Here is a 55,685-nt window from a genome sequence, read left to right on the forward strand (position 1 = left end):
CTCGTTCGTTTCATTGTCCGTCCTCATGTTGGGGCGGACTCTAGTTCCAAATGGTGGAAAAATCCCGTGGCAGGTCAGGGCATGCACATAGAGACAAGGAAGTTGACCTAAAGCAACTTTAGCTTTTTAAGACGCTATCTGGCGTTCGCTCCAAACTCCTGGGAGGCTGACGTGTTTGGGGGCAATCAATAATTCATCCCCAACACGTTTTGTTTGAACAGAATACCTAACGTCGAAACTGTGAAGGCGAGACTTGGAGTAAAGAGACCTGATCTCGGAAGTGTTATCATAGGTAACTATCCAAGGCATCGTAAGATCTTGAATTACATCGGCCAGCGCCGCGTGGTCCTCAGGACGGTAAAAACTTGTGTATAACTGGGAGCCCTTGTTGAAATACGGAGGATCCACACACAGAAGGGTCTTATTAGGGAGCAGCTCGGGTGACCGCTTCAAGAAGTCAAGGGCATCCATACGATATAGAAAAATCTCGTCTCTATAGGTGGCCACCCTACGGATTCTTTCGACCAGATCTCGCCGGTTGAATCGGCAGTCCATTAGGTAGCTGCCAGTCTGCTTAAGTCCTCCGATAACCCCGCCTTGCGCAATGATTCCTGATCGGTTGGTACGATTCAGGTAGAAGGCGGCAAACCCAAGTTTCAAAGGGTCGCTGTCGTTTTGGGCTCGGTATATATCTCTCTGATTTCGCCATTCATCTATGGTAAGCTCAGTGGTCATCACTAGCTCAGTAAATTCTTCGGTGTTATTAAGTACCGAATGCCAAAACGACCAAATGGATGCATCCAGGTCGTTGATGTGGATCTCTCGAACGGTTCCGCTAAAGAGCAGGGCTAGGGCAAGCCCTGCACCTCCAGCATAGGGCTCCGCATAGGTCCGGTGTATCAGATTGTTGTCAGCAATGATCTCTTTCATTGCTTTGAAAAGGCTTGCTTTTCCTCCGGGGTAGCGAAGTGGGGAAGCGGTTCTGGTCATTTCCTCAGGTGCTTTCGCAAGTCGTGATCAAGCACCGGCAAGATCATCTCCCAGTCACTTTTAAGCTGTTGAGCATCAAACCCTGCTGACGTCGGGTGGTGCTTTGTATCATTCCCATGAATTCTGATGCGGTCAAATGCACCTTCAACAGATTTCGCAGTATCTTTGGAAAAACACAGATCTTTGTTCAATAGATTTTTTCGTTGCCAATGTTGAGAAATATTCCCGGTTTCTGGGCGTCCCAAGGCAATTGACAGACTATCAAGCAATGACCAAGCTGCCACGAATAGAGTGGGGACATGATCTTTCATGGTGATTGTAGAAATAGAGTAGTAGAGCGACTGTAGCTTGTAGTTGCCGAGCTCTTTTAGGAGAGCTTCTACGGCCTCGGAGTACGGCATGTTTTTCGAAGGCTCTGGGCGTTTTGGCTTTGGGGGTATGGAACCGCTTTCCCTGTCGCTCTTCGTTTCGTTTCCGTCATATTTCGATTCACCGCTGTCGTCCTGATTGACTTTAGCACTGTCCTGCTTATCACCAGCGGAGGTTTGTTGAGTACTCGTTGCCGACGTGCCGGCACCTTCAGTGCAATGTTCGCCGGTTCCGACTTTTTCAGATTTCTTTTCGACGAGGTCATTTGCCAAAAGTTCTGGCTGGCTCAAGCGCACAGAGCTGCAGCCCAACTCACCCTCTAGCTGGTGAGCTTTGTCGTTGATTACTTTTTTATCGGCTTGGGAGCCTAAGCGCTTTACAAGAGCTTCTTCCATCAACCATTTTGCGAGCTTGTCAAAATCCTCCAACGGGCGGTCACGGTATGGTTCTGTCGGGTCTTTTTCGAAGTGCAAACCGAGCGCAGCTCGCATAACAGGATTACCGACCAGCCTTACAACATGAGACAACCGCCCCTCTGTTTCATCCTTTGAGACAAAGCCACGTGCTACGGCATAGTCCATAACGGCTTGCCCCCTCAGATTGCGAGGGTGCTTGAAGTGACGAGTTTTCTGAACTGTGTTCCACGCCTTCCTTCCCTTCCCCGACAATGTGCCTGCATGAGCTCGTTCGATCCACTTGCGGCGCTCGTCTTCGTCTTCTTCAACGATTACCTCAATTGATCTTGGGACTTTGAATTTCGCCTTTGCCCGTTTTAAGGCATCCCTCATGGTCGAAGGAGCTCGTTTGGGGTCCTTCAATAGTTTAAGAGCGCAAAGGCGACGGTTGCCTTCGGCTACAACATAGTTTGCGTCCGTTGGATCATCATCTGGATCCTCGCGAAACACCATGAAACGTTCAAGCGGAGAGAGGCCGTTTTCAGAAATGTCACGAGCAAGTTCCAGGACTTTTTCATTGGCACACAGAGCTGCGATAGCAGCTTCTTCGTCCAAAACCCCTTCAAAACGGGGATTATCTTCGTGTAAAATTAAACGGTTCAGTCCAATTTTCTTTACTTCAGGCATCTCGGCACAAGTCCTGTTCTTTGGCAATCCACTTTATCGGTCTTAAAGCTGTCATCAACCAACTACATCGTTATTCCTGCGGCGCCAACCGACTGATAGAAATGCCGCAGGCGATTTCAGCTTAATGTTGCCCTGAGTGCTCAGGTGCAGCATCACTGAGCCTTTGTCGCGTTCGACAAAATGACCGCTTACGCTTAGCTAACGCATGTATCTGATGATTTCAGCGAATGTCAGCTCCCCGCCCGACTGTGTCAGATGCTGCAAGCGCGACGTTCGCTGGAACCATGTCCGCTCTGGGCTGGGAGCGGACTTTACTAACAACCTCGAATGACCATGAGAAACGAGATGGCTACAAGAGTAGAGGGCAAAAATATGCGCCACTGTCTTTCTCGTACTTCAGCTCTTCTTGTGGGGTGCTAGGCAATCTACGGCTTCTTGAAGCTGTACAAGTGTGAAGCCCTCACGATTATACACTTCTTGAGTTACGCCTGACCTTGCGTGGCCGACTAGGCACTGAATAATCGGTTCTGGTACACTGGCTTGGCTAAGGCGTGTAACGACGGTGTGTCTCAGGCTATGGAAAACCAGCCCCGGCTCTTTCATACCCAATTTGGGTAAGAAGCTCTCATTGCACCAACGCCCTAAGTTGCGGCCATATCCGCCGTTGGCACTATAGCTGTAGTCGGAAAACAGCCTCATGCCGGACTTGCGGCTTTCCACGAAGTCAAGAAATCCAATACTGATCAACTCTGAGTGCAGAGGTACCTTGCGCCTCCCTGCCGTTGTCTTGAGCCGCTTGTTGTCGTCACCTTCGTCAGTGATGTTGAGGAACCAAATGTCTCCGTTGACTTGCACATCAGAGACGTCGAGTTGACAAATCTCATTGAGACGTGCCCCGGTGAACATGCCAAGGAGCATTCCCCATTTGTGACTGTCTATGCGTACCAGTCCGGACGGGTTTTCAGTCAACTCGTTGTAGAGCAGACAGGCTTGGTCCGGTGAGAAGGGTTTGCGTTCTGTTTTGCTGTTCTTCGCCTTGGCGACTTTCATGCTGTCAAAAAGGGTATGCGGCGTATGGCCGTGTCGCTCTGCCCAGTCGAAGAAACTCTTGAACATTTGGATGTGGCTGTTGATCGTCTTGGGCGCGATCTTGTTGTGGCCGGGTTCCTGGATGACTTGCATCAGCGGCATGGCCTTCAACTTCGGCTTGGTGTTCCTGCTTGCCGGTAGCGCCTGCAAAACCTTCTTGACTTCGTTCGCATCCTGCTTGGTGATCGTGCCAAGGAGCCGGTCTGGCCCGAAGTGCTCCACGAGGATGTTCAGGTAAGCGCGGTTCTGGCCGATGGTCTTGTCAGCCCATTGGCGGGAATGCTCCGCAATGAATTCCTCTATCGCTGCACCCAAAGGCGAGGACGCTGGCGCAGCGGGCGCAGGAGGGGCGGAAGCGATGGCCGGGGTATCTTCATAGGAATAATGCTCAAGGCGTTCAGCAGCCTCCAGAACGCGCCTGAGCATGTCCCGACGACCTTTCCTAAGCTCAATCGCAATCCTTGGCAGGCTGGCGTCCCAATCTGCGTCTGACACGTCCATCTTTGACTTGAAGCGGGCGATTGGCAGGTATTGCGGGTTCACGCTTTCGAGATCGACCAAACAATCATGGTCCAGCATTTCTTCGCGCGCATCCGCCAAGGCATTCTTGGACATGCCACGCCGATCTAGCCAATCAAGGTACTGGTTCAAATGTGCCTTGAAATAGGCTTGCACCTTTACGCGTATCTCGTTTTGCCGAAGTCCTGCCAATGAATCGTTCTCGCGTAGTAATTGTCCGCAAGATGCAAGATGGCGCGCCAAAGTACCAGCCCGATCCGGGCAACGTGTTCTCAATGAAATCCTGACGGTAGTTCGTTTCCCATCCGGGGACAGAGGGATAGGCCAGCGGAAGTAGAAAATTCCATGTCTGGAAGGGCATAGATAAGATGACAGCATCATAGGTGTGTGTCCCACTTTGTGTCACACCCGACAGTCAAACGACTAACCATATGATTTAGATGAAAATGGAGGCGAGTACCGGAATCGAACCGGTGTACACGGATTTGCAATCCGCTGCGTCACCACTCCGCCAACTCGCCGCCAAAGTGGGTGACGCTCGATTAAAGGATAAACTTCTCGTCTGCAAGCCCCCATGCAGCGTCGATTTGCCGTTTCAGCACCGTTGCCGCTGGTGACGAGATGTGACAAAACATAATAAGGAATCTGAACGAAAGAGTTTAGTAGATGACAGACTTTGCCGCACGCCGCATCATGATGGTGGACACCCAGATCCGTCCTTCCGACGTGACCAAGTTTCCCATTATCGAAGCGATGCTGAATGTTCCGCGCGAAGAATTCGTGCCCGCGGACAAGACCGAAGCCGCTTACGTGGGCGAAAACATCGATCTGGGTGGCGGGCGCGTCGTGCTGGAGCCGCGGACGCTGGCCAAGTTGCTGGATGCGCTGGATGTCCAGGGCGACGAGCTGGTGCTCGACCTGGGGTGCGGGCTGGGCTATTCGGCGGCGGTGATCGCGCGCATGGCCGAGGCCGTGGTGGCGGTCGAAGAGGACGAGACGCTGGCCGAGGACGCGCAGGCGGCGCTGGCGCGGGTCGGGGCGGACAACGTGGTGATGCATGCCGGGGCGCTTGCCGAAGGCGCGGCCGAGCACGGGCCCTATGACGTGATCATCCTGGAAGGGGCCGCCGAACACGTGCCCGAGGCCATTCTTGATCAGCTGAAGGAAGGCGGCCGGATCGGGTGCCTGAAGGCCGAAGGCGCGTTGGGCATCGCCCAAGTCGGCTACAAGATCGACGGCGAAATGAACTGGCGCTACGCGTTCAATGCCGGGGCGCCGGTGCTGAACGGTTTCGAACGCCATCGCGCTTTCACGCTTTGATCATTCCGGCGCGCCCTGCGGGGCGCGTTGTCATTCGAGCAGGCAAAATAACGGAGCGAGCAATGGGCACGACAAGGATCAGACGGAAACTGACGACGGGCATCGCCGCGGTCGCGATGGCATTCGCGGCCCCGGTCGCGGCATGGGCCGACAGCCTGGCCGATGTGATGGCCGATGCCTACAAGAACAGCGGCCTGCTGGAACAGAACCGCGCGTTGCTGCGCGCCGCGGACGAAGATGTGGCGATCTCTCTTTCGGCGCTGCGTCCGATCGTGGCCTGGGCCGGGGACGTGACCCGGAGCTTTTCGCGCTCGTCGTCGTCTTCGACCTTCTTCACTCCGGTCGATCGCGGCTTGACCACGGCGTCGCTCGGTATTTCGGCCGAACTGCTGCTTTATGACGGCGGCAGCAGCAAGCGCCAGATCGAGGCGGCGAAGGAAAGCGTGCTGTCCACCCGGGAAACGCTTGTCGGGGTCGAACAGAACGTGCTGCTGCAGGCGGTCGATGCCTATACCAACATGCGCGCCCAGTCCGAAACCGTGGCCCTGCGGCAGAACAACGTGCGCGTGATCAGCGAAGAACTGCGCGCCGCCAAGGACCGGTTCGAGGTCGGCGAAGTGACCCGTACCGACGTCGCCCAGGCCGAGGCGCGGCTGGCACAGGCGCGGGCATCTCTGGCGCAGGCACAGGGCGATTACCAGGCCGCCCGCGAATATTTCGTCGCCGCGGTTGGCCGCAAACCCGGCCAGCTGAAGGCGCCGCCGGCGGCACCGACACCAGCGAAATCCATGGAACACGCCAAGACCGTGGCGCTCAAGAAGCATCCCAGCATCCTGAAGGCGCAGCACGATGTGGCCGCAGCGGATCTGGGAGTGCAGATCGCCCGCGCATCAATGGGGGCGACGGTGAAGCTTACCGGGCGCTACGGGATCGAAGAGACCTTCGACAGCAGCGCGTTTTCCAAGGGCGGATCGGTCGGGGTTGAAGTGTCGGGGCCGATCTACTTGGGCGGTCAGTTGTCGGCGCGCTACCGTCAGGCGGTGGCGCGGCGGGATGCCGCCCGTGCGACGCTGCGCCTGACCAGCATTTCGGTGGCGCAGGATGCCGCCACCGCTTTCGCCAATCTGCAGGTGGCCCGGGCCGCCCGCGATGCCAGCGAACGGCAGGTCCGCTTTGCAACCGTCGCTTTCCGCGGCGTGCGGGAAGAAGCGACGCTTGGCGCGCGCACCACGCTTGACGTGCTGAATGCCGAACAGGAATTGCTGAACGCGCAGGCCAACCTGATTACGTCGCGGGGCAACGAATACCTGGCTTCCTACGCTCTGTTGGCGAATATCGGCTACCTGACATCGGATCACCTCAATCTGAAGGTCACCCGCTATGACCCGGCCGCCTACTACAACCAGGTGAAGAACGCGCCGGCGATGGTAAGCGAACAGGGTCGCAAGCTGGACCGGGTGTTGCGGGGCTTGGGAAAAGAGTAAATTTTTCCCGTGAGTTGTGAGAATCTCTGCCCGGGGTTACACTGCGCCTCGAGGCAAGAGTGGGAAAAACAATGTCAGACCCGGTGACGAACGTAGAAATCGAGGATGTACTCGCGTCCATCCGCAGGCTGGTTTCCGAGGATTCGCGTCCCGAAACCGCGCCGCAGGACGTGCCGGGCAAGCTGGTGCTGACCCCGGCGCTGCGCATTTCCGACGCGCCTGAAGCCACGGAATCGGAACCGTGTGCGGGTTCCGCCGCCGGCGACGATACGGTTTCGGCGGTTGAGCCGGGCGGCCACTACATCCCCGATGACGATTACGCCGAGGATACAGAGGAGCCGCAACCACTGGAAAGCGCGGACCTCGAGGCGCGTTTCGCCGATATGGTCGAAGAGGAAGAACTAGACGATCTTGCCGAGAGCGGTCCCGCCGAGCCGGAGTTCGGGGCGGCAGCAGCTCAGGAGGCCGATCTTCAGGCCGTGGCGGAGGATGCCGCTTCCGCCGACTGGGAAGAGGCCGAGACCGTGGAAGAATCCGCGAGCGCCTATACGGCTTCCGATGCCGCATATGGCGGTTTCGAAGTGAACGAGGTCGAAGAAGCTCCCGTCGAGGACCCGATCGAAGCGGTCGAATTTCGTCATGCGGCCCATGCCGATACCGACCTCGAGGACCTGGCGGAATTCGACGCCGAAGAGGAAGGTATCCTTGACGAAGAAACCCTGCGCGAAATGGTGACCGATATCGTTCGGCAGGAATTGCAGGGCGCGCTCGGCGAACGGATCACCCGAAATGTTCGCAAACTGGTGCGCCGCGAAATCCATCGCGCCCTGACCAGCCACGATCTTCAGTAAGACGGTTCCTGCGCCAGCCGCAGCAGCATGTCGAGGTCCAGATGGGTTTCGACATGGGCCGCCAGCGCGTCCAGAACGCCATCGAGCTCTTCGGCATAGGCGGTTTCGACCGTGGCCCCGAGGGCGGACAGAAAGGCTGCGCGGAAGGCATCCGAACTGAACAGCCCGTGCAGGTAGCAGCCGCGCACGCGCCCGCTTGTGCTGCTCGCGCCCTCGGCGCGGCGATCCACCTGCAGCCAGGCGCGGGCGCAATCCGGGCCGGTGGTTTCGCCCAGATGGATTTCATAGCCCTCGACCGGATCGCCGGTCGGCAGGTAGGTCGCGCGGGTCAGCGCCAGATGCTTTTGCGGTTTCATCACCGTGGTCACGTCCAGCAGGCCCAGCCCCGGCACCGATCCCGGCGCGCCTTCGATCCCGTCGGGATCGGCGATTTCGCGACCCAGCATCTGGTACCCGCCGCAAATGCCCAGAACGTGCCCGCCGCGCCGGACATGTGCCTGCAGGTCGATGTCCCAGCCCTGTGCGCGGAAATGGGCCAGATCGGCGATGGTGGATTTCGACCCCGGGATCAGCACCATGTCGACATCCCCCGGCAACGGGCGGCCGGGTTCGATGATCTCGACGCTGACGCCCGGTTCGGCAGAAAGCGGATCGAGGTCGTCGAAATTGGCGATACGCTCCAGCCGGGGCACCGCGATCCTGAACCCGTCGCCCTTGGCCGAGGCGATGTCCATCACGTCCTCGGCCGGCAGGCGCCAGGCATCGGCGAACCAGGGCAGGACCCCCAGCGAGGGCCAGCCGGTACGTTCGACGATGGCGTGCAGCCCGTCATCGAACAGCCGCACATCGCCGCGAAACTTGTTGATCGCGAATCCCCTGATCCGCCCGGCATCCTCCTGCGACAGGACCGCCTGGGTGCCGACCAGCTGGGCAATGACGCCGCCGCGGTCGATATCGCCCATCAGGATCACCGGCACGCCGGCGGCCTCGGCAAATCCCATATTGGCGATGTCACCCTTGCGCAGGTTGATCTCGGCCGGGCTGCCGGCACCTTCGACGACGACGATATCGGCCCCCGCGCAAAGGCGGCGGAAACTTTCCAGCGTAGGGGTCAGGAGATCCGGTTTGGCCCGCCCGTAATCGCGCGCCCGCAGGGTGGCGAAGCGTTTGCCCTGCACGATCACCTGCGCGCCGGTATCGGTTTCGGGCTTCAGCAGCACCGGGTTCATGTCGGTATGCGGGGCGACCTTGGCGGCCAGCGCCTGCAACGCCTGCGCGCGGCCGATTTCACCGCCATCTTCGGTGACGGCGGCGTTGTTCGACATGTTCTGCGGCTTGAACGGGCGGACCGCCAGACCCCGGTTTGCCAGCGCGCGGGCAATCCCGGCCACGACCATGGATTTGCCCACGTTCGATCCCGCGCCCTGGATCATGATTGCCTTGGTCATGCGCCGCCCCCGCCTTGTTCAGCTTGCTTTTAGAAGCAAACGGGCGCGGGCAAAAGCGCCAAGGCGACAGGTTTCAGTCGTCTTCCGGCCCGCGGCGGCGGACATCCTCGTAAGGGGTGCCGTCCAGATGGTGGTAGAAATTGTCCGACGCGGTGTCTGCCATAAGGTCCAGACCGGGATAGAAGGCGCGTTCGCCCGGCATCCGCGACCCGATTTCCAGCAAGATCACATCGCTGTCGCTGCGGTTCTGGATGCAATGGCCGATTTCCTCGCCCGCCTTGAAGCCGACGCAATCGCCCGGGGACAGCTGTTCTTCGGCCGTGCCGTGAACCAGCGTGGGCGTTCCGGCGATGACGTAGACGAATTCGTCTTCCTTTTCGTGCCAATGCGGCAGGGCCGACCATGTGCCCGGCGGCAGCAGCGTGTGGTTGACGCCGAACTGGGTCAGCCCGGCGGCATCGCCCAGGGCGCGTTTCACCCGCGCCTTGGTGTTCTGGTGATGCGGTGGCGGGTAAAGCGTGCCGGTCTTGGCGGGTTGCGAGGCGATGTCTATCTTCTTGGTCATCGAAATCTCCGGTTGTAGCGTGCGCAGACTAACAGCCAAGGCGGGGCCAAGGGAAATTCCGTTTTGTGAAATTCTGCAGCAGGATTTGTGCGGAAACGAAAAACGCGCCCCCGAGGGAGCGCGTTTTTTCTGTGATCGCAGCAGCTTGGGATCAGGCGGCTTCGGCCTGTTGCGCCGCGTTGCGACGTTCGCTTTCTTCGCGCGACAGCGCGACCGAGGTCCGAACGCCCTTGCCGACGAATTCCATCAGGCCGTTCACAACGCGTTCGTTCGGGTCGATGCCGGCGCAGGACAGCACTTCGCGACCATCGCGCGACCGTGCCCAGCGGGCGATCTGTTCCGGACCGTTGCCATATTTCTTGTCATCGGCGATAGCATCGTCGAGAGCAGCCAACACGACGGCTGCGAACAGTTTGCGGGCCCGGTTGCCTTGCTCGTTATTGAAGGCGGTGCCGTCAACGAAATCTTTCATGTTTCGTCCTTTGTTATTGCTCTTGTCTTTCTGGCGTAGCGAGGCTTATGACTGATTGTTCGTGATTCGGGTAGGCTTCTGGTGCATGTCTTCCATGCAAAATATGCATGACTCATGCTCTTGAAACTGCGCCCCGGGTTCCTTGCCTTGGCCTTGAACGCCATATATAGGTGCGTTCAAACTTCCATCAACCTTTTGCCAAGGTTTTGTCATATGCCTAAAATCAACGGTAACGAAATTCGTCCCGGCAACGTGCTGGAACATGAGGGCGGTCTCTGGGTCGCCGTGAAAGTGGACCACGTCAAGCCCGGCAAGGGCGGCGCCTTCGCGCAGGTCGAAATGAAAAACCTGCGCAACGGGTCCAAGCTGAACGAACGCTTCCGTTCGGCGGACAAGGTCGAACGGGTGCGCCTGGAACAGAAAGACCAGCAATTCCTGTATGAAAACGACGGGATGCTGGTGTTCATGGATACCGAAACCTTCGATCAGGTCGAACTGCCGGCGGACCTGCTGGGCGAACGCCGCCCGTTCCTGCAGGACGGCATGACCGTGGTGATCGAATATTACGACACCGAGGCGCTGAACGTGACGCTGCCGCAGAAAGTGGTCTGCAAGATCGTCGAGACCGAGCCGGTCGTAAAGGGCCAGACCGCCGCGAATTCGTTCAAGCCCGCGGTTCTGGACAACGGCGTTCGGGTGATGGTGCCGCCCTTCGTCGCGCAGGACGAAGACATCGTGGTGAACACCGAAACCATGGAATACGCCGAACGCGCCTGAGCGCGTTTCCGCTTATGCAACGTCGCAGCCGGGCAATCGCCCGGCTGTTTTCGTTTGGAGTGCTGTTGAGACGCGCCAAAGCCCGGCGACGGTTAAGCGCCCGCCGCGCTCAACAACCGTTCCACCATCCCCGCGTAGCCGCTGCCGAACAGCCGGTAATGCACCAGCGCGGGCCAAAGCTGGTAGATCGGTTGGCGTTCGTCGTAGCCCGGCTCCGTCGCGCCATAGCCGTCCCAGAACGCAGCGGGCGGCGATCCGAACAGGTGCAGCATGGCAAGGTCGACCTCGCCGTGACCGTAATAGCAGGCCGGGTCGATCAGCCAGGCCCGGCCGCCACTGAAATGCACATTACCCGTCCAAAGATCGCCATGCAGCAGCGAAGGCCGCAGATCGGGCAGGCGGTCGGGCAGGGTGGCGATAAGCACCTCGATCCGCTTGGCCAGATCGGGCGGCAGAAAGGGCAGGCTGGGGCACAACCGGCGCTCGGCCCAGAAGCTCGGCCAATCCGGGGCTGGATCGTTGGGGATGGCGACGGGGCCGAAGGCGTAAGCGTCCGGCCAGCCGAAGGCTTCGCCCTCCCGGTCGTGCTGCGCGCGCAAGGCTCGGCCTAGGTCACGCCAATGCGCCGGGGTTGCCGGTTCCTCGGGCAGGTAATCGATCAGCAGCAGATCACCCGCGACAAATCGCGGGGCAGGAGCGGTGTCGCCGATGGCCTCCAGCATCCGTGCCTCGACCGCGACCATCGGCCCGGTCTTGCAGGCGTACTCTCGCCCGTCGGCCAGGGTCAAGTGGGCGACCTCGGACAGGTCGCCGCCATGCAGCGCCCGGATCCGCGCCACCCGTGACCCGGTCAGGGCCTCGATCCGGGCGGTCAGGGTCATTCGGCCAAGCTCATTCAACCAGGCGCAGCCGGGCCGCGCCCGCCGTCATCTCGCCCTTGGCGCGGTCGAAGCGCAGATGGGCGATCGCCTGTCCTCTGGCGCTGGTAAACAGCGTTCCGGCCTCCTTGTCGCCCGCCATGATCGGGGTTCCAGCAGGCGCGTCGCCCGCGATTTCGACCACGCGCAGCCCTTTGCGCAGTTCGGTCTTGTGCTTCATCCGTGCGGTGACTTCCTGCCCAACATAGCAGCCCTTGCGGAAATCCACCCCGTGCAGACGATCGAAGCCAGCCTCGAGGATAAAGGTGTCGGAGGTCAGTTCGATCCCGGTTTCGGGGATGCAATGGGCGACGCGGATGGCGTCCCAATCGCTGCCGTCATCACCGCCCTCGGCGCCGTACAACCGCCAGCCCAGAGCCGGGTCGCGCGGGTCGGCAAAGGCACCGTCGGGCATAGGCCCGGTGCCGCGCTTCACCTGCAGATCGGTTTCCTCGATCGTCACATCGGCGCGCAGTTTGTACATGGCCAGCCGCTGGGACAACATCGGTGCCAGCTCACTGGCGACATCCAGCAGCACCGCGTCGCCGTCGGGGACGAGGAAAAAATCGGCCATGTATTTACCCTGCGGCGTCAGCAGCGCGGCGTAGACCGGCCCCTGATCCAGCTGTTCCACGTCATTGGTCACCAATCCTTGCAGGAAGTGGCGGGCGTCTGATCCGCTGATGCGGAATATGGTGCGGTTCATTTCAACTCTCCCGTTCGGCGCGTGACTGTAATATAGCGCGAGGCACGGACGGCAACAGGGGACAGACATGCGCGCGGCCCTATCGGTGATCATTCCCACGCTGAACGCGGAAAAGCAGCTGCCGGCCTGCCTGTCGGCACTGATGGAAGGGCTGGAGGCCGGGCTGGTGCGCGAATTGGTAATCAGCGACGGCGGGTCCTCCGACGCGACGCTGCGGATCGCCGACGAGGTCGGCGCAGTGGTGATCGCGAGCGAAGCGTCGCGCGGCGGGCAGTTGCGGCGCGGGATGCAGGCGGCGCAGGGCGACTGGTTGCTGGTGCTGCATGCCGACACGGTGCTTGATCCCGGCTGGTCCGAAAGCGTTCTGGATCACATCGCGGCGCACCCGGAGCGGGCGGGGTACTTCCGGCTGCGTTTCGATGCCGCCGGTTTGGCCCCGCGCGTCGTCGCGGGCTGGGCCAATTTCAGGGCGCGGTTTTTCGGGCTGCCCTATGGCGATCAGGGGCTGCTGATTTCGCGCGACCTCTACGACGGTGCCGGCGGCTTCGACGATCAGCCACTGATGGAAGACGTGGCGATGGCACGGCAACTACGCGGGCAGTTGCGCCAAATCCCCGTCACCGCCCGAACAAGCGCCGCGAGATACGTGAAAGAAGGCTGGTTCCGGCGCGGGGGGCGGAACCTTTGGATCCTTTTGCGCTATCTTTCCGGCGCCGATCCGCGCGATCTTGCGCGATCTTATCGGCGGTCGGGCCCTCGGTCTTGAACTGCAGCTTGTGCAGGTCGGCATAGATACCGCCGCGGGCCAGCAATTCGTCATGGGTGCCTTCGTCGACGACGCGGCCCTTGTCCATCACTACGATCTTGTCGGCATTGCGCACGGTGGACAGCCGGTGCGCGATGACCAGCGTGGTGCGGCCCCTGGACAGCTGGTCCAGCGCGTCCTGCACCACCTTTTCCGATTGCGCGTCCAAGGCGCTGGTGGCCTCGTCCAGCAGCAGGATCGGCGTGTCACGCAGCAGCGCGCGGGCGATGGCGACGCGCTGGCGCTGGCCGCCCGACAGGTTCGACCCGCGCGGCCCGACCGGGCTGAGCAGGCCATCGGGCAACTTGGGCAGGAAATCGGTCACATGGGCGGCTTCCAGAACCTTGTTCAGCTGTTCGTCGCTGACGTCGCTGCGGCCCAGCAGGATGTTTTCCTTCAGCGTCTCGTCGAACAGTGCTGCGTCCTGCGACACCACCGAAAACAGCCCGCGCAGATCGGCCAGCGTCATGTCGGACGCCGCCACGCCGCCAATGGTGACCGACCCGGTCTGCGGATCGACCAGCCGGGTCAGCAGGTTGAAGATCGTCGATTTCCCCGCGCCCGAGGCGCCGACCAGGGCGGTGGTCTTGCCCGCCGGGGCGACCAGGGTGGTGCCGTTCAGCACCGGCGTGTCGCCATAGGACAGTTCCACCCCGCTCAGCCGGATTTCCGGCATGCCCAAGGGGGCCGGTTTGGGTTGCGCGGGCGAGACCAGGGCGGGTTTGGTGTCCAGCAGTTCCTTGATCCGTTCGATCGCGGCGGCGGCGTTTTGCCAGACACCGGTGACCGCGCCCAGACGGCGCAGCGGCTCGAATGCGAAACCGATGGCGGTGAAGAAGGACATGAACTGGCCGATGGTCTTTTCACCCGAAATGATCTCGGCCCCGCCGAAGACCAGCACGCCCAGGAACCCCAGCCCCGCCATCACGTCGATCAGCCCGGGGATCGCGGCGGCGCCCAGTTTCGCCTTCACATCGGCCGTGACCAGTTCCCCGGTCAGGTCGCGGTAACGCTGCGACTGGTAGCTTTCCAGCCGGTTCAGCTTCACCGGTACGATGCCGTGGAACACCTCGTCCAGCCGGGTGGCCAGTTTCGCGCCCAGATCGCGTGCCTCGCGGGCGCGGCGGCGGACGAAACCCTGCACCATCTGCGACGGTAGCACCATGATCGGGGTGCCGATACAGGCCACCAGCGTCCATTGCCAGTCGACCGACACCGCCACGCCCATCAGGATGATCAGCGCGATCAGGTCGCGCCCGGCGCCGGTGATGACGGCGTTCCAGACCTGTCCCACCGCTTCGACATCGGCCTGCACCCGCTGGATCAGGAAGCCGGGCGGGTGGGTCTGGTGGAAACTGCCGTCGAGCCGCATTAGGTGATCGAGCATTTCGACCCGCATATCGGCAGCCGAGCGCTGTGAAATCAGCGCCAGCAAAGCCTTCTGGCCGACGCTCGCCAGCGCCCGGGTGATGAAAATCAGCATGATCGCCAGGCCGACCAACCACAGCGCGCCGTGATCGCCGGCGATGAAGACCTGATCGAACATCGGCTTCATCATCCAGCTGAGCGCGCCCAGCGTCGATCCTTCCAGCGCCATGAAGAACAGCGCGGCCAGCAACAGCCACAGATGTTTGTGGAGGTATTTCGACCACAGCCAGGCCAGCAGTTGGCGGCTTTTGACCCCGGCCGCCTGGGTCATTGCGGCAGTTTCCGGCCGTTGTGGAAGCCTGCGGTCAGCCTGTCCGCGTCATATTCGTCGCGCAGCCAGTCCTCGAATCCGATATCGCCCTTGTGCAGACGCGCCTCATAGACATCGAGGAAGTAATCCAGGATGCCGGTCTTGGACCATTTCAGATGGATGAATTTCACCGACAGCATCTTCTTGGCCTCGGAGACGGGCACGCCTTCATAGACCATCAGGTAAACCGCGCTGGCCAGCCCGGCGCGGTCGGCGCCGGATTTGCAATGCATCAGGAACGGGCGTTCGATGGTGCGCATCGCCTCGATCACCTGCAGCAGGTTGTCCTTCGGGGGCGCCTTGCGGGCATGCAGCGATATGTTTACCATGCCAATGCCCAACGCGTCGCAGGATTCCTTTTCCAGCAGGTAGCGCGGCTGCACCCCTTCGCCGCGCAGGTTCAGCACCGCCTTGATGCCCATCGCGGCATAGGTTTCGAACCGCTCGTGAGTCGGCTGGTTCGACCGGTAAACACCGGGCGCGATTTCGAAAAAATTGGTCCAGCGACGGCGCAGGATCGCATGGTCGAACCAGTTGTAATGCGTCATCGCCATGCGTCGGTGGTCGGGGTCGTCCAGATCCAGCTTGGCCGGAAGGTGCTTTCCCTTTTCCAACGCTTTGAATTTTTTAACCGGGTTCATCATCATCCTGGGGCCATTAAGTCGCGCATCTTGTAGTGATCCCTCCCCATATAGGCAAGTTCGATGGCTGTACCATGCCTCGGCGCCGGGCGTTTTGTCCGGTCCGGGACGGGAATGGACCGCATCACCAAATTTGATCATTCTCGAGATTGACCTGCACCCGGCTTCGATTAACCTCGCCGCGTTATTTCGGAGCTTTTCAATGAACCTATCCAACGGTCGTCCCTACCTCGCCATTCCCGGTCCGTCAGTTATGCCAGAAGAGGTGCTGCGCGCCATGCACCGGTCCGCTCCCAACATCTACGAGGGCGCGCTGATTGAAATGACTGCCGGGATCATCCCCGACCTGAGGCGCGTCGCCCGGACGGAACACAACGCGGCGATCTATATCGGCAACGGCCATGGCGCCTGGGAAGCGGCGCTGTCGAACGTGGTGGCGGCGGGCGACCGGATCCTGGTGCCGGCGACGGGCCGGTTCGGTCATGGCTGGGCCGACATGGCGGAGGGGCTTGGCGTCGAAGTCGAGATGATCGATTTCGGCCGCAACCGGCCGTTCGACCTGAACCGGGTCGAGGAGGCGTTGCGCGCCGACACCAAAGGCCGGATCAAGGCCGTGCTGGGCACCCATGTCGACACGTCGAGCAGCGTTCTGAACGACATCGCCGGGCTCAGGGCGGTGCTGGACGCGGTCGGGCATCCGGCGCTGCTGATGGCCGATTGCATCGCCTCGCTTGCCTGCGACCGGTTCGAGATGGACGCATGGGGCGTCGACGTGATGGTCGCGGGCAGCCAGAAAGGCCTGATGACACCGCCCGGGATGGGTTTCGTCTTCGCAAGCCCGCGCGCGTTTGAGGCGCGCGCCCGAATGGAGCGGGTCAGCCGCTACTGGGACTGGACGCCGCGTTTCAATCCGGAAAGCTTCTACCAGTATTTCGGCGGCACCGCGCCCACCCATCACCTTTACGGGCTGCGCGCGGCGCTCGACATGATCCATGCCGAGGGTCTGGAAAACGTGTGGCGGCGGCACGACGTTCTTGCCCGGGCGATCTGGGCCGCGGCCGAACGGTGGGGCCAAGACGGACCGCTGCGCCTGAACGTCGCCGACCCGGACCACCGGGCGCGGTCGGTGACATCGCTGCGGCTGGGCTTGCCCTATGGGCACCAGCTTCGGGAATGGGTCGAAGCCAATGCCGGGGTCACGCTGGGCATCGGGCTGGGCATGTCGGAAGAAGGCGATCCCGACGGGCGCGGTTATTTCCGCATCGGTCACATGGGGCATCTGAATGCCCATATGGTCATCGGGATGCTGGGAACGATCGACACCGCCTTCAAGGCGCTGGACGTGCCGCACGGCAAGGGCGCGCTGGAAGCGGCGGCGTCGGTCATGGCTGAAGGCTGAGGCGGGGGGCTGTCTGCCCCCCGGCGGTTGAATGCAGGGCATTCAACCGCGCCCCCGAGTATATTTTCAAAAAGAAGAAGTCAGGCGCGGGCCTTTTGCAGGGCCTGCGGCAGCGCCTTGGCGAACAGCGCCAGGTCCTCGGGGCGGCCGGCGCTGATCCGGATGCAGCGGTTTTGCGGCGCAACGAAGGGCATGCGCACGAAAATCCCGTCCGCGACGAGCGCATCGAGCACCGCCTTGGCAAACGCCCCGTCCCGGCCGCAATCGACGGCGACGAAATTCGTGGCCGAGGGCAGGGCGGTGAGCCCGTTATCGGCCGCAATGCGGGCGATTTCGTCGCGCGCTGAGGCCACGCTGGCACAGGTCTGCGCCAGCCAGTCCTGATCCTGCAGCGCGGCCAGCGCGCCGATCTGGGCGCTGCGGTTCATGCCGAAATGGTTGCGAATCTTGTTGAAGGCGGTGATCAGCTCCGCGGCGCCAAGCGCATAGCCCACCCGTGCCCCGGCGAGGCCGTGGGCCTTGGAAAAGGTGCGCATGCGGATCAGTCGCGGGTCTTCGATGTCCAGATCGACCGCGGTGCCCTCGGGGGCGAATTCGACATAGGCCTCGTCCAGTACCAGCAGCGTGTCTTCGGGCAGGGCTGCCATCGCCTTGACGATATCGGCGCTGCTCAGCCAGGTTCCCATCGGGTTGTCGGGGTTGGCGAGGTAAACGATCTTGGCGTCCACCTCGGCCGCCTTGGCGAACAGCGCCGCGGGATCTTCATGATCGCCCCTGTAGGGCACCTTGTGCAGGACGCCGCCGAACCCTGCCACGTGGTAGTTGAAGGTCGGATAGGCGCCATCGGAGGTCACCACCGCATCGCCCTCGGTGACCAGCATCCGTGCCAGGTATCCCAGCAAACCGTCGATGCCTTCGCCGACGACGATATTGTCCGGGCGCACGCCGTGAAAGTCCGCCAGCGCGTGGCGCAGATCGTGGCTTTCGGGGTCGCCATACATCCACAGATCGGCCGCCGATGCGCGGATCGCCTCGATCGCGCGGGGCGAGGGGCCGAAGATGTTTTCATTGGCGCCCAGCCGCGCCCTGAACGGCCGTCCCATCGCACGTTCCTGTGCTTCGGGGCCGACGAAGGGCACGGTTGCGGGCAGCGTATCGGTCAGCGGGGTGTAGCGGGGTCCGGTCATGGCGCCAGATAAACCAAACCCTGCCATCCGGGCAAGCGGTATGAACTTCCCCAACGTCTTTCTGGATTCCGGGCGCGGAACCCGGATACTGCGGCAAAACCCAGAGGAGGATCCCCATGAGCCGCGTCAGTGTCGAGATCGAAAACCACGTTGCCCGCGTCACCATGACCCGCGGCGACAAGATGAACGCCCTGGACGTCGAAATGGTGGAAAGCCTGATCGCTGCCGGAGAGGCGCTGATCGGCAACGATGACATCCGTGCCGTCGTGCTGTCGGGCGAGGGCCCGGCCTTCTGCGCCGGGCTCGACGTCGCCAATTTCGGCCGCTTCGCCGCCGAAGACCCCGAGGCGCTGATCATGCCGCGCACCCACGGGCAGTCCAACGCGTTCCAGCGCGTGTCGCTGGTCTGGCGCGACGTACCGGTGCCGGTGATCGCGGCGCTGCACGGGGTGACCTTCGGTGGCGGCCTGCAGATCGCACTGGGCGCCGATATCCGCATCGCCCATCCCGAAACGCGCCTGTCGATCATGGAAATGAAGTGGGGGCTGGTGCCGGATATGGGGGGCATGGTGGTGCTGCCGAAACTGCTGCGCTCGGACGTGCTGCGCAAGCTGACCTATACCGCCGATCAGGTCGCCGCCGAGGAGGCGCAGGCGATCGGGCTGGTGACGGAGCTCTCTGACGATCCCAAGGTGGCCGCACTGGCGCTGGCGGAAAAGATCGCGGGCAAAAGCCCCTCGGCCACGCTTGCCGCAAAGCGGCTGATCGCGGTCGCGGAAAGCGGTGCGTCCGAGGCGGATGTCCTGTTGGAAGAAAGCCGCGAACAGGCCGCACTGATCGGAAAACCACACCAGATGGAAGTCATCGCAGCCAATATGCAGAAGCGCGCAGCGGTCTTCGACTGACCGCTAGCCCATGAATTTCTTGCGCGCGTCGCGGGCGATATCATAGCGCATTTCCAGATCGGCGATGCGCGCCATCAGGCGCTTTTTCTCGGCCTTGTCCGTGGCCGCCCGCCAGTCGGCGCGCGCTTCGTCCAGCGCGGCCTTCAGGCGGAATTCCTCCGGCAGCGCCCCGGCCTCGGCCATGATGCGGTAGCCCGCCGCCATCGCGGGATCGACCACCGATTCCTCGGGCCGTTCGGGCAGGGGCCTGCCCTCGCCCTGCAGCCCTTCCAGCTTGCCCTCGGCCCTGGCCTTCAGGATCTGCCGTTCGATCAGTTGTCTCAAGGAATGCATGATCGCATCCTAACACGATCTCTGCTTTTTCTTGGCGCAAATACCCCGGGGGTGAATTAGCCGCAGGCCAAGAGGGGGCAGAGCCTCCTCAACACCGCCCGCGGCACGCGCGGGCTGATCTATGATCAGCCCAGTTCGGCCAGGCGCGCCAGGGCCGCCTTCAGCTTCTCTTCTTCCTCTTCGCGCGCCGCCAGGTTGTCGCGGGTTTCCTCGACAACCTCTTCCGGTGCGCTTTCGACGAATTTGGGGTTGTTCAGCCGCCCGCGCAGCCCGCCAAGTTCCTTGGCCAGCTTGCCCAGCGTCTTTTCCAGCCGCGCCTTTTCCTCGCCGATATCGATGATGTCCGCCAGCGGCAGGCCGAAGGACCCGCCCTCGACGGCGATGGTGATGCAGCCCTTGGGAAGTTCCTCAGCCTCGGTCAGGCTGTCGACCCGCGCCAGCCGCTTGATCAGCACCTCGTTGCGCGCCCAGGCCGCCTTGCCCGCGTCATCCAGCGCGGTGACCAGCATCGGGATGTGCAGCCCCGCCGGCACATGCATCTGGGCGCGGGCCGAGCGGACTTCCTCGATCAGCGCAATCACCCAGTTCATTTCCCGGTCGGCTTCGGGCACGACAAGGTCGGCGGCCTTGTATTGCGGCCAATCGGCATGGACCAGCATCTTGGCCCTCTCGCCGGTGGCGCCCCACAGTTCCTCGGTGATGAAGGGCATGATCGGGTGCAGCAGGATCAGGCACTGATCCAGCACCCAGCCCATCACGGCGCGGGTTTCGGCCTTGGCGGCCTCGTCCTCGCCCTGCAGCAGCGGCTTGGAGAATTCCACGTACCAGTCGCAGACCTTGCCCCAGACGAAGGCGTAAAGCGCCTGCGCGGCGTCGTTGAAGCGGAAGCCTTCCAGCGCTTCATCGACTACTTCACGCACCTTGGCGACCTCGCCGATGATCCATGTGTTCACCGTGGCCGTCGCGGCCGGCATTGCCGCCGCCGGCGCCCCCGCTTCGTAAACGCCGTTCATTTCAGCGAAACGGGTGGCGTTCCAGATCTTGGTGCCGAAATTGCGGTATCCTGCGATCCGCTGCATGTCGAGCTTCAGGACCCCGCCCAAGGATGCCATGGCGGCGTTGGTGAACCGCAGCGCATCGGCACCGTATTCGTCGATGATGTCGAGCGGATCGACCACGTTGCCGGTAGACTTGGACATCTTCTTGCCCTTGGCGTCGCGGACCAGCCCGTGCAGGTAGACGGTGTCGAAGGGGATCTCGTCCACCACGGCCAGCTGCATCATCATCATCCGCGCCACCCAGAAGAACAGGATGTCCTGCCCGGTGATCAGAACGTTGGTCGGGAAATAGCGTTCCAGCGCCTCGGTCTGTTCCGGCCAGCCCAGCGTGCCGATCGGCCACAGCCCCGAGCTGAACCAGGTGTCCAGAACGTCCGGATCGCGCCAGACCGGGTAGACCAGCTTGGTCGGGTCCTGATCGACCGTGTATTGCGCCAGGCTCTCGGCCAGCCTGTGGATCGCTTCGTGCTTGTCGGCGACCTCGATCACCGTGGCGTGGTTCAGCGGCGCCGGGATGTCGGCATTGTCGTCGTTGAACTTTTCCACCACGCCGGCGAAATCGGCGGCGCAGTGATGCACGTCGCCCGCATGCAGCATGCCGCCCGCATTCAGCAACCGGCCCATTTCGACCAGGTCGAGACCGCCATCGCCCTCGTCATCGCGGAAATCCGGTGCGCTCAGGTCCAGACCGTACCAGACCGGGATCTGGTGGCCCCACCACAGCTGGCGCGAAATGCACCAGGGTTCGATGTTTTCCAGCCAGTGATAATAAGTCTTTTCGCCGCTTTCGGGCAGGATCTTCACAGTGCCGTCGCGGACCTTGTCCAGTGCCGGGCCGACGATCTTGTCGGTGTCGACGAACCACTGGTCGGTCAGCATCGGTTCGATCACGACCTTGGAGCGGTCGCCGAACGGCTGCATGATCAGTTTGCTTTCGACGAAGGGCGCTTCCTGGCCTTCCTCGTCCCGCATTGTCACCGCGAGATCCGCCTCGTTGATGTCCTCGATCACCGCGCGGCGCGCCTCGAACCGGTCCATGCCGCGGTATTTCTCCGGCACTAGGTTCAGCGCGTCGACCTCGATCTCGGTCGTTTCCGATCCTTCGGCGATTTCGCGGGCGCGCTTGACCGCTTCTTCATAGGGCAACCCGTCGGCGCGCATCGCGCCCTTGGTGTCCATCAGCCGGTACATCGGCAGGTTGTTGCGCTTTGCGACCTGATAGTCGTTGAAGTCATGCGCGCCGGTGATCTTCACCGCGCCCGATCCGAAATCGGGATCGGGATAGCTGTCGGTGATGATCGGGATCAGGCGGTCGCAAAGCGGCAGATGCACCATCTTGCCGACGATCGGGGCATAGCGTTCGTCATCGGGATGCACCGCGACGGCGCCGTCGCCCAGCATGGTTTCGGGGCGCGTGGTGGCGATCGAGATGTAATCGCGCTCCTCGCGCAGGGTGACTTTGCCGTCCTCGTCCTTCTCGACATATTCGTAGGTTTCGCCACCGGCCAGACGGTACTTGAAGTGCCACATGTGGCCGTTCACTTCAATGTTCTCGACCTCGAGGTCGGAAATCGCGGTCTCGAAATGCGGGTCCCAGTTGACCAGACGCTTGCCGCGATAGATCAGCCCCTTGCGGTACATCTCGACGAAGACCTTGATCACGGCGTCGTGGAAATTGCCCTCTTCGCCCGCCGGTGCGCCCTCGGCGCCCGACATGGTGAAGGCATTGCGCGACCAGTCACAGGAAGCGCCGAGGCGCTTGAGCTGTTCGATGATGGTGCCGCCGGACTGCGCCTTCCATTCCCAGACCTTTTCGAGGAAGGCTTCGCGGCCCAGTTCCCGGCGCGACGGCCGCTGGTTATTGGCCAGTTCACGTTCCACCACCATCTGGGTGGCGATGCCCGCGTGGTCCTGTCCGGGCTGCCACAGCGTGTCGAAACCCTGCATCCGCTTCCAGCGGATCAGGATATCCTGCAGCGTGTTGTTGAAGGCATGGCCCATGTGCAGAACGCCGGTGACGTTCGGCGGCGGGATCATGATGCAGAAGCTCGAAGCCCCCGGTTTCGCATTCGCGCCCGCGGTGAAGCAGCCCGCCTTTTCCCAGGCCGCGTAAAGACGGCTTTCCGCCTCGGCCGCATTGAAGGTTTTTTCCATCGCCATGATCCGGATCCCGCGTCAAATATCGTTGGCTCCTCGTCTATCGAATTGGAGGGGGAAGGAAAAGCCGTTATCAGGCGGTGCGGCCCGCGGCTGGGCAGGCCGTTCAATAGCCCCGGTCGATTTTTGTGCTGAGCTGGATCAGGCTTTCGGAACCTTTCACTCCTTTTGCCTCGCCGATCCGGTCCAGCGTGTCGTCCAGTTCCTCGGTCGTGTGGGCGCTGATTTCGGCGATCATGTCGAACCGGCCGCTGGTGGTGTGGACCCGGACCACGTTGGGCAGGGATTTGAGCCGCGCCAGCACCGCCGGGCCGGACCGCGGTTCGATCGACAGAAGCGCCGTGGCGCGCAGCCGGGGCTGCGCCGGGCGCCCCAGCCGTACACCGTAGCCCGTGATCGTGCCATTGCTTTCCAGCCGGTCAAGCCGGGCCTGAACGGTGGTGCGCGCCAAGCCCAGCCGACGCGCCAGAGTGGCGACGGGAAGCCGGGCGTTTTCGGCCAGGAGCGTCAACAGTGCGGTATCGATTTCGTCGTTCTGCATGCTCAGACTATAAAAATGACGAAAGAAAGAGTCAAAAACGGCATTCATACACGCCGTATCGACAGGGTTATGGCCGATATTAGCTGAAAAACAGCGAGGTATCCCATGCGGCCAGACCCCTATTGGCTGTCGCCCGAGCGGCATCTGCAGCGCGTTCAGCCAGACGCGGCGGTGATGTATTTCAGCCCCGTCGCCCTGCAACAGGCGGCGCATCGTTTCATTGACGGCTTTCCCGGGCGGGTGACCTATGCGGTCAAGGCAAATCCGGTCGAGGCGGTGCTGGTCAACCTTGTGGCCGCCGGGGTGACCGCCTTCGATGTCGCTTCGCCGGCTGAGATGGCGGCGGTGCGCGCGGTCTGTCCCGATGCCGTTTTGCATTACAACAACCCGGTCCGTTCGCGCGCTGAAATCGAGGCCGCGGCGGGATTCGGCATCGCCTCGGCTTCGGTCGATTGCCCACGTGAACTGGACAAGCTGGCCCCGTTGGGGCGCGATCTGGAAATCAGCGTCCGGCTGGCCCTGCCGGTCAAGGGCGCGGCCTATGATTTCGGGGAGAAATTCGGTGTCGGTCCGGATCGGGCGGCGGAATTGCTGCGGCAGGTCGCCGAACGCGGCTATCGCCCGGCGCTGACCTTTCATCCCGGCACCCAATGCCATGCGCCCGAAGCCTGGGAAGCCTATATCCGGGCCGCCGCGGATGTGGCGCGGCAGGCCGGGGTGACGATTGCGCGGCTGAATGTGGGGGGGGGATTCGCCTCGCACCGGGCCGGCGCCGCTCCCGATCTGGAGCGGGTATTCCACCGGATCGGGGCAATCACGGCGGAGGTTTTCGATCCGATGCCGCAGCTGATCTGCGAACCGGGCAGGGCGATCGCGGCAGAGGCCTTCACGCTGGCCACGCGGGTCAAGGCGATCCGCCACGACGGGTCGGTGTTCCTAAATGACGGTATCTATGGCGCCTTGTCGGAATTCCGCGACATGCAAGGGGTGGACCGGGTTCGCTGCGTGTCGCCCGGGGGGCGGGCGCGGACCGGCGATCCGGTCGCGCGCATCGCCTTCGGTCCCACCTGCGACAGCATCGACCGCTTGCCCGATCCTGTCGGGCTGCCCGGCGATCTGGCCGAAGGCGATTATGTGCTGTTCGAAGGGATGGGCGCTTATTCGCTGGCATTGGCCACCGGTTTCAACGGCTATGGGCCGGGACATCCGGTCACGGTGGCGTCACTCTTCGCTGATGGGGGTGGACAGCCGGGATCGTAGGGTTAGTGTCGCATCAGGGACCCTGTCCCGCCAGACGGTGCAAAAGAGGTGCGGCATGGAAAAATTCGGCAAAAGCCAAGCGATCACCCGGGTCGAGGATACCCGGCTCCTGACCGGCCATGGCCGCTATGTCGATGATGTCGCGCCCGAAGGGGCATTGCGGGCGTTCGTGTTCCGCTCGCCGGTGGCGCATGCGAAGATCCTGTCCTTGGATGTCGATGCGGCGCGGGACTGCGACGGGGTGCATCTGGTTCTGACCGGGGAAGACCTGGTGGCGGCCGGGATCACCGCGGGGCTATCGGCGGTAACGATCAAGAACCGCGACGGATCCGACGCGGCGGCGCCCCACCGCCCGATCCTTGCGTTGGAAAAGCTGCGCCATGTCGGTGAACCGGTGGCTCTGATCGTGGCCGAAACGCTGGACCAGGCGCGCGACGCGGCCGAGATGATCGAGCTGGATTACGAAGACCTGCCGGCCAAGATGGACCTGGCGCAGGGCGGGGCGGCGCTGCATGACGAAGCGCCGGACAACCGTGCCTATGACTGGGGGCTGGGCGACGAAGCAGCCTGCGCCGCCGCTTTCGAACGCGCCGCTAAGGTGGTGCGGATGGAAGTCGTCGACAGCCGTATCATCGTCAATTCGATCGAACCGCGTGGCTGTCATGCCGAATGGCAGGACGGGCGCCTGCATCTGTCCTTCGGCGGTCAGGGCGTCTGGGGGGTGAAGGCGGCGCTTGCCAAGATCTTGTCGCTGGACCCCGAAAACGTCCGTGTCACCACCCCCGATGTTGGCGGCGGGTTCGGGATGAAATCGCCGCCATACCCGGAATATTTTGCCGCCGCCCACGCCGCGATGGTGCTGAACCGTCCGGTGCGCTGGATGGGGGAACGGTCCGACGCGATGCTGAGCGACCACCACGGCCGCGACCTGATCAGCGACGCGGCGCTGGCGTTTGACGAAAACAACCGGATCATTGGCTATCGCGTCGACACCCGTTGCAACCTTGGCGCCTATAACAGCAATTTCGGCCAGATCATCCAGTCGAACCTGTTCGCGCGGGTGCTGATGGGGACCTATGACGTGCAGGACACCTATCTGCACGTGGAAGGGTTCTATACCAACACCACCCAGGTCGATGCCTATCGCGGCGCCGGCCGGCCCGAGGCGATCTATGTGCTGGAACGGATGATGGATCAGGCCGCGCGCGAACTGGGCGTGGACCCGTGGGAACTGCGCCGGATCAATTTCATTCCGAAGGACAGCTTCCCCTACAAGAGCGCCACCGGCGAAAATTACGACGTGGGCGATTTCGTCAAGGTGCTGAACACGGCCGAGGAAAAATCAGACCGCGCCGGGTTCGCCGCCCGCCGGGCGGACAGCGAAGCGCGCGGCAAGCTGCGCGGGATCGGGCTGAGCTACTATATCGAAAGCATCCTGGGTGATCCGTCCGAGGGCGCGAAGGTGGAATTCAACGAAGACGGCACCGTGTCGATCTATGTCGGCACCCAGTCGAACGGGCAGGGGCACGAAACCGTCTATGCCAAGTTCCTCAGCGATCAGACCGGGATCCCGATGGAGATGATTTCGGTGGTGCAAGGCGACAGCGACCGGATCGCGCAGGGCGGCGGCACCGGCGGGTCGCGGTCGGTGACGGTGCAGGCCAACGCCACCCTTGCGACCGTGGACAAGATGGTGGCGGCCTTCACCCCCTACCTGGCGGAAAAGATGGGGGTCGATGAGGGCGACATCCGGTTCGACGACGAAACCTTCCGCGCGCCCGGATCAAACATGACGCCGACCTTCCTGGAGGCCGCCGAAATGGCGCGGGCCGACGGGCGCACCGATCTGCTGATGCACGAGGCGCGGGCGACGCTGCCGGCGCGGTCCTATCCCAACGGCGCCCATGTGGCCGAGGTCGAGGTCGACCCCGACACCGGGCAGGTCGAACTGGTCAAGTACACGGTGGTCGATGACTTCGGCAACCTGATCAATCCGCTGCTGGCCGAGGGCCAGGTTCATGGTGGGGTCGCGCAGGGCGCCGGCCAGGTTATGATGGAACGGGTCGCATATGATGAGGAAGGGCAGCTTCTGTCCGGGTCCTTCATGGATTACGCGATGCCGCGGGCGGCCGACATGCCGATGATCGATTTTTCGACCGAACCGGTGCCTTCGACCGCGAACCCGATGGGGATGAAAGGCTGCGGCGAAGCGGGTACGGTCGGTGCGATGGCATCGGCGATGAACGCGGTGCTGGATGCGCTGTGGCAACGCGGCGTGCGCAGGATCGACATGCCGGTGACACCGCTGAGAGTTTGGGAGACATTGCAGGATGCGGCTGAGGGCGCTCACTAAGCGACTCTTCAAATGGGTCAGGCCCGGCTTCTGGTCGGGCCATTCCCCGGTGAGCGCACCGCGCGGGCCCCTTATCCATGCGATCATCCTCGACGGAACTATGTCCACGCTCACCCCGGGCGAGGAAACCAATGCAGGCCTGACTTACCGGGTGTTGTCCCAGGTCGGTGCGCCGGTGTCGGTCTACTACGAAGCCGGGGTGCAGATGCTGGAATGGCGCCATGCGCCCGACGTGTTGATGGGGCGTGGCATCAACAGGCAGATCCGCCGCGCCTACGGCTACCTGGCCAGCCGCTATCGTCCCGGCGACAGGGTGTTCCTGTTCGGGTATTCGCGCGGGGCCTACGCGGTGCGGTCGCTGGCCGGCGTGATCGACCAGGTCGGGTTGCTGAAGCCCGACGCGGCCACCGAACGCAACATCCAGCTGGCCTATCGCCATTACCAAAGCCCGCCGGGCAGCCCCGCCTGCCGCGCGTTCCGTGCCGCCCATTGCTACGCGGATTTCGAGATCGAGATGATCGGCGCCTGGGACACGGTGAAGGCGCTTGGTGTGCGGTTGCCGCTGCTTTGGAAATGGTCGGAGGAAAAGCATGCCTTCCATTCCCACGACCTTGGCAAGGTGGTGAAGCATGGCTTTCATGCGCTGGCGCTGGATGAAACGCGGGCGGTGTTCGATCCCGTCCTGTGGGACAGTAGCGAACACGGCGCCGAGCGGATTCAGCAGGTCTGGTTCCGCGGCACCCATGGCGATATCGGCGGCCAGCTGGGTGATTTCCAGGACGCCCGCCCGCTGTCGAATGTCCCCCTGGTCTGGATGCTGGAACGGGCGCAGAGCTGCGGTTTGCCGCTACCCGAGAGCTGGCGCGATCAGTTCCCGCGCGACCCGAACGCCCCGTCGGTCGGGACATGGCGCGGTTGGGGCAAGATGTTCCTGCTGCGCAAGCGCCGGGTGATCTGCGCCGATCCGTCCGAACGGATGCACGAAACCGTGCCGTCCGAACGGTGCGGCACCCCCGCCGCGAATTCTAACGCAGTTTCATGATAATGCAGGTGGTCGATCCGGTGGCGTAAAGCCGTCCGTCCTCGACACCGCGAATTTCGCCATTGGCGATCCCGGTTGAGCGTCCGACATGCTGGGCCACGCCGATCGCCTCGACCTCGGTGCCCAGCGGGATCGGGCGCAGGATGTTGATCTTGTATTCCAGCGTCGTGTAGACGCTGCCCCGCGGCACCTTGGTCATCACGGCGCAGGCCATGCAGCTGTCCAGGACGGTGCCGTACCAGCCGCCATGCACCGTCCCCATGGGGTTGGTCGCGTCGAAGGTCGGCGAACCGCGAAACACCACGCGGCCATCCTCGACCTCGCTCAGGGTGTAATTCAGCAGCCTGGAAATCGGCGGCCCCGAACTTTCCCCGCGCTGCATGCGCTGCATCGCTTCCAGCCCCGAAATGCCCAGCAGTTCATCCTGGCTGGGTAAGTCGTCGGGCGACGTGGCAATTTTTCTTTCGAGCATTCGGCGTTCCTCCTGCGCGTCACAGTGACGTCGACAGGGGGCGCGGAGCAAGCCCGGGAATGGGGGTGTTACGCGACGTTTTCCAGCTGCGCCTTGGGCGTGACGCCAAGAGCATGGCAGACGTCGCGGGTCAGTTCCGGCCGGTTCAGCGTGTAGAAATGCAAGCTGTCCACGCCGCCCTCGATCAGGTCGCTGCACAGCTCCGTGCACAGCGCAGTGGCCAGCAGGTCTTGGCGCCCGTCACGCTCGGCCTTATCGAAGGCCTCGATCACCCAGTCGGGCACCACGGTGCCGCAGCTTTCCGCGAATCGTCGCGCGCCCTTAAAATTCTCGATCGGCAGGATGCCGGGAATGATCGGCTTGTCGATGCCGGCCTTTTCGCAGGCATCGCGGAAGCGGAAGAAGGTTTCGGCTTCGAAGAAGAACTGGGTCAGCGCCTCGTCCGCACCTGCGTCGAACTTGCGCTTCAGCCATTCGATATCGGCCGAATGGTCCGGCGATTCGGGGTGCTTTTCGGGATAGGCGCCGACGCGGATATTGAAGGTGTCCTTCGCGGCCAGCGCCTCGATCAGTTCGATCGAGCTGGCAAAGCCGTCGGGATGCGGCTTGAACGCGCCGGTGCCCTTGGGCGGATCGCCACGCAGCGCCACGATATCGGTGACGCCGGCGGCGGCGAACTGGTCGGCGATGGCCAACGTTTCTTCCCGGGTGGCATCAACGCAGGTCAGGTGCGCCGCCACCTTCAGCCCGGAATGCTTGTGGATCGTCGCCACCGCGTCGCGGGTCAGGTCGCGGGTGGTGCCGCCGGCGCCATAGGTGACCGACACGAAGCGCGGCGCCAGCGGCGCCAGCACCTGAACCGTGTCCCACAGGCGGAACGACGCCTCCAGGTTTTGCGGCGGGAAAAACTCGAACGATACGGCGGGCACTGTCATGACTACGGATTCCATCTTTTTGGGTTGCGCCCTTGTCGCCCGAATTCGTTTGTGAGACAACTTCATAATTCTCAACGTGAACATGAGGGTTGTTCATAATGCACATCGAGTTGCGTCATCTGCGTACTATCAAGGCGATCCACGATGCCGGCAGCTTGGCGCGGGCGGCGGATCAGCTCAACATCACCCAGTCGGCGCTGAGTCACCAGATCAAGCACCTGGAGGAACAGACCGGGGTGGAACTGTTCGTGCGCCGATCCAAGCCGATGAAGCTGACCGCGGCGGGGCTGCGACTGCTCGGGGCGGCGGAAAAGATCCTGCCCGAAATGGCGGCGCTGGAGGAACAGTTCAAGGGCATCGTCAGCGGCAAGACCGGGCGGCTGCACATCGCGATCGAATGCCATGCCTGTTTCGAATGGCTGTTCCCGGTGCTGGAACAGTTCCGAAAGGCCTGGCCCGAGGTCGATCTCGATATCCGCGCGGGGCTCGCCTTCGACGCGCTGCCGGCGCTGCAGAAGGAAGAGGTCGATCTGGTGATCTCATCGGACCCCGAGGATCTGGCCGGCGTCGATTTCGTGCCGCTGTTCGACTATTCCCCGGTCTTCGTGGCCGCCAGCGCCCACCCGCTGGCGCAGAAGGAATATATCGAGGCCGGGGATTTTAAGGGCGAAACCCTGATCACCTACCCGGTGGACCGTTCCCGGCTGGACATCTTCAGCGAATTGCTGACCCCGGCCGGGGTCGAACCCGCAGCCCTTCGGCAGGTCGAACTGACCGCCGTGATCCTGATGCTGGTGGCGTCGAACCGTGGCGTGACGGTGCTGCCCGACTGGGTGGTGCGCGAGGTGAAATATTCCTCCGATTACGTCACTCGCCCGATCACCGAAAACGGGTTGACCAAACGGCTCTACGCGGCGGTCCGCACCGACGACGCCACACGGCCCTATTTCGCCCATTTCATCCGCCTGGCCCGCACCGAACCCGTCAAGCTGCAGCGGCAGTAAGCACTCCGGACTCCTTCTCCTTTTCAAAAATATCCCGGGGGAGTCGCCAGCAAGGCGACGGGGGCAGCGCCCCCGCATCCGCCACGTCGCGTTATCCCGCCTTTCCCCTTGGCAAACAGGCCCGCGCCGCGTATACGCGCGGCTTGGAAAACGAGGAACCGGACCGATGCAAGGCAGCGCAAATCTCAACATCATGATCAAGGCCGCCCGGAAAGCGGGCCGGTCGCTGGTGAAGGACTTCCGCGAGGTGGAAAACCTTCAGGTCTCGATGAAGGGCGCGGGCGATTTCGTGTCCAAGGCCGACCTGGCCGCCGAGGCGATCCTGAAAGAGGAACTGATGGGCGCGCGCCCGACCTATGGCTGGCTGGGCGAGGAAGGCGGCGAGGAGGCAGGCAAGGACCCGACCCGGCGCTGGATCGTCGATCCGCTGGACGGCACCACCAACTTCCTGCACGGGCTGCCGCACTGGGCGATTTCGATCGCGCTGGAACACAAGGGCCAGATCGTGTCGGGGGTGATCTATGACGCCGCCAAGGACGAAATGTTCTATGCCGAAAAGGGCGCCGGCGCCTGGCTGAACGATTCCAACCGTCTGCGCGTTTCGGGCCGCAACCGGATGATCGAATCGATCTTTGCCACCGGCATTCCGTTTGCCGGCAAGCGGACGCTGCCCGCGACTTTGCAGGACCTGGCCCGGATCATGCCGGAATGCGCCGGTGTGCGGCGCTGGGGCTCGGCGGCGCTGGACCTGGCCTATGTCGCGGCCGGCCGTTACGACGGATTCTGGGAACGCGAGCTGAATATCTGGGATCTCGCCGCCGGCACCCTGATCGTCACCGAGGCGGGCGGCATGGTCGGTCCGATCCGTGACGGCCACGATCCGCTGGAGCATGGCGATATCGTCGCCGCGAATGGCGAGATTTTCGAGAAATTCGCCGGCATCGTGCGCGCCCGCGAAGTCTGAGCGTCAGGGCGGAAGCGATACCGCTTCCGCGCCTTTGCAGGTGTTAGCGGTCCGAGGGGTGATTGACCCCGTCGGTCCACGGCACATCACCCAAATCGCGCGGATTGACGCCCTCGATACAGCCCACGTTCACCCCGTATTGCGTCGGGTCCGACCGGCGCTGGTGATGGGTGTAGATGCCGCAGGTCTTGCAGAAATAATGCTTCGCGGTGCCTGTACCCCAGGTGTAGAGCGTCAGGTTGTCCGCGCCCTTGACCACCTCGATCCCGTCAAGCGGCGCCGACACCGCGATGGCGCCGCGCCGGCGGCAGAACGAACAATCGCAGCGCCGGGCGGTGTTGAAGCTGTCGCTCAGCCGCACCGACAGTTCCACCGCGCCGCAATGGCAGGTCGCTTTCACGGGATCAGTCATCTTTCTTCCTTCTCACTCGGGGGACGCGCGTCGTGGCCCCGCGCCGCTTCACACGGGGAATGCGCGTCGGTGTCAGTTCATATTCGGCCTCCGGATGCGGTGGGCGGCCGTGATGCTGGTTCCAGTACCCGATACCGCCCTGGCGCATCCAGACCGGCAGGGTCAGGATGAAGCCCGCGATGAAGCCGCCCGCATGGGCCCAGTAGGCGACGCCACCCATCATCGCGTTCGATCCGATGCCCGCCGTCAGCTGTATCGCGAACCAGACCCCCAGCATGACCCAGGCCGGTACCGAAAAGATGCGGAAGAAGATGATGAAGACGAACAGGATGTCGACCCGCGCCTTGGGATAGAGCAGCAGGTACCCCCCCATCACCCCGGCGATCGCGCCCGAAGCCCCGACCGTGGGCACCGGCGAATGCGGCGCGGCCATGACATGCACCAGCGCCGCCGCCAGCCCCGAGGCGAGGTAGAACAGCAGGTAACCGACATGGCCCATCTGGTCTTCGAGGTTGTCGCCGAAGATCCACAGGAACAGCATGTTGCCCGCCAGGTGCATGAAACCGCCATGCATGAACATGGTGGTGAACAGGGTGACCATGCCCTCGCCCTGCGACACCCTTGCCGGGATCAGCGCCCAGTTGTCGAAAAACGCCCCAAGGGCGCGCTGGTCGCCGAACAGGCTGACATAGCTGAGAAAGACCAGCACGTTCACCAGCATCAGCGCATAGGTGACATAGGGCGTGCTCGCGGACGGGTTGTGATCGCGGATCGGAAACATGCGGGGACGATTTCGGCTTTTCGGGGCGGCGTCAACCATGCATCGGTACCGCTCGCGGCGGCGTGACTTGACCCGGGGCGTTTTCGCGCCAGTATTTTTGGCATGAAATCCGTTTTGACCGTTTTCGCCTTGCTTTGCGCTGTTCCAATGGCCTCGGCATGCCCCTCCGCGCCGGATCATTCCGAGGCGCTGGCGGACCTGTTGCGGCAGGCGCAGGAGGCGCCCAACGAATATCAGGCGCGGCTGATCACCAACGACATGTGGGCGCTGTGGGCTGATGCCCCGGACGAAGCGGCTCAGGAGGTGCTGGATCGGGGCATGCGCAAGCGCCGGGCTTTCGACCTGTTGGGCGCGGCGGCGGATTTCGACCGCCTGATTGCCTATTGCCCCGAATATGCCGAAGGCTACAACCAGCGCGCTTTCGTCCGTTTCATTCAGCAGGATTACGCCCGCGCGCTTGACGATCTGGATCGCGCGCTGGCGCTGTCGCCGACCCATGTGGCGGCATTGGCGGGCAAGGCAATGACGCTGATCGGTCTGGGCCGGATGGAGGAGGGGCAGGCGGTTCTGCGTCAGGCGCTCGAGCTCAATCCATGGCTGCCCGAGCGGCGTTTGCTGCTGGACCCGCCGGGCGAGGAACTTTGAAACCCGATCGGCTTTACACCCCCGGAACTTGCGTTATTGTCCCGCCACCGAACCCACGCGGGCGTGGTGGAATGGTAGACACAGGAGACTTAAAATCTCTAGGCCGATAAGGCCGTGCCGGTTCGAGTCCGGCCGCCCGTACCAATAAAATCAATCTCTTAATGCGTTTCTTGAGGTGTCGTTGTTGGATTCCATCAATAGTGACTCCCACATCTCGTTTCGTCCCGTTGTTGGGTCGCTTTTGTCCGGACAGGTGAATGGATGCTTCGGCGGCCGCGGCAGGGAACGCCCGGCCTTGTCCGGAAGCCGTTTTCTCCCACAGCCTCGCGCAATGTCAAAGACAGCCGAAGCAGTATTACGACGGGACCGTAACGGTGATCATACCCAAGGTCGGGTTCTATGCGTCGTCGACCGGACCCCAAGGCGGCAGGCCGGCGGCGACGGCACTCATTGCCAGAAGAACCGTTTTTTCAGTTTGATATCCTTGCCCTCTTTCACGTCAACAAGAAGCCGCTGTGCGAGGTTCCTGGATAGCCCGAGCTTCCTTGTGAGGTCGGCGGCATAGCGCGTTTCCGTCGCCTTCATCCATCTGTCAAAGTCTTCTGCTTTCATAAGGATATGCTGTCCTTGGTTGCAATTGGCGTCCATGATTTTTAACAAAAGGTTGTTCCTTCCGCCGGTGTATCCTGCGGGTCGGTGGGGCATTTCCCTGCGCGTCTGCCCATGCCCCTGCCGGCAGGGGCAAATGGGGCGGGTACCTGACGGTTCGTGTTGACCCGTCGGCAATCTTGACGCGCCGCCATCACCCGTCCCAAGACAGGGCAAAGACATTTCATGCGAGACCTCAACATGTCCCGGCCAGACCCTTACGACCTTTTCATTATCGGCGGTGGCATCAATGGCTGCGGCATTGTCCGCGATGCGGCGGGCCGGGGGCTGTCGGTGGGCTTGGCGGAAATGGGAGACCTGGCGCAGGCAACCTCTTCGTCCTCGACCAAGCTGTTTCATGGCGGGCTGCGGTACCTTGAATATTTCGAATTGCGGCTGGTGCGCGCCGCGCTCGCCGAACGCGAAGTGTTGCTGCAGGCAATGCCGCATATCAGCTGGCCGATGCGGTTCGTGCTGCCGCTACACCGGGACATGCGGTTCGAAACCGACACGCCCGCATCGCGCCTGCTGACATTGTTCATGCCCTGGCTGAAGGGGCGGCGGCCGAACTGGATGATCCGGCTGGGCCTGTTCCTGTACGATCACTTGGGCGGTCGGAAAATCCTGCCCGGCACCTGCGCGCTGGACCTGAGTACCGATCCGGCGGGCAAACCGCTGCAGGACCGGTTTGCCAAGGCCTATGAATATTCCGATTGCTGGGTTGATGACGCCCGGCTGGTGGTCCTGAACGCCCGCGATACGGCTGCGCGCGGGGCCGATATCATGCCCCGGACCAAGGTGGTCGCGGCCAGGCGCGACGGTGATCTGTGGCGCATTGCCCTGCAAGCCGGGGACGGGACGCGGGACGTAATGGCGCGGGCGCTGGTCAATGCCGCCGGGCCGTGGGTCAGCGAAACGCTGGCCGATATCGTCCATGTCGACAGCCCCGCCGCGATCCGGCTGGTGCGCGGCAGCCATATCGTGACCCGGCGTCTGTTCGACCACGACAAGTGTTATTTCTTCCAGGGCGGCGACGGCAGGATCATCTTCGCCATCCCCTATGAACAGGATTTCACCCTGATCGGCACTACCGATGCCGATCACGCCGATCCCGACACGCCGGCCCGGATCAGCGATGCGGAAACCGATTACCTGCTCGATTTCGCCAACGGCTATTTCAAGACCCGGCTGGGGCGCGACGATATCGTCTGGACCTATTCCGGCGTTCGTCCGCTGTTCGATGACGGGGCGGGCAAGGCGCAGTCGGCGACTCGGGATTACGTGCTGAAGCTGGATCAGGCCGGTGCGCCCCTGCTCAGCGTGTTCGGCGGCAAGATCACCACCTATCGCAGGCTGGCCGAAAAGGCGATGGAACGGTTGTCCCCGCTGCTGGGGACTTCGACGCAGGGCTGGACGGCCGGCGTGGCGTTGCCGGGCGGCGATCTGCCGGTGGGGCAGGTGGCGGCGCGCAAGGCGGCGCTGCTGGCGCGCTATCCGTTCCTGACCGAAAAATGGGCCGAGCGGCTGTTCCGTGCCTACGGAACCGAGGCAGAGCAGGTGTTGGGCAACGCCGAAACCCCCGCCGATCTGGGCCAAGATTTCGGCGGCACGCTGAGCGAGGCGGAACTGCGTTGGCTGATGTCCCACGAATTCGCCTGTACGGCCGAGGACGTGCTGTGGCGGCGCTCCAAGCTGGGGCTGCGGCTGAATGCTGATCAGGTTGCAGCGGTCGCGGCCTGGATCAAGGCACACGGTTAAGGGTGGAAACCGCTGCCCGGTTTCGCCAATCTGGCGCAAAAGGGGAGGATAGATGAGCTATATACTGGCGATCGATCAGGGCACCACGTCGAGCCGCGCGATCCTGTTCGACAAGGATCTGCAGCCGGTGCAGGTGGCGCAACAGGAATTCCCCCAGCACTTTCCGGCCTCGGGGTGGGTCGAACACGACCCGGCGGACCTGTGGGCGACCACCGAGCAGACAGCGCGCGACGTGATGGCGAAGGCCGGTATCGGGCCCGAACAGGTTGCCGGAATCGGCATCACCAATCAGCGCGAAACCACGCTGGTCTGGGACGCGGATTCCGGTGAGACACTTCATAACGCCATCGTCTGGCAGGACCGCCGCACCGCCGACACCTGCGCCTTCCTGCGCGCCTCCGGGCATGAGGATATGATCAGCGAAACCACCGGGTTGCTGCTCGATCCGTATTTTTCCGGCACCAAGGTGAAATGGATCCTCGACAACGTGGCGGGCGCCCGCGACCGGGCGCGGGCGGGCAAGCTGCGGTTCGGCACGGTGGATTGCTTCCTGATCTGGAAATTTACCGGAGGGCGGGTGCATGCGACCGATGCCACCAATGCCGCCCGCACCCTGATTTACGACATCCGCAAGGGCGAGTGGAGCGCGGAGATCTGCGATCTTCTGGACATTCCCATGTCGATGCTGCCCGAGGTCCGCGATTGCGCCGCCGATTTCGGGGTGACCGGCGTTCTGGGCGGTGAAATCCCGATCCTTGGCGTCGCCGGCGATCAGCAGGCCGCCACCATCGGGCAGGCCTGTTTCATGCCGGGCATGATGAAATCGACCTATGGCACGGGCTGTTTCGCGCTTCTGAATACCGGCGATGTGCCGGTGCGGTCGCAAAACCGGCTGCTGACCACCATCGCCTACCAGTTCGACGGCAAGTCGACCTATGCGCTGGAAGGATCGATCTTCATCGCCGGGGCGGTGGTGCAATGGCTGCGCGACGGGTTGGGCATCATCGAAAATGCGGGCGAAACACAGGCGCTGGCCGAAGCTGCCGATCCGGTTCAGGACGTGGTGATCGTGCCGGCGTTCACCGGGCTTGGCGCGCCTTACTGGGCTCCCGACTGCCGTGGGGCGGTGTTCGGCCTGACCCGTGGATCGGGGCCTGCCGAATTCGCCCGCGCGGCACTGGAAAGCGTCGGGTATCAAACCCGCGATCTGGTGCAGGCGATGCAGGCCGATTGGGCATCGGGGCAGGGGCGGACGACGCTCCGGGTCGATGGCGGCATGGCGGCCTCGGATTGGACGATGCAGTTTCTCGCCGACATCCTGGGCGCGCCGGTGGATCGTCCAGAGGTGCTGGAAACCACCGCGTTGGGTGTTGCCTGGCTGGCGGGCATGCGCGCCGGGATTTATCCCGACCGGGAGGAGTTTGCCGCCGGCTGGGCGCGCTCGGCGCGGTTCGAACCGCGCCTGCCGCAGTTCGAACGCGATCGCAGGTACGGCCGTTGGCAGGCAGCCGTTGCGGCGACGCTGGGAGTGCCTGCGGGCTGAGGCTGGACAAGGCGGTGCCGGGGGCGGATAAGCGGGCCATCGAAGCGAAAGGAAATCCGATGTCCGACACTTGTGCATTCTGCGGCGCCGCCGAAACCACGCCCGTTCAGGTCGCCCCGCGCGACGATACCGTGGCACTGTGCGCCACTTGCGCCGAGGGCGTGCAGAACGGGGCCGAGGACGTGCCGCACTGGAAATGCCTGAATGACGCGATCTGGTCGACCGAACCGGCGGTTCAGGTGCTGGCCTGGCGGATGCTACACAAACTCGACGCGGCCTGGGCACGCGACCTTCTGGACATCGCCTATCTGGAACCCGAGGTGATGGAATGGGCCGAGGCCGGCCTTTCCACCGAACCCGAAATCGTGCATCGCGACAGCAACGGCACGGTGCTGTCGCAGGGCGACAGCGTTGTCCTGATCAAGGATCTGCCGGTCAAGGGCGCGGGCTTCACCGCCAAGCGCGGCACCGCGGTGCGCAACATTTCCCTGGTGCCCGACAACGAAGGCCAGATCGAGGGCCGGGTCGAAGGCCAGCGCATCGTGATCCTGACCCAGTTCGTGAAAAAGAGCTGATCAAGACGCCCAGCGAGAAACGAAAAGCCCGCCGGTCCGGCGGGCTTTCTTTTTCAGATCATCAGTTCGATCAGCTGCGGCCCCGATGTCGCGTTTGCGCGGTTCAACTGATCGACCAAGCTTTCCATGTCCGCCGCCTGCGTTGCCGGGATGCCGAAGCCCTTGGCGATCGACTGCCAATCGGTGGCGGGCCGGTCGAGGTTGAAAAGCTCCTGCGCTGCCGGGCCGAGGTTGGCGCCGACGGCGGTCATTTCGCCCTGCAGGATCGCGTAGCGGCGGTTCGACAGGATCACCGTGGTGACATCCAAGCCTTCGCGCGCCTGCGTCCACAACCCTTGCAGCGTGTACAGTGCCGATCCGTCCGCCTGCAGCGCCACCACGCGCCGGCCCGGCGCGGCCACGGCCGCCCCCGTCGCCATCGGGATGCCCAGGCCGATCGAACCGCCGTTCAGGTGCAGGTAGTCATGCGGTTTCGCGGTCGAGAACGACGGCAGAAGTGCCCGGCCGTAGCTGACGCTTTCGTCGACGATGATCGCGTTGTCCGGCAGGTTCTGGTTGATCGCGGCGCCAAGCGCCTCTGGGCTGATCGCGCCGGAAAGGGTGCCGTGATCGGGGGCGGCGGGCAGCGGTGCGTCCTCGGTCGCCTTCACCGCCTCGGCAATCGCGTCCAGCGCGGCCATGTGGTCCTGATCCGGGCGGGTGACCATGTGGCAGGTGCAACCTTCGGGCATCGGCACGTTGGGCTTGCCCGGATAGGCGAAGAAGTTGACCGGTTCGCGCGCGCCGATCTGGATGATTTGTTCCACCCCGTCCAGCGCCTTGATCGACAGGTCCACGTTATAGGGGATGCGTTCGATCGGCACCCGGCCCAGACCGGCCTGCAGGCGCGGGATCTGCGACAGGGTCATCAGCCGCGCGCCGGTCTTGTGCGCGATGCGCCCGGCGATTTTCAAAGGTCCCTCGCGCAGCGCGCGGTTGGACAGCAGCAGCACGGTTTTCTTGCCATTGGTCAGCATCTGCGCGGCGCGGTCCACGGCCAGCCCGGTCGGGCCGGTGGGCGGCGCGGGCGGCAGGTAGGCTGCGATCTGGCCGCCGTCGCCCCAGGCGGCGTCCGAGGGCAGGATCAGGCTGGCCACGCCGGGGGCTTCCATGCTGGCGCGCACGCCTTCCATCGCGTCGGTGGCGACGCGGGCGGGATCGGTGGATCGGCGGGTCCAGACCGACAACGTATTGGCCAGCGCGGTGGTGTCGGCGGACAGCGGCGGGTCCATATGCACGATCGACGTCGCCTGATCTCCGATCAGGTTCAGAACAGGAGTATTGGCGCGCCGCGCGTTGTGCAGGTTCGCCATGCCGTTTGTCAGCCCCGGACCGCAATGCAGCAGGGTGACGGCGGGTTTATCCATCATCCGGCCATAGCCATCGGCGGCCCCGGTCACGACCCCTTCGAACAGGCCCAGCACACAGCGCATGCCGGGATGCCGGTCCAGCGCGGAGACGAAATGCATCTCGCTGGTGCCGGGATTGGCGAAACAGGTATCGATTCCCGCCGCCAGAAGCGACTGCACAAGGCTTTCTGCGCCATTCATGAAAAAACTCCCTCTTCTTTTGCCGGGGAGTTTGCACGTTTCACCGCCCACGCCAAGGGCACCCATGAGGTTTCTGCGCCATGGGGGCGTTCACCCCGTTATTTGCGCACGAGGCCTGAGTTCGGTCGTGCCGGCCAGGCGCGCCGGCGGCCGGCGAAGCGGGGGCTCAGTCAAGGATTGCGGCAACGGCGCCGATCAGGTCGAGGATCTCCTTGGTGTTGCGGTCGACCCGATAGACGTGATCGCCGAGCCGGTAATAGATCTGACCGGGATCAAGCCCGTAACGGCCGGGATTCCTGATCAGCACGTAATCCTTGTCGAGGAAGTCGCCGCGTCCGTAGATTTTCTTGGCCTGGCCGGGGGGCAGGCAGCCGTTATGTTTCTTGGCGAGGCCGGGAGGGCAGCCTTTCGGCCCGCCAGCAAGCACGGCGGCGGGCGAGAGAGACAGCAGGGCGGCCGTCGCGATCAGGATCAGTTTGCGCATCGTGCATCTCCTTTGGTACTCATCGCGAGATGTGGAGCAAAGGTCGCGTCTTGCCAAGCCCTGAGGGACCACACGGGCGGGAGGCCGCCTATCGACCCTTGGGATGACGGTCGATGGTTCTGCTGCGCTCGGCTCATGCATCTTGTTGCGCGTCGCGGTCTGTGACGGGACCGCCCGTTTCGCGCGTCAGATATTGATCGCGGGATAGACGCAATCCGCCAAGGTGCTTCGGTTCAGATCGGCGAGGAACTCTTGCTCGGCATGGGTGAGCAGCGCTTTCAGGCGGCATTGCGGCATCAGGGTGCAGGCGTGACCACCGGGTTGGAAACACTCCACCAGCGCCTGATCCGACTCGAGCAATTCGACGACATCGCCAAGACGGATCTTGGCGGGGTCCTGCGCAAGCGTCGCACCGCCGCCACCGCCCCGGCGCGTTTTCAGCAGCCCGTTGTTGGAGAGTGCCGAGATCACCTTGGCCAAGTGATTGCGCGAGACCTTGAACTCGTCGGCCAGCTCGCCAGTGGTGAAATGGCGGTCGGGTTCGCCTGCCATGCGCATCAGCACGCGAAGTCCGTAATCTGTGAAGGAAGTGAGGCGCAAGGTCGCAATCCTGAATTGGTATTTGTAATGCGTATTAACAAGATGTAGTCGGTAAATCAAACGCTAATTCTTCCAAACGCGGGTGAGTCGCCTGAAAAAAGGGCGCATGCAGGACCTCGCCGAAACCGGCGCAGTTTCATGACGTTCCCGTCGATCCATCGTGACCGAGCAAGGCGTTCTGGCAACAAGAGAGGACCGTTCATGGCGACAAGCAGCGATATCTCACATCGGCCATCTTGGCGGAACGGGGGCGTTGTCAGCCGTCTGGCCTGCGCAACGGTTCAACCGCTCCTATCCCGCGTCGTCCGGCGCATCGCGGCACGGCACACGTCGCTCTTCGCGCGTCTCGGCCCGCATCAGGGCACGGATTACCTGATCGATCCGGTGGAGCTGCCCTTTGCCCTGCACCTGCGGCCCGATCCGAAGAATCTGCTGTTTCGCGCGGTGCCCCGCGATGCGATGCCGCGCGGCGGGGCGGTCATCCGGGGGCGGTTTCTGCTCCTGCTGGAGTTGATCGATTCGGAGGAGGACGGCGACGCGGCCTTCTTCTCTCGCGATCTGGAGGTGACCGGAGACACGGAGGCGGTCGTGCGATTGCGCAACGCTCTCGACGACATGGACGGATCGATTGCGGACGAAACGGCCGAGATGTTCGGCCCGCCCGGCCGCGCGGTCCTTGCGCGCCTGCGCCGATCCTACGGGAATAGCTGAAGGGAAAGAAGTCATATGAGCCTTGCCGAACTGATCTGCCCCGCGGGGACGCCCGCCGCACTGCGGACCGCCGTCGATGCTGGCGCGGACGCCGTTTACTGCGGTTTCCAGGATGCGACCAACGCCCGCAATTTCCCGGGTCTGAACTTCACGCCCGAGGAACTGGCTGAGGCCGTGGTCTACGCGCATGCGAAAGGTACCAAGGTGCTGCTTGCGCTGAATACCTACCCCCCTGCGGGCAAGGTGGACCTGTGGCGCCAGGCGGCAGATACCGGCGCGCGCATCGGCGTTGACGCCTTCATCGTTGCCGACATGGGCGTGGCCGAATACATCGCCCGTACGCATCCCGGTGTCCGGCTGCACCTGTCGGTGCAGGCGGCCGCCTCGAGCCCCGAAGCAATTCGATATTATTGCGAACATTTCGGGGTGAAGCGCATCGTTCTGCCTCGCATCCTGACCATCCCCGAGATCCGGGCGATCCGGAAGGAAATCCCCTGCGAAATCGAAACCTTCATCTTCGGAAATCACGGCTTGATGGTCGAAGGGCGATGCAGCCTCACAAACTACCTGACCGGGCAGTCCACGAACATGGACGGCGTGTGTTCGCCCGCTTCGGACGTGGAATACACGCGCCATGCCGACGGGTCGATGTCTTCGCAATTGGCAGGCTTCACGATCGACTGTTTCGGGCCCGAGGAAAAGGCGGGCTATCCCACGATTTGCAAGGGGCGTTACACTGCTCCGCACCGGAGCGAGGGATATTACGCCTTCGAGGAACCGGTCAGTCTAAACCTGTCGCGCCTGCTACCGGAGCTTATCGACGCGGGCGTGCACGCTTTCAAGATCGAGGGGCGCCAGCGGTCGAAATCCTATGTGCGGGGGGTCGTTTCGGCCTTTCGTCGGGCGGTGGATGATATCCGCGAAGGCCGCCCCGCCGATATCGCGGACCTCATTGCGCTGACCGAGGGGCAAAAACAGACGCAAGGCGCCTTCGAAACCAAGAAATGGCGGTGACAAAGATGACGAAACTGACCCTGGGCCCCATCGCTTATCACTGGTCTGCCGAGAAGCGGCGCGATTTCTTTGCCCGTATCGCCGATGAGGCCGCGGTGGACGAAGTCTATCTCGGTGAGGTGATCTGTTCGAAGCGCGCGCCGTTTCACGAAGCCGACCTGCCCGTGACGATCGAACGGCTGGAGCGCGCCGGCAAGACGGTCATCCTGTCGACGCTTGCCGAGGTCATGCTCAAGCGCGAGCGCAAGGCGACCGAAGACCTTGCCGCGATGCATGCGCCTGAAATCGAGATCAACAACGCCGCGGGGCTTTATGCCCGCGGCAGGCGCGCCCACCGGATCGGCCCCTTCATGAACGCCTACAACGAGGCGACCATCGACTGGATGGCACGGCAGGGGGCCACGCATGTTTGTCTCCCTACCGAATTGCCCGGTGAAGCGATCGCCACGGCCGCCCGCAACGCGCGCCAGCTTGGGCTCGGGGTCGAGGTGCAGGTCTTCGGGCGGGCCTCTCTTGCGGTATCGGCGCGTTGCTACCACGCCCGTGCCCATGGGCGCACCAAGGATAACTGCCAATTCGTCTGCGAGGGCGATCCGGACGGAATGCCCCTGCGCACCACGGACGACAATCCGATCCTGCGGGTCAATGGCATCCAGACGCAGTCGGAAAGCTATGTCGACCTCTTGCCGGAGACCGGGCGGCTCGTCGCGGATGGTGTTACCCATCTGCGGCTGCAGCCGCAGGCGGTGGACATGGTCGGCGTCGCTGCCGTGTTCCGTGGCGTGCTGGATCGGGCGCTGGGCATGGAGGAGGCCGAAGCGCGCCTGCGTGAAATCTGTGCCGATACGCCGTTCAGCAACGGTTTCTATTACGGGCAGGCGGGTTATCGCAGGATCGCAAACGCCGCTTCGCACTGATCGTCCTGAAGGAGGTATCGAATGACACGAACGACCGCTCAGCAAATGCGCGCCTGGACCGGCCCCGCGATCCTGACCTACGGCTTTCGTCCCTTCTTTTTCGGGGGCGCGGTTTGGGCGGCGCTGGCCATGGTGCTTTGGGTGCCGATGCTGTCTGGCCATATCCTTCTGCCGACGGCGTTCGACCCGGTTTCGTGGCATGCTCACGAGTTCCTTTTCGGGTATTTGGGAGCCGTGGTCGCGGGCTTCCTGTTGACCGCGGTACCGAACTGGACCGGGCGGCTGCCGATTGTCGGCTGGCGGCTCGGGGGGCTGGCGGCGCTATGGCTGGCCGGGAGGTTCGCGGTGGCCGTCTCGGCGGGGCTTCCCGCAGGTCTTGTCGCCCTGATCGATTTGTCCTTTCCGCTGGTTCTGGCCGCCGCCATCGGGCGTGAGATCGTTGCAGGAAAGAACTGGCGCAACCTGATCGTGCTCGGGATGCTGGCCGTTTTCGCTGCCGCGAACGCGCTGTTCCATATGGAGGCCGCGCGCGGCGGGTATGCGGCGCAGGGCACGGGCCTGCGGCTTGGGGTGGGGGCCGGGATCATGATGATCGCGGTGATTGGCGGGAGGATCGTTCCGTCTTTCACGCGAAACTGGCTGGTCAAGCGGGGGGGCGGGCGGATGCCGGTGCCGCCGATGCAGCGGTTCGACAGGCTGGCGCTTCTTGTTCTTCTCGCTGCCTTGCTGCTCTGGGTGGCGCTGCCCGACAGCCCCGCCACGGGCGTGGCATTGGGCATGGCCGGCGCGCTGCACGTCGTGCGTCTTGCCCGCTGGGCCGGGCACCGGACGTTTGCCGAACCGCTTTTGACCGTGCTCCACGTCGGATACGCCTTCCTTCCGCTCGGCGCGCTGGCGCTCGGGTCCGAGATCCTGGCGCCGGGGCCTGTCGGCATGGTAGCGGCGCAGCACCTCTGGATGGGGGGCGCGATCGGCCTGATGACGCTTGCGGTGATGGCGCGGGCAACGCTTGGTCACACAGGCAAGACGTTGACGGCAGGGCCGGGGACCGTCGCGATCTTTGCCGCACTCGTCATCGCCGTCTTCGCGCGTGTGGCGGCGGGCGTCTTACCGGGCGAGGCGGCACTGCTGTACGCGATATCGGGGCTGTTCTGGATCGGGGCTTTCGCCACCTTCGGGTTGGTTTACGGCCGGCTGCTCCTCCGGCTGCCGGCGGCCAAGCGGTTCTGATAGGGCGCCAATCCGTTTTGGCGCGACTTACTGCGGGATCACCACGAACCCCTGCCGTTCAAAGGCGGCGCGGGCCTTGTCGCCGCGCAGATATTCGAGAAACTGGTTTTCCGCCGCCGTATCCCGCCCCGCGATATCCGCCGCGGGATATATGATCGGCGGGTGGCTGTCGGCCGGGAAGGTGGCAACGACGGTCACACCGTCTTCGGCCACCGCATCGGTGGCGTAGACAATACCGAAGGGGGCTTCGCCGATCGCCACAAGAGCCAGAGCCGCGCGCACATTGTCGGTCTGGGCGACCCGTGGCGCAAGACTGTCCCAGAGACCAAGCGTCGTCAGCGATGCCTTGCCGTAGATGCCGGCCGGGACTGCGTCCACCAGCGCCATGGCCAGTTTGCCGTCTCCGAGTTTTTCGGGGAGTTCGGAAATCTGCATCGCGCCGGCGTTCTGACCGTGCGCCACCAGCACGAGCGAATTGTTCAACAGCGCGAAACGGGAGTCGTGCTCGAGCAGCCCGTCTTGTTCCAGGACGTCCATCCAGTTCGGGTTTGCCGAGATGAAGATATCGGCGGGCGCACCTTGCTGAATTTGCCGTGCAAGCGCCGAGGACCCCGCCAGCGAAACGACGAGGTCGTGTCCGGTGTCGGCCTCGAACGCTTGTTTGATTTCGCCCATCGCGTTTGTCATGCTCGCTGCCGCGAAAACAGTTACCTCGTCAGCCCGGAGCGTCAGCGGGGCGCAGGTCAGCGCGAGCGCGGCTGCAAGGCGGGTAAAGGGTTTTGCCATGACTGGGCTCCAAGCAATATGTTTCGCCAAACATATCGCAATCGGACACCGGCTTGGCAAGCGTTATTCATTGACGGACATATCGCCGAGAAGGTCCTCGATCGCGCCGATCTGTTCTTCCCCCGCTGCGCGCGTGATTTGCTCGAGCTTGCGGTAATGCGACAGAACGGCTTCACCCGTCTTCGTGAGGTGCGCGCCACCGCCCCGGGTCCCGCCCCGGCTGGACGACACGAGGGGTTCGCCGAAGGCCGCGTTCATTTCTTCGACGAGAGACCAGGCCCGCTTGTAGCTCATCGACATGGCGCGGCCCGCCGCGGCAATCGAACCAGCTTCCCGAATGCCTTCGAGCAAATCGGCCTTGCCCGGGCCCAGCATCAACCTGTTCCCGAAATGGATGCGCAATCGCATCCGGATATCGCTGTTTTCGATCGTCTCGGCAGTCATGAGGAGAGTTTGCAGCGCACGAAGACGGCGCGCAACAGCGAACTGGGCGGATCAGAACAGGCCCAATCGTTTCGGTCGCCGCGCCTTTGTTGCGCCAAGGATGCCATCCAGTGGAACACGCAATCCATCCGGTGAGGATATAGGCAGTGGTGCCCTCAACTGCGGTGCCGGGGGATCAGGATTCGCGGGCTTCTTTCACACCCACAAAGAAGGCATTCATGGTGTTCCTGACGGCCTTCTCGATATCGATTTCAACCGGTTCGCCGTAAACAAATTTGCGGATCGCGATATAAAAAACCGCGCCGTGCAATCCCCAGAACAGTTCGAGGTCTTCTTCCGTCAGGGAATCGGGGTCTGAGCTTTGGTTCAGTTCGTGGCGCAATTCCAGCGCTGCGGGGCGAATGATCTTGGTGCGGATGATGTCCAGGTAACGTTCTGTCAGGCCATAGGACTTCAGCCCCGACGACACGAAAATCCGGACCCAGTCATAGTCGAAAACACGTTCGGCATATTCGAGGTAGAACTGTGTAAGGCGCGCCTGAAGGCTGCGGCTGCGATCCAGTATCAGCGGTTCCCAATCAGGGTTCCACCGTTTCACGTAAACATGGTCGTAGACCCGTTCGATCAAGGCATCCTTGCTCTCGAAATGCCGGTAGATCACCGCATGGGAAACCCCCATCCGTTTGGCCAATTCCCGGGTCTGTCCTTCGAAACCGCATTCAGCGAAAAACCGGACCGCCTCGGTGACGATCAGCTTCTCGCGGTCGGCGCTTCGCATGTTCTTGCGGCGCGGCGCGGCGTCGCTTTGGGTGCTGCCTGTTTGTGTCATCTGTCTCTCATTCAACCGCGGTCATGATAGCTCAAGCATCAGAAATTACCAAGTGGTCACTTTTTTCTTGACGGGCGTCGTGCCTCCCGCCTATCAAAAGTGACCACTTGGTTACAAATTGGCCGACGTGGAGAGATCGAGGGGGAGGAAATCTTGAAATCACCGGCGTTTGAATACCTGCAGGCACAGGATATTGCGGATGCGATGTCGGCCTATGACAGTGCGGAGGGCGATGCGGTCTACCTGTCGGGTGGGCACAGTGTCGTGCCGTCCCTGGCGCTGCGCCTGCAAGCTCCGGCTTTGGTGATCGACATATCCCGGATCTCGGCGCTGTCGGGCATATCGCTGGAAGACGGGTGGCTTCGTATCGGCGCGATGACCCGGCACGTCCAGGCGATGAACGATCCCTTGATCGCGGCACACGCCCCGCTTTTCGCCGCGGCGGCCCCGTTCGTCGCGCATCCCGCTATCCGTAATCGCGGCACCTTGGGCGGCAGTTTGGCGCATGCGGACCCGGCGTCCGAATTTCCAGCCGCCGCTGTTGCCATGCGGGCAGAACTTGAAATCGTATCCCCGCAAGGAATTCGCCGCGTGCCAGCCGACGACTTCTTCAAGGACATCTACGAAACCGCGATCGAACCCGGAGAAATCCTGCAAGCGATCCACGTTCCCTGCCCGGTGCCCGGGCAGATGATCGGCTTTGACGAGATCGCACGCCGGCGAGGCGATTACGCGATGGTTGGCGCGGCGGTTCAGGCCGTGACCACGGACGGCGTCGCGGATGACGTGAGCATCGCGCTGTTTTCTGTCGGCGACCGGCCGACCCGCGCCGTGTCGGCGCAGGCGGTCCTGACCGGAAGTCCCATTGATGGCGCCGCGATTGCAGAGGCGCAGGCGGCGCTCTGTGATGATCTCGATCCACCCGATGACCCGCAGTTCCCCGCGCATATGCGGCTGCATCTGGCCCGCGTGCTGCTGGGGCGAATTCTGACAAATCTGAAGGTTGTGGCATGAAAACCGAAATCACTCTGATCGTGAATGGCGAAGCGGTGCGCGACGTCATCGAGCCACGCACCAGTCTTGCCGATCTGCTTCGTGACCGTCTGCGCCTGACCGGTACTCACCTGGGCTGCGAAATGGGGTCCTGCGGGGCCTGTCTCGTTCTGCTGGACGGGACGCCGGTGCATGCCTGTCTGGTTCTGGCCGTGCAGGCCGCCGGACAACGGGTGGACACCATCGAGGGCTTGAACGAAAGCGGGGACATCAAGGACTTGCAGCAGAATTTCCATGCCAGGAATGCCTTGCAGTGTGGGTTCTGCACCAATGGCATGATCATGACTGCCCATGCGCTGCTGTCTGAAAGCACTGCGCCGACACGTCCTGAAATTCGCGAAGCCTTGTCGGGAAATTACTGCCGTTGCACCGGGTACGAGGCGATTGTCGACGCGATCTCGGCCACTGCCAAACAGCGCGCAACCAATGCCGGGGCCGGAAAATGACCATGTCCAAAGATCATATCGGCCAGTCCCACCGGCGGGAAAATGCGCTGCGCCATCTGGCCGGGCGGGGGCGCTTCACCACCGATCTCAGCTTGCCTCGCATGCTGCATGCCGCGTTCGTGCGCAGCCCGATGGCCAAGGGCCGGATTGTCGAGGTCGATGTCACCGATGCCGCCGCCGCGCCCGGTGTGGTCCGGGTGTTCACGGCGCAGACGTTGAACCATGTCTGCGAGCCCTGGGTCGGCACGCTGGATCACTTCGCGGGCATGCAAAGCGGGCCGCAGAACATGCTGGCCGACGGTCAGGTGCTGTGGGCCGGCCACCCGGTCGTGATGATCCTCGCCCATAGCCGCGCCGAGGCCGAAGACGCCTGCGAACTGGTGATGCTGGACATCGAGGACGAAGACGCGATCGTTGACGGTGACGCCGCGCAGATGGAAAACGCGCCCCTGGCGTCGGACGGTATCGACAGCAACATGTGCTTCCAGACCGTTCTGGAAACCCCCGACCTGGATGCGGCGTTTGCCCGTGCGGCGCATGTGGTCGAGGGCGATTTCACCTTCGGTCGCCACACCGCCGTCACCCTTGAACCCCGTGCCGTCATTGCGGATTACGATCCCTCGACGGGGCAGTTGACCGTGCATCACGGCACACAGACGCCGTACCAGTTCCAAGACGTCTATGCCCGCCATTTCGGTCTGAACGAAAGCAAGGTGCGTGTGATTGCGCCGGATATCGGCGGATCGTTCGGGATGAAGCTGCATGTGTATCACGAAGAAATGGCGACGGTTGCGGCCAGCCTCTTGTTGGGCCGCCCCGTACGTTTCGTGGCCGATCGGCTGGAAAGCTTCGTTTCCGACATCCACGCCCGGGACCACCGCGTCAGCGCGCGCATGGCGGTGGATGCGGACGGCACCATCCTGGCGATGGATGTGGACGACATGACGCAGATCGGGGCGTTCTCGACCTATCCGCGCACCAGCGCGGCCGAGGGCAATCAGGTGATCCGCCTGATGGGCGCGCCCTACAAGATGCCGGACTATCGCGGCCGCTTGTCGGTTGTGTTCCAGAACAAGGTGCAGACCAGCCAATACCGTGCCGTCGGCCACCCGATTGCCTGCGCGGTGACCGAGGCATTGGTGGATCGCGCCGCCCAGCTGCTGGATATGGACCCGTTTGATATCCGCGCGCGCAACCTGTTGGCCGACGATGACTATCCGCATGTGTCGGCCACCGGGTATCAGTTCGAAAAGCTGTCGCACCAGGCGAGCCTTGAGAAACTGCACGACATGATGGGGTATGGCGCCCTGCGCAAGGAGCAGGCGAGGCTGCGCGAGCAAGGTATCCATCGCGGGATCGGCATCGCGCCTTTCGTGGAAATCACCAATCCCGGCGCGGCTTTCTACGGCGTCGGCGGGGCGCGCATTTCGGCGCAGGACGGCGCGGTCGTCCGGCTGACCCCGTCGGGCGATGTGCATTGCGCGATATCCGTGACGGAACAGGGGCAGGGCACCGAAACCATCATTGCGCAGGTCGTGGCCGACCAGTTGGGCGTGACGCCCGAGCGTGTCAAAGTCACCACCGGCGATACCGATACGACCCCCAGCGGCGGGGCGACCTGGGCGTGTCGCGGTGCGGGCATCGGCGGCGAAACCGCGTTGCGGGCGGGGCGCAAGCTGCAGGCGCAGATTCTGGCGCTGGCCGGCGCGATCCTGCAAGCAGACCCGGCCAAGCTGACGCTGGCCAATGGGGCGGTGGTCGATGCCGCTACGGGCGATGAACGGATATCTCTGGCCGAAATCGGGCGCATTGCGACCTACCGGCCGGATACGCTTCCGGATGGCTGCAACAGTTCGCTGACCGCGGCGGAGCATTTCGCGCCCGGTGGCTACCCGTTCGATTTCACGAATGGCATTCAGGCCAGCTATGTCGAGGTCGATATCGAAACCGGCATCACCCGGTTGCTGAAACACTGGGTGGTCGAGGATTGCGGCCGGATCATCAACCCGCTGTTGGTCGATGAACAGATCCGTGGCGGCGTCGTTCAGGGCCTTGGGCCGGCGTTCTTCGAAGAATGCCTGTACGACGACGCGGGCCAGATGACCAATGCCTCGCTGGCGGATTACCTGGTGCCGATGGCGGGCGAAATGCCCGACATCGAGATCGCCCATGTCGAAACCCCGACCAAGGACACGATACTGGGGGCCAAGGGGGTGGGCGAGGCCGGTACCGCCGCCGCCGGGGCCGCCGCCATGAACGCAGTCAACGACGCGCTTCGCCCGCTGGGGGCACAGATTTCGCAAACACCGATGACGCCGCTGCGCATCCTGACCGCCCTCGGTCACGTCTCAGCCGGACCCAAGAGAGGATACTGACAATGGAACTTGAAGGTCGCCAATCCCTTGCCGCCACGCCCGAAGAGGTCTGGTCGGCGCTGTTCGACCGCGATGTGCTGGAACAGGCCATTCCGGGATGCGAAAGCCTGGAACAGACCAGCGACACCAGCTTCGCCGCCGTGGTCAAGCTGAAGATCGGCCCGGTATCCGCCCGTTTCAAGGGCGAGGTCGAACTGAGCGACATTGTCGTGGGCAGGTCCTGCACCCTGTCTGGCAAAGGGTCGGGGGGGATCGCGGGATTTGCCAAGGGGGCGGCCAAGGTGACGCTGACCCCGCAAGGGCCTGAAACCGTTCTGGACTACACCGCCGATGTTGCCGTAGGGGGCAAGCTGGCCGCCCTGGGCAACCGCTTGATCAAGTCCACTGCCCAAAAACTGACCGGCGAATTCTTCGCCAATTTCGACCGCGCTCTGGCTGTTGAGGAGGACGCGCCAGCCGCCTAAGAAGCGCCCATCAAGACCAAAACTGACCGCGCAGGACGCGGAATTCCAAGGGAGGAAACCATGAAAACATCACGCCGGGCCTTTTTGGCCGCCTCATCTGCCACGCTTGCGACACCGTTTCTGAACACGCGCCTGATTGCGGCAGAAACCATCAATATCCAGATCGGCTCCAGCCACCCGACCAACAACATCTGGGTCTATGCCATGCAAAATGCGCTGCAGCCTGCGCTGGAGCGTTTGCTGACCGATGCCGGCGGCAAGTACGCGGTGAACTGGACGGAAAACTACGGTGGTACGTTGTACAAGTTCAAGGATACCCGCACCGCTGTGCGCGACGGGATCGTGGACATCGGCATGGTCGGCACTGTTTGGGAAGGTTCTGCGATGCCGCTGCAGAACGTCACCTATTTCACGCCCTTCGCGAATTCCGACCACAACGTTGTCATCGACATTTTCGACAAGATGACCGACGAAGTGCCCGAGCTGCGGGCCGGCTGGACGGACCAGAACATGGTGCATTTGTCGTCGCTGGTGACCGACAACTACGACGTCTATTCGAACTTCCCGATTTCCTCGGTTGATGATGTGGCGAACCGCCGTTTGAACGCGCCTGGCACGTCTGCGAACTGGCTGCTGGATACCGGGTGCACGCCGGTGAACGGCGCGCTGACGACCTACTATACCGACATCCAGACCGGCGTGTCCGAAGGGACGCTGTCCTTTGCCAGCGGCATCCAGCCGACCCGCGTCTACGAAGTCGCGCCGCATTTGACGCGTGTCGGTTTCGGGTCGATGTATTTCGGGGGCATTGCGGTCAACAAACGGTTCTTCGACCGTCTGCCGGCCGAGGTGCAGACTGCTTTGCGCGAAGCGGGGCGGATCACGTCGCGCAGCCACGGCGACTATGTGACCGAGCGTTCGACCAATGCGATGACCGAAATGGTCGCGGCCGGACTGCAGGTTTCGGAAATGCCCGAGGCCGAGCGCGAAAAGTGGGCTCGGACCCTGCCCAATGTCGCCAAGCCCTGGCTGGATGCGAATGGCCCGGCCGCCGCGACAGTTCTGAAGGCCTATTTCAGCGAGCTGAAAGCGCGCGGGATTACCCCGGCGCGGGATTGGTCCGCCGAGATCTGAGGCGTCGATCCGCACCGTTTCACCCCGTTAAGCTGGAAATGACATGCAACAAGATATGCTTCGCAATCCAAGGCCAGGCCCGCTGAAACGGGGCTTGCAGGCTGTTTTCAACGCCGTTGCGGCGATCGGGACGGTGTGGATCTTCGCCATCATGCTGTTGATTGTGGCCGACGTGGTCGGCCGCAATTTCCTCGCGGCTCCGATCACCGGGGTCGCCGAGATTTCCGCGCGCAGCGTAGTGGCGATCGTGTTCTTGATGCTGCCCGCCGCAACGCTGAACGGAACCCTGATCCGCGCGGATTTCCTGCTGCGCGGTATCCGGCTGTATTCGCGCCGCGCGGTGCACGTCCTCGATACGCTATTCGCGTTGATCGGGGCCGTTTTGTTCGTGCTGGTCGCGATCGCGGCCTGGCCCGACACGCATGAGGCTTGGGTTTCTTCCGAATTCTTTGGCGTTCGCGGGGTCTGGACCCTGCCGACCTTGCCGTTCCATCTGCTGGTTGTCCTCGGGTCGGGCGCGACCAGCATTGCCTTCGTCACCGTCGCTTTCGAAAGCGCGAAGCTGGCCAAATCCGAAAAAGGTCACTGAAATGAGCAGTATTACCATCGGTCTGATCTTGATCGGCGTGCTTTTCGTCCTGGTCCTGATGGGCATGCGCATCGCCGTTGCCCTGATGGCCGTCGCCTTTGCTGGGGTTTGGATCATCCGGGGCAATTTCGACCTGTCGATGCGCTTGATGTCGATTGCCGCCTATAACGGCGTGGCCAATTATCTTTTCGCCACCATCCCCCTGTTTGTCCTGATGGGGCACCTGGTCAGCATTTCGAATGTCGGCAAGGATACCTTCGACGTGGCAGAGGCTTTGTTACGCCGCCTGCTGGGCGGGCTGGGCATCGCCACGGTGGCCGCCAACACGATTTTCGCGGCCGTTACCGGCGTCTCCATCGCCTCGGCGGCGGTGTTCACCAAGGTTGCGGTGCCCGAGATGACCCGCCATGGCTACCGGCCGTCGTTCTCGGCGGGCACGGTGGCGGGCAGTTCGGTGCTGGGCATGCTGATCCCGCCCAGCCTGCTTCTGATCATCTACGGGGTGCTGGCCGAACAGTCGATCGGTCGTATGTTCATCGCCGGCCTTGTTCCCGGGGCGCTGTTGGCTGGCGGGTTCGTCCTGTGGATCATGCTGGTGGCGAAATTCGCGCCGGGTTTCGTGTTCACGCAGGAATATCTGATCAGGAAGAACGAAGATCATCCGCTGCCGCCGGCGATGCCGACGGGTGAAATCCTGCGCAAGCTGACCCCGATCATCGTGCTGGTCCTGTTTGTTCTGGGGGGACTCTACAGCGGGTTTTTCACCCCGACGGAGGCCGGCGGCGTCGGGGCTTTCGCGGCCCTGGTGATCGCGTTGCTGCGTCGCAGCCTGAACCTTGGCAAGTGGTGGCAGGTATTGACCCAAACGGGTTCGATTTCCGTCGGGATCCTGGCGCTTCTCGTTGCGGCCGGGTTCTACAGCCAGATGCTGGCCGTGGCGGGTATTCCCTCTGCCATCGGGACCTTCGTGCAGAACAGTGGCTTCGGAGCCATGGGCTTCCTCGTCGTCTATGTGATCCTGGTTCTGCTTTTGGGCATGATCCTGGACAGCAGCTCAATTCTGTTGATCGTCGTGCCGATCGCTGCGCCGATCGCCGAGAGGCTTGGCTTCGACCTGATCCAGTTCGGCATCATTACCGTGATCGCAGTGGAAGTCGGCCTGCTGACACCCCCGTTCGGGATCTCGATTTTCACGGTGCATTCGACACTTGCCGATGGCCGCACCTCGCTTGAATCGATATTCGCGGGTGCTCTTCCGTATGTCGGGGTTATGCTTGGCGTGCTGACGCTCGTGGCGGTGTTTCCGGGACTTGTGATCGGGTGAGGGGCCGCCGTGGTGGCGCAGTTGCGGCAGCCCGTCGAATTGACGGCCCACCGGCATCGAAGATTTCCGGGCGCTCCTGGAAAGAGCGCCCGAATGCCCACCGGTTCATGGACCTTGTGAAACCGTCGCGCCCGCCCGGCCCGTGGGGATGATCGACGCGCGGACACTCTGACGACGGCCGGTCACACGGTGGGTGAGGTTTCACGCAGCCAAGGGGATCGCCTGCCTGACCCGCCAGACTTCCTCGGGATGGATGTCCACGACACGTTCGGCGCCCTCGAACTCCGCCGCCCGGACAGGGGACCAGTCTGTCTTGGCGCTTCCGGTCAACAGGATCGCCTCGCCACTGGTAAAATCCGGAATGAACAGCCCGGCGCGGCGACTGACCTCGATATTGCCCAGCGTGTTAAAGAACCGGTTGCCGGTGAAATCCGGAAAGGAAAGCGAACCATCCGCGTTTGGCCGCAGGACACCGGGCTCGCCGCCGCGATGGGACACATCTGCTCCGCCATTCGCATAGGTCGCGATGAAGAACGTGTCAGCACCAGAAATGATCCGCCTTGCCGCTGCATCGCCGATTGCAACACGGGTGCCCACGGCGGGCGGCAGCGGCCCGGCAGGCAGGCGGAAATCGCGCGTCTGGATGTATTTCGGGCAGTTTCCGAAGCTCTGCTCGACTGCGATCGCCAGACCGTCCTTTCCGGTGGCGATGATGCTGCCATTCATCCGGTTCCGCCGCCGGGTTGCGAATTCGAGCCCGAGAACAGCCACCTTGGCACCTGCCCCGGTGTCCAGCCCGAGCGGTTCGGCAAGAACCGGGCGGCCGCTGGTCGACAGCTCGGTGGGCGTCGCCCGTGCGCCTGCGGGGAGAGGGCAGACCGTGGCCCACGGCCTGCCTTGCCTGTCCCGCAGGCCGAGAAACAGCGCCGGCAGGCTTTCGAAGAACACCTGATGCTGGGTCGGCATGGCTTCCCGGATGACGCGGGCGGCCCGTTCGCGCCATTCTGCCGGAACGCCGGCACGTTCCTGTACCGCGCGTTCGCCGTCGTGGAAAACCTGATCGGGCTTTTTCATGGCAATCGCCTTTCCGTTCAGGACGTTTCGGGAATGGGCGAACGCGCCATGCCCACGAAACCCGGCAGCGCCTCGATCCGGGCCAGCCACGCGCGAATGGCCGGATAGGCATCGAGACTGACACCGCCTTCGGGGGCGTGGGCGATGTAGCTGTAGCCCGCGACGTCGGCGATGGTGATGGCGGACCCGGCGAGGAAATCGCGTTCCTTCAACAGCGGTTGCATCACCGCGAACAGCCTGTGGGCCTTGGCTTTGGCCGCCACATGGTCCAGCGGCGCGTTAAATAGCGTTGCCAGCCGTGCCGCCGCCGGCCCCCCTGCGATTTCGCCCGCTGCCACCGACAGCCAGCGCTGCACCTCGGCGGCGGCTTCGGGCACGTCCGGCAGCCAGTCGTGGCCGTCGGGATACTTGCGCACCAGATAGATGAGGATGGCATTGGAATCCGACAGGGTGGTGCCGTTGTCGTCGATGGCGGGAACCTGACCAAACGGGCTGATCTTGAGATATGCGGGCGCTTTGTGGGCGCCGCCCGCCATGTCCAGGTCGATCGGATCGCACGGCACGCCAAGCAGCGACAGCATCAGTTCCACCCGGTGGCAATGCCCCGACTTCGGGTTGCGATACAGTTTGACCGGCGCGGCGGCGGCGGGGAAATGCGGATTCATCGGGCTATCCTTCATCGATCAGAGGCCAAGATCGCTGAGGCCGGGGTGATAATCGGGCCGGCGACCCAACGGCCAGTGGAACTTGCGTTCGACCTCGCGGATGGGGCGTTCGTTGATGCTGGCATGCCGGGCCGCCATCAGGCCGTTCGGGGCGAATTCCCAGTTTTCGTTGCCGTAGGCACGGAACCACTGCCCACTGTCGTGGTATTCGT

Annotated in this window: 55 protein-coding genes, 2 tRNA genes and 1 pseudogene (1 of these 58 running past the window's edge); 29 read left to right on the forward strand and 29 right to left on the reverse strand. The window is 63.0% G+C overall.

Translation table 11 applies throughout. The annotated features are described in order from the left end of the window. Positions 1-126 precede the first annotated feature (126 nt). The 4 genes from IT775_RS13960 to IT775_RS13975 all read right to left on the reverse strand — a co-directional run bounded on the left by IT775_RS13960 (position 127) and on the right by IT775_RS13975 (position 4,570). Positions 127-990, reverse strand: coding sequence for a DNA adenine methylase (locus IT775_RS13960; RefSeq protein ID WP_212701737.1), 864 nt, complete (start codon positions 988-990; stop codon positions 127-129). Beyond that, entirely contained in the window at positions 987-2,441 is a 1,455-nt protein-coding gene (locus tag IT775_RS13965; protein ID WP_212701738.1) for a hypothetical protein, read from the reverse strand. Before IT775_RS13965 ends, IT775_RS13960 begins: the two co-directional genes overlap by 4 nt. A 396-nt stretch (positions 2,442-2,837) precedes the next feature. Then, positions 2,838-4,145, reverse strand: coding sequence for a site-specific integrase (locus tag IT775_RS13970; RefSeq protein WP_246525589.1), 1,308 nt, complete (start codon positions 4,143-4,145; stop codon positions 2,838-2,840). Positions 4,146-4,496: 351 nt separating this feature from the next. Then, a tRNA-Cys gene (locus IT775_RS13975) sits at positions 4,497-4,570 on the reverse strand. 145 nt (positions 4,571-4,715) lie between these two features. Between IT775_RS13975 and IT775_RS13980 the strand changes: the two genes are divergently transcribed. The 3 genes from IT775_RS13980 to IT775_RS13990 all read left to right on the forward strand — a co-directional run bounded on the left by IT775_RS13980 (position 4,716) and on the right by IT775_RS13990 (position 7,704). Next, positions 4,716-5,369: a protein-L-isoaspartate O-methyltransferase family protein gene (locus tag IT775_RS13980; protein ID WP_212701740.1), complete on the forward strand. Its 654-nt coding sequence runs from the start codon at positions 4,716-4,718 to the stop codon at positions 5,367-5,369. A gap of 62 nt (positions 5,370-5,431) precedes the next feature. Further along, positions 5,432-6,853, forward strand: coding sequence for a TolC family outer membrane protein (locus tag IT775_RS13985; protein ID WP_212701741.1), 1,422 nt, complete (start codon positions 5,432-5,434; stop codon positions 6,851-6,853). An 83-nt stretch (positions 6,854-6,936) separates the two neighbouring features. Further along, positions 6,937-7,704, forward strand: a complete 768-nt coding sequence (locus tag IT775_RS13990) for a hypothetical protein (protein ID WP_212701742.1) — start codon at positions 6,937-6,939, stop codon at positions 7,702-7,704. Here IT775_RS13990 and IT775_RS13995 read toward each other — a convergent pair. The 3 genes from IT775_RS13995 to IT775_RS14005 all read right to left on the reverse strand — a co-directional run bounded on the left by IT775_RS13995 (position 7,698) and on the right by IT775_RS14005 (position 10,189). Further along, positions 7,698-9,152 (reverse strand): cobyric acid synthase, encoded by a 1,455-nt coding sequence (locus tag IT775_RS13995; protein ID WP_212701743.1) that lies wholly within the window; start codon positions 9,150-9,152, stop codon positions 7,698-7,700. The two genes, IT775_RS13990 and IT775_RS13995, sit on opposite strands and share 7 nt — an antisense overlap. A gap of 73 nt (positions 9,153-9,225) precedes the next feature. Beyond that, positions 9,226-9,717, reverse strand: coding sequence for a cupin domain-containing protein (locus tag IT775_RS14000; protein WP_212701744.1), 492 nt, complete (start codon positions 9,715-9,717; stop codon positions 9,226-9,228). Between the two features lie 151 nt (positions 9,718-9,868). Then, a complete protein-coding gene (locus IT775_RS14005) occupies positions 9,869-10,189 on the reverse strand; it encodes a DUF6280 family protein (RefSeq protein ID WP_058261650.1) in 321 nt (106 codons plus the stop codon). A gap of 213 nt (positions 10,190-10,402) precedes the next feature. On the opposite strand from IT775_RS14005, the gene efp reads away from it, so the two are divergent. After that, a complete protein-coding gene (gene efp, locus IT775_RS14010) occupies positions 10,403-10,966 on the forward strand; it encodes an elongation factor P (protein ID WP_212701745.1) in 564 nt (187 codons plus the stop codon). A 92-nt stretch (positions 10,967-11,058) separates the two neighbouring features. Here the strand turns inward: efp and IT775_RS14015 are convergent, their stop codons facing one another. Then, on the reverse strand, positions 11,059-11,847 hold the full coding sequence (locus IT775_RS14015; RefSeq protein WP_212701746.1) for a fructosamine kinase family protein: 789 nt from the start codon (positions 11,845-11,847) through the stop codon (positions 11,059-11,061). Between the two features lie 10 nt (positions 11,848-11,857). Further along, positions 11,858-12,589, reverse strand: coding sequence for a CAF17-like 4Fe-4S cluster assembly/insertion protein YgfZ (gene ygfZ, locus IT775_RS14020; RefSeq protein ID WP_212701747.1), 732 nt, complete (start codon positions 12,587-12,589; stop codon positions 11,858-11,860). A 67-nt stretch (positions 12,590-12,656) separates the two neighbouring features. Between ygfZ and IT775_RS14025 the strand changes: the two are divergent. Continuing rightward, a pseudogene (locus tag IT775_RS14025) lies at positions 12,657-13,271 on the forward strand (TIGR04283 family arsenosugar biosynthesis glycosyltransferase); the annotation flags it as partial. Here IT775_RS14025 and IT775_RS14030 read toward each other — a convergent pair. Continuing rightward, positions 13,207-15,093: an ABC transporter ATP-binding protein gene (locus tag IT775_RS14030; protein ID WP_246525591.1), complete on the reverse strand. Its 1,887-nt coding sequence runs from the start codon at positions 15,091-15,093 to the stop codon at positions 13,207-13,209. The pseudogene IT775_RS14025 and the gene IT775_RS14030 sit on opposite strands and share 65 nt — an antisense overlap. Further along, on the reverse strand, positions 15,090-15,773 hold the full coding sequence (locus tag IT775_RS14035; protein WP_212701749.1) for a fused DSP-PTPase phosphatase/NAD kinase-like protein: 684 nt from the start codon (positions 15,771-15,773) through the stop codon (positions 15,090-15,092). Before IT775_RS14035 ends, IT775_RS14030 begins: the two co-directional genes overlap by 4 nt. Positions 15,774-15,975: 202 nt before the next feature. On the opposite strand from IT775_RS14035, the gene IT775_RS14040 reads away from it, so the two are divergent. Then, complete coding sequence (locus IT775_RS14040; protein ID WP_212701750.1) at positions 15,976-17,172, forward strand: pyridoxal-phosphate-dependent aminotransferase family protein; 1,197 nt, start codon at positions 15,976-15,978, stop codon at positions 17,170-17,172. 80 nt (positions 17,173-17,252) lie between these two features. Here IT775_RS14040 and IT775_RS14045 read toward each other — a convergent pair whose 3' ends face one another. Beyond that, entirely contained in the window at positions 17,253-18,359 is a 1,107-nt protein-coding gene (locus tag IT775_RS14045) for a pyridoxal phosphate-dependent aminotransferase (protein WP_212701751.1), read from the reverse strand. A gap of 116 nt (positions 18,360-18,475) precedes the next feature. On the opposite strand from IT775_RS14045, the gene IT775_RS14050 reads away from it, so the two are divergent. Beyond that, a complete protein-coding gene (locus IT775_RS14050; RefSeq protein ID WP_212701752.1) occupies positions 18,476-19,264 on the forward strand; it encodes a crotonase/enoyl-CoA hydratase family protein in 789 nt (262 codons plus the stop codon). 3 nt (positions 19,265-19,267) lie between these two features. Here the strand turns inward: IT775_RS14050 and IT775_RS14055 are convergent, their stop codons facing one another. The 3 genes from IT775_RS14055 to IT775_RS14065 all read right to left on the reverse strand — a co-directional run bounded on the left by IT775_RS14055 (position 19,268) and on the right by IT775_RS14065 (position 23,353). Beyond that, a complete protein-coding gene (locus tag IT775_RS14055) occupies positions 19,268-19,597 on the reverse strand; it encodes a DnaJ family domain-containing protein (protein WP_212701753.1) in 330 nt (109 codons plus the stop codon). A gap of 125 nt (positions 19,598-19,722) precedes the next feature. After that, entirely contained in the window at positions 19,723-22,815 is a 3,093-nt protein-coding gene (locus tag IT775_RS14060) for a valine--tRNA ligase (protein WP_212701754.1), read from the reverse strand. Positions 22,816-22,918: 103 nt separating this feature from the next. Next, positions 22,919-23,353: an Lrp/AsnC family transcriptional regulator gene (locus IT775_RS14065; RefSeq protein ID WP_212701755.1), complete on the reverse strand. Its 435-nt coding sequence runs from the start codon at positions 23,351-23,353 to the stop codon at positions 22,919-22,921. Positions 23,354-23,458: 105 nt separating this feature from the next. Between IT775_RS14065 and IT775_RS14070 the strand changes: the two genes are divergently transcribed. Genes IT775_RS14070 through IT775_RS14080 form a run of 3 tightly spaced genes read left to right on the forward strand, consistent with a single transcriptional unit; the run spans position 23,459 to position 28,008 of the window. Then, a complete protein-coding gene (locus tag IT775_RS14070; protein ID WP_212701756.1) occupies positions 23,459-24,613 on the forward strand; it encodes a type III PLP-dependent enzyme in 1,155 nt (384 codons plus the stop codon). Positions 24,614-24,668: 55 nt separating this feature from the next. Continuing rightward, positions 24,669-26,966, forward strand: a complete 2,298-nt coding sequence (locus IT775_RS14075; protein ID WP_212701757.1) for a xanthine dehydrogenase family protein molybdopterin-binding subunit — start codon at positions 24,669-24,671, stop codon at positions 26,964-26,966. After that, entirely contained in the window at positions 26,944-28,008 is a 1,065-nt protein-coding gene (locus IT775_RS14080) for a DUF2235 domain-containing protein (protein ID WP_212701758.1), read from the forward strand. Before IT775_RS14075 ends, IT775_RS14080 begins: the two co-directional genes overlap by 23 nt. On the opposite strand, the gene IT775_RS14085 is transcribed toward IT775_RS14080, so the two are convergent. Then, the gene (locus IT775_RS14085; RefSeq protein WP_212701759.1) at positions 27,992-28,480 is read right to left on the reverse strand and encodes a PaaI family thioesterase; all 489 of its coding nucleotides are present in this window, start codon (positions 28,478-28,480) and stop codon (positions 27,992-27,994) included. The genes IT775_RS14080 and IT775_RS14085 overlap by 17 nt on opposite strands. 68 nt (positions 28,481-28,548) lie before the next feature. After that, positions 28,549-29,415: a methylenetetrahydrofolate reductase [NAD(P)H] gene (gene metF, locus IT775_RS14090; protein ID WP_212701760.1), complete on the reverse strand. Its 867-nt coding sequence runs from the start codon at positions 29,413-29,415 to the stop codon at positions 28,549-28,551. Positions 29,416-29,513: 98 nt separating this feature from the next. Between metF and IT775_RS14095 the strand changes: the two genes are divergently transcribed. Continuing rightward, complete coding sequence (locus tag IT775_RS14095) at positions 29,514-30,419, forward strand: LysR family transcriptional regulator (RefSeq protein ID WP_212701761.1); 906 nt, start codon at positions 29,514-29,516, stop codon at positions 30,417-30,419. Positions 30,420-30,585: 166 nt separating this feature from the next. After that, on the forward strand, positions 30,586-31,383 hold the full coding sequence (locus IT775_RS14100) for an inositol monophosphatase family protein (protein WP_212701762.1): 798 nt from the start codon (positions 30,586-30,588) through the stop codon (positions 31,381-31,383). A gap of 43 nt (positions 31,384-31,426) precedes the next feature. Here the strand turns inward: IT775_RS14100 and IT775_RS14105 are convergent, their stop codons facing one another. Then, complete coding sequence (locus IT775_RS14105) at positions 31,427-31,795, reverse strand: GFA family protein (RefSeq protein ID WP_212701763.1); 369 nt, start codon at positions 31,793-31,795, stop codon at positions 31,427-31,429. Next, the gene (locus tag IT775_RS14110; RefSeq protein ID WP_212701764.1) at positions 31,788-32,576 is read right to left on the reverse strand and encodes a rhomboid family intramembrane serine protease; all 789 of its coding nucleotides are present in this window, start codon (positions 32,574-32,576) and stop codon (positions 31,788-31,790) included. Before IT775_RS14110 ends, IT775_RS14105 begins: the two co-directional genes overlap by 8 nt. A gap of 102 nt (positions 32,577-32,678) precedes the next feature. On the opposite strand from IT775_RS14110, the gene IT775_RS14115 reads away from it, so the two are divergent. Further along, the gene (locus IT775_RS14115) at positions 32,679-33,221 is read left to right on the forward strand and encodes a tetratricopeptide repeat protein (RefSeq protein WP_212701765.1); all 543 of its coding nucleotides are present in this window, start codon (positions 32,679-32,681) and stop codon (positions 33,219-33,221) included. Positions 33,222-33,278: 57 nt separating this feature from the next. Beyond that, positions 33,279-33,365, forward strand: a tRNA-Leu gene (locus tag IT775_RS14120). Between the two features lie 303 nt (positions 33,366-33,668). Here the strand turns inward: IT775_RS14120 and IT775_RS14125 are convergent. Further along, on the reverse strand, positions 33,669-33,833 hold the full coding sequence (locus IT775_RS14125; protein WP_212701766.1) for a hypothetical protein: 165 nt from the start codon (positions 33,831-33,833) through the stop codon (positions 33,669-33,671). 237 nt (positions 33,834-34,070) lie between these two features. On the opposite strand from IT775_RS14125, the gene glpD reads away from it, so the two are divergent. From glpD to IT775_RS14140, 3 genes are read left to right on the forward strand one after another with little or no spacing between them, the layout of a single operon-like run. After that, positions 34,071-35,627 (forward strand): glycerol-3-phosphate dehydrogenase, encoded by a 1,557-nt coding sequence (glpD, locus tag IT775_RS14130; protein ID WP_212701767.1) that lies wholly within the window; start codon positions 34,071-34,073, stop codon positions 35,625-35,627. A 52-nt stretch (positions 35,628-35,679) separates the two neighbouring features. Continuing rightward, positions 35,680-37,170: a glycerol kinase GlpK gene (gene glpK, locus IT775_RS14135; protein ID WP_212701768.1), complete on the forward strand. Its 1,491-nt coding sequence runs from the start codon at positions 35,680-35,682 to the stop codon at positions 37,168-37,170. Between the two features lie 59 nt (positions 37,171-37,229). Next, positions 37,230-37,745 carry an alkylphosphonate utilization protein gene (locus IT775_RS14140; RefSeq protein WP_212701769.1) on the forward strand — a complete coding sequence of 172 codons (516 nt, stop codon included), beginning with the start codon at positions 37,230-37,232 and terminating at the stop codon, positions 37,743-37,745. 53 nt (positions 37,746-37,798) lie between these two features. On the opposite strand, the gene IT775_RS14145 is transcribed toward IT775_RS14140, so the two are convergent. From IT775_RS14145 to IT775_RS14155, 3 genes are all read right to left on the reverse strand, one after another. Then, entirely contained in the window at positions 37,799-39,334 is a 1,536-nt protein-coding gene (locus tag IT775_RS14145) for an acetolactate synthase large subunit (protein WP_212701770.1), read from the reverse strand. Positions 39,335-39,500: 166 nt separating this feature from the next. Continuing rightward, a complete protein-coding gene (locus tag IT775_RS14150; RefSeq protein ID WP_212701771.1) occupies positions 39,501-39,818 on the reverse strand; it encodes an excinuclease ABC subunit A in 318 nt (105 codons plus the stop codon). Positions 39,819-40,004: 186 nt separating this feature from the next. Next, positions 40,005-40,418 carry an RrF2 family transcriptional regulator gene (locus IT775_RS14155; RefSeq protein WP_212701772.1) on the reverse strand — a complete coding sequence of 138 codons (414 nt, stop codon included), beginning with the start codon at positions 40,416-40,418 and terminating at the stop codon, positions 40,005-40,007. Positions 40,419-40,619: 201 nt separating this feature from the next. On the opposite strand from IT775_RS14155, the gene ubiT reads away from it, so the two are divergent. The 4 genes from ubiT to IT775_RS14175 are packed head-to-tail and all read left to right on the forward strand — an operon-like array spanning position 40,620 to position 44,290. Then, positions 40,620-41,129: a ubiquinone anaerobic biosynthesis accessory factor UbiT gene (gene ubiT, locus IT775_RS14160; protein ID WP_212701773.1), complete on the forward strand. Its 510-nt coding sequence runs from the start codon at positions 40,620-40,622 to the stop codon at positions 41,127-41,129. 15 nt (positions 41,130-41,144) lie between these two features. Continuing rightward, a complete protein-coding gene (gene ubiU / locus IT775_RS14165; RefSeq protein WP_212701774.1) occupies positions 41,145-42,143 on the forward strand; it encodes a ubiquinone anaerobic biosynthesis protein UbiU in 999 nt (332 codons plus the stop codon). Between the two features lie 5 nt (positions 42,144-42,148). Continuing rightward, positions 42,149-43,060 (forward strand): ubiquinone anaerobic biosynthesis protein UbiV, encoded by a 912-nt coding sequence (gene ubiV / locus IT775_RS14170; protein ID WP_246525593.1) that lies wholly within the window; start codon positions 42,149-42,151, stop codon positions 43,058-43,060. 21 nt (positions 43,061-43,081) lie between these two features. Then, the gene (locus IT775_RS14175; protein ID WP_212701776.1) at positions 43,082-44,290 is read left to right on the forward strand and encodes an NnrS family protein; all 1,209 of its coding nucleotides are present in this window, start codon (positions 43,082-43,084) and stop codon (positions 44,288-44,290) included. 27 nt (positions 44,291-44,317) lie between these two features. On the opposite strand, the gene modA is transcribed toward IT775_RS14175, so the two are convergent. Together modA and IT775_RS14185 are read right to left on the reverse strand one after the other, a co-directional pair. After that, positions 44,318-45,076 (reverse strand): molybdate ABC transporter substrate-binding protein, encoded by a 759-nt coding sequence (gene modA, locus IT775_RS14180; RefSeq protein ID WP_212701777.1) that lies wholly within the window; start codon positions 45,074-45,076, stop codon positions 44,318-44,320. A gap of 63 nt (positions 45,077-45,139) precedes the next feature. Further along, entirely contained in the window at positions 45,140-45,451 is a 312-nt protein-coding gene (locus tag IT775_RS14185) for a winged helix-turn-helix domain-containing protein (RefSeq protein ID WP_212701778.1), read from the reverse strand. Positions 45,452-45,466: 15 nt separating this feature from the next. Between IT775_RS14185 and IT775_RS14190 the strand changes: the two genes are divergently transcribed. Beyond that, complete coding sequence (locus tag IT775_RS14190) at positions 45,467-45,655, forward strand: hypothetical protein (RefSeq protein ID WP_212701779.1); 189 nt, start codon at positions 45,467-45,469, stop codon at positions 45,653-45,655. Positions 45,656-45,695: 40 nt separating this feature from the next. On the opposite strand, the gene IT775_RS14195 is transcribed toward IT775_RS14190, so the two are convergent. After that, positions 45,696-46,349, reverse strand: coding sequence for a TetR/AcrR family transcriptional regulator (locus IT775_RS14195; RefSeq protein ID WP_212701780.1), 654 nt, complete (start codon positions 46,347-46,349; stop codon positions 45,696-45,698). A gap of 99 nt (positions 46,350-46,448) precedes the next feature. Between IT775_RS14195 and IT775_RS14200 the strand changes: the two genes are divergently transcribed. From IT775_RS14200 to IT775_RS14230, 7 genes are all read left to right on the forward strand, one after another. Then, positions 46,449-47,363 carry an FAD binding domain-containing protein gene (locus IT775_RS14200; protein WP_212701781.1) on the forward strand — a complete coding sequence of 305 codons (915 nt, stop codon included), beginning with the start codon at positions 46,449-46,451 and terminating at the stop codon, positions 47,361-47,363. Then, the gene (locus IT775_RS14205) at positions 47,360-47,848 is read left to right on the forward strand and encodes a (2Fe-2S)-binding protein (protein WP_212701782.1); all 489 of its coding nucleotides are present in this window, start codon (positions 47,360-47,362) and stop codon (positions 47,846-47,848) included. The genes IT775_RS14200 and IT775_RS14205 overlap by 4 nt, the downstream gene beginning before the upstream one ends. A 2-nt stretch (positions 47,849-47,850) precedes the next feature. Further along, on the forward strand, positions 47,851-50,223 hold the full coding sequence (locus tag IT775_RS14210) for a xanthine dehydrogenase family protein molybdopterin-binding subunit (protein ID WP_246525595.1): 2,373 nt from the start codon (positions 47,851-47,853) through the stop codon (positions 50,221-50,223). Between the two features lie 2 nt (positions 50,224-50,225). Then, a complete protein-coding gene (locus tag IT775_RS14215; protein ID WP_212701784.1) occupies positions 50,226-50,687 on the forward strand; it encodes an SRPBCC family protein in 462 nt (153 codons plus the stop codon). 60 nt (positions 50,688-50,747) lie between these two features. After that, entirely contained in the window at positions 50,748-51,821 is a 1,074-nt protein-coding gene (locus IT775_RS14220) for a C4-dicarboxylate TRAP transporter substrate-binding protein (RefSeq protein WP_212701785.1), read from the forward strand. 94 nt (positions 51,822-51,915) lie between these two features. After that, complete coding sequence (locus IT775_RS14225) at positions 51,916-52,410, forward strand: TRAP transporter small permease subunit (protein WP_212701786.1); 495 nt, start codon at positions 51,916-51,918, stop codon at positions 52,408-52,410. A gap of 1 nt (position 52,411) precedes the next feature. Then, positions 52,412-53,734, forward strand: a complete 1,323-nt coding sequence (locus IT775_RS14230; RefSeq protein ID WP_212701787.1) for a TRAP transporter large permease — start codon at positions 52,412-52,414, stop codon at positions 53,732-53,734. A gap of 201 nt (positions 53,735-53,935) precedes the next feature. Here IT775_RS14230 and IT775_RS14235 read toward each other — a convergent pair whose 3' ends face one another. The 3 genes in view from IT775_RS14235 to IT775_RS14245 are tightly spaced (at most 18 nt apart) and all read right to left on the reverse strand, a layout consistent with a single transcriptional unit that may run on beyond the window. Continuing rightward, positions 53,936-54,808, reverse strand: a complete 873-nt coding sequence (locus IT775_RS14235) for a pyridoxamine 5'-phosphate oxidase family protein (protein ID WP_212701788.1) — start codon at positions 54,806-54,808, stop codon at positions 53,936-53,938. Between the two features lie 17 nt (positions 54,809-54,825). Next, positions 54,826-55,473 carry a glutathione S-transferase family protein gene (locus tag IT775_RS14240; RefSeq protein WP_212701789.1) on the reverse strand — a complete coding sequence of 216 codons (648 nt, stop codon included), beginning with the start codon at positions 55,471-55,473 and terminating at the stop codon, positions 54,826-54,828. A gap of 18 nt (positions 55,474-55,491) precedes the next feature. Next, on the reverse strand, positions 55,492-55,685 hold the final stretch of the coding sequence (locus IT775_RS14245) for a nuclear transport factor 2 family protein (protein WP_212701790.1). Its footprint extends 268 nt past the window's final position; the window shows 194 of its 462 coding nt (coding positions 269-462); its start codon lies off the right edge, out of view; the stop codon is at positions 55,492-55,494.

Source organism: Thalassovita aquimarina (assembly GCF_018219815.1).
Classification (GTDB): Bacteria; Pseudomonadota; Alphaproteobacteria; order Rhodobacterales; family Rhodobacteraceae; genus Thalassobius; species Thalassobius aquimarinus.

Bases quoted from the DNA above. Each gene is read 5' to 3' on its own strand.
- IT775_RS13960 (WP_212701737.1), bottom strand. From the start codon at position 990: ATGACCAGAACCGCTTCCCCACTTCGCTACCCCGGAGGAAAAGCAAGC.
- IT775_RS13965 (WP_212701738.1), bottom strand. From the start codon at position 2,441: ATGCCTGAAGTAAAGAAAATTGGACTGAACCGTTTAATTTTACACGAA.
- IT775_RS13970 (WP_246525589.1), bottom strand. From the start codon at position 4,145: ATGTCCAAGAATGCCTTGGCGGATGCGCGCGAAGAAATGCTGGACCAT.
- IT775_RS13980 (WP_212701740.1), top strand. From the start codon at position 4,716: ATGACAGACTTTGCCGCACGCCGCATCATGATGGTGGACACCCAGATC.
- IT775_RS13985 (WP_212701741.1), top strand. From the start codon at position 5,432: ATGGGCACGACAAGGATCAGACGGAAACTGACGACGGGCATCGCCGCG.
- IT775_RS13995 (WP_212701743.1), bottom strand. From the start codon at position 9,152: ATGACCAAGGCAATCATGATCCAGGGCGCGGGATCGAACGTGGGCAAA.
- IT775_RS14000 (WP_212701744.1), bottom strand. From the start codon at position 9,717: ATGACCAAGAAGATAGACATCGCCTCGCAACCCGCCAAGACCGGCACG.
- IT775_RS14005 (WP_058261650.1), bottom strand. From the start codon at position 10,189: ATGAAAGATTTCGTTGACGGCACCGCCTTCAATAACGAGCAAGGCAAC.
- efp (WP_212701745.1), top strand. From the start codon at position 10,403: ATGCCTAAAATCAACGGTAACGAAATTCGTCCCGGCAACGTGCTGGAA.
- IT775_RS14015 (WP_212701746.1), bottom strand. From the start codon at position 11,847: ATGACCCTGACCGCCCGGATCGAGGCCCTGACCGGGTCACGGGTGGCG.
- ygfZ (WP_212701747.1), bottom strand. From the start codon at position 12,589: ATGAACCGCACCATATTCCGCATCAGCGGATCAGACGCCCGCCACTTC.
- IT775_RS14030 (WP_246525591.1), bottom strand. From the start codon at position 15,093: ATGACCCAGGCGGCCGGGGTCAAAAGCCGCCAACTGCTGGCCTGGCTG.
- IT775_RS14035 (WP_212701749.1), bottom strand. From the start codon at position 15,773: ATGAACCCGGTTAAAAAATTCAAAGCGTTGGAAAAGGGAAAGCACCTT.
- IT775_RS14040 (WP_212701750.1), top strand. From the start codon at position 15,976: ATGAACCTATCCAACGGTCGTCCCTACCTCGCCATTCCCGGTCCGTCA.
- IT775_RS14045 (WP_212701751.1), bottom strand. From the start codon at position 18,359: ATGACCGGACCCCGCTACACCCCGCTGACCGATACGCTGCCCGCAACC.
- IT775_RS14050 (WP_212701752.1), top strand. From the start codon at position 18,476: ATGAGCCGCGTCAGTGTCGAGATCGAAAACCACGTTGCCCGCGTCACC.
- IT775_RS14055 (WP_212701753.1), bottom strand. From the start codon at position 19,597: ATGCATTCCTTGAGACAACTGATCGAACGGCAGATCCTGAAGGCCAGG.
- IT775_RS14060 (WP_212701754.1), bottom strand. From the start codon at position 22,815: ATGGCGATGGAAAAAACCTTCAATGCGGCCGAGGCGGAAAGCCGTCTT.
- IT775_RS14065 (WP_212701755.1), bottom strand. From the start codon at position 23,353: ATGCAGAACGACGAAATCGATACCGCACTGTTGACGCTCCTGGCCGAA.
- IT775_RS14070 (WP_212701756.1), top strand. From the start codon at position 23,459: ATGCGGCCAGACCCCTATTGGCTGTCGCCCGAGCGGCATCTGCAGCGC.
- IT775_RS14075 (WP_212701757.1), top strand. From the start codon at position 24,669: ATGGAAAAATTCGGCAAAAGCCAAGCGATCACCCGGGTCGAGGATACC.
- IT775_RS14080 (WP_212701758.1), top strand. From the start codon at position 26,944: ATGCGGCTGAGGGCGCTCACTAAGCGACTCTTCAAATGGGTCAGGCCC.
- IT775_RS14085 (WP_212701759.1), bottom strand. From the start codon at position 28,480: ATGCTCGAAAGAAAAATTGCCACGTCGCCCGACGACTTACCCAGCCAG.
- metF (WP_212701760.1), bottom strand. From the start codon at position 29,415: ATGACAGTGCCCGCCGTATCGTTCGAGTTTTTCCCGCCGCAAAACCTG.
- IT775_RS14095 (WP_212701761.1), top strand. From the start codon at position 29,514: ATGCACATCGAGTTGCGTCATCTGCGTACTATCAAGGCGATCCACGAT.
- IT775_RS14100 (WP_212701762.1), top strand. From the start codon at position 30,586: ATGCAAGGCAGCGCAAATCTCAACATCATGATCAAGGCCGCCCGGAAA.
- IT775_RS14105 (WP_212701763.1), bottom strand. From the start codon at position 31,795: ATGACTGATCCCGTGAAAGCGACCTGCCATTGCGGCGCGGTGGAACTG.
- IT775_RS14110 (WP_212701764.1), bottom strand. From the start codon at position 32,576: ATGTTTCCGATCCGCGATCACAACCCGTCCGCGAGCACGCCCTATGTC.
- IT775_RS14115 (WP_212701765.1), top strand. From the start codon at position 32,679: ATGAAATCCGTTTTGACCGTTTTCGCCTTGCTTTGCGCTGTTCCAATG.
- IT775_RS14125 (WP_212701766.1), bottom strand. From the start codon at position 33,833: ATGAAAGCAGAAGACTTTGACAGATGGATGAAGGCGACGGAAACGCGC.
- glpD (WP_212701767.1), top strand. From the start codon at position 34,071: ATGTCCCGGCCAGACCCTTACGACCTTTTCATTATCGGCGGTGGCATC.
- glpK (WP_212701768.1), top strand. From the start codon at position 35,680: ATGAGCTATATACTGGCGATCGATCAGGGCACCACGTCGAGCCGCGCG.
- IT775_RS14140 (WP_212701769.1), top strand. From the start codon at position 37,230: ATGTCCGACACTTGTGCATTCTGCGGCGCCGCCGAAACCACGCCCGTT.
- IT775_RS14145 (WP_212701770.1), bottom strand. From the start codon at position 39,334: ATGAATGGCGCAGAAAGCCTTGTGCAGTCGCTTCTGGCGGCGGGAATC.
- IT775_RS14150 (WP_212701771.1), bottom strand. From the start codon at position 39,818: ATGCGCAAACTGATCCTGATCGCGACGGCCGCCCTGCTGTCTCTCTCG.
- ubiT (WP_212701773.1), top strand. From the start codon at position 40,620: ATGGCGACAAGCAGCGATATCTCACATCGGCCATCTTGGCGGAACGGG.
- ubiU (WP_212701774.1), top strand. From the start codon at position 41,145: ATGAGCCTTGCCGAACTGATCTGCCCCGCGGGGACGCCCGCCGCACTG.
- ubiV (WP_246525593.1), top strand. From the start codon at position 42,149: ATGACGAAACTGACCCTGGGCCCCATCGCTTATCACTGGTCTGCCGAG.
- IT775_RS14175 (WP_212701776.1), top strand. From the start codon at position 43,082: ATGACACGAACGACCGCTCAGCAAATGCGCGCCTGGACCGGCCCCGCG.
- modA (WP_212701777.1), bottom strand. From the start codon at position 45,076: ATGGCAAAACCCTTTACCCGCCTTGCAGCCGCGCTCGCGCTGACCTGC.
- IT775_RS14185 (WP_212701778.1), bottom strand. From the start codon at position 45,451: ATGCTGGGCCCGGGCAAGGCCGATTTGCTCGAAGGCATTCGGGAAGCT.
- IT775_RS14190 (WP_212701779.1), top strand. From the start codon at position 45,467: ATGGATGCGCAATCGCATCCGGATATCGCTGTTTTCGATCGTCTCGGC.
- IT775_RS14195 (WP_212701780.1), bottom strand. From the start codon at position 46,349: ATGACACAAACAGGCAGCACCCAAAGCGACGCCGCGCCGCGCCGCAAG.
- IT775_RS14205 (WP_212701782.1), top strand. From the start codon at position 47,360: ATGAAAACCGAAATCACTCTGATCGTGAATGGCGAAGCGGTGCGCGAC.
- IT775_RS14210 (WP_246525595.1), top strand. From the start codon at position 47,851: ATGTCCAAAGATCATATCGGCCAGTCCCACCGGCGGGAAAATGCGCTG.
- IT775_RS14215 (WP_212701784.1), top strand. From the start codon at position 50,226: ATGGAACTTGAAGGTCGCCAATCCCTTGCCGCCACGCCCGAAGAGGTC.
- IT775_RS14220 (WP_212701785.1), top strand. From the start codon at position 50,748: ATGAAAACATCACGCCGGGCCTTTTTGGCCGCCTCATCTGCCACGCTT.
- IT775_RS14230 (WP_212701787.1), top strand. From the start codon at position 52,412: ATGAGCAGTATTACCATCGGTCTGATCTTGATCGGCGTGCTTTTCGTC.
- IT775_RS14235 (WP_212701788.1), bottom strand. From the start codon at position 54,808: ATGAAAAAGCCCGATCAGGTTTTCCACGACGGCGAACGCGCGGTACAG.
- IT775_RS14240 (WP_212701789.1), bottom strand. From the start codon at position 55,473: ATGAATCCGCATTTCCCCGCCGCCGCCGCGCCGGTCAAACTGTATCGC.